Below are 54,541 nucleotides of genomic sequence, written 5' to 3'. Positions count from 1 at the left end.
GGGTACACGCACTGGCGGGATTCGAGGTGCCGGAGGTCGCCGTCCACGTGGAGCGGCTGCATCCGGCACAGGCGTACGGAGCGGCACAGGGGAGGACGCAGTGAGCGAGCCCCGGGACCACGACGACCCGTCGGGAAGCACCCGACGGCTGCCCGTCCTGGAGAAGGACACCGAGGAGGGGACGGACGGCGGACCGGGCCGGTCCGCCTCCGCGGCCGACCACGAGCCCCAGCCCACCCTCGACGGCGAGGGCGGCCGCGCCGGCCGCTTCTGGTCCGCGCGCCGGGTGCCTGCCGGGATCCTGGCGCTGCTCGTCCTCGCGGGCACCGGCCTGCTCCTCTACGACATCGTGGCCGTACGCGCCGACCGCCCCGCCATGCAGTGGCGCCGGTGGCTGGCCCGTCAGCTCGACGAACGCCCGCTGGACGACACCTGGGTGCTGGTGGCCGCCGGGGTCGCCGCGGCCCTCGGCCTGTGGCTGCTCGTCCTCGCCCTGACCCCGGGTCTGCGCCGCGTGCTGCCGATGCGGCGCGCCCACACCGACGTCCGTGCCGGGCTGCACCGGGACGCGGCCGCCATGGTGCTGCGGGACCGGGCCATGGACGTCTCCGGGGTGCGCTCGGCCAAGGTGCGGGTCAAGCGCCGCAAGGTCGACGTCCGCGCGGTCTCCCACTTCCGTGAACTCGACGACGTACGCGCCGACTTGGACGCCACGCTGACCGACGGCATCCGGGGGCTCGGGCTCGCCCGGCAGCCCGGACTGTCGGTGCGCGTCGGGCGTCCCGGCCGGAAGGGATAGGTGAGGTCCGGTGCTCAGGGCCGTCAACCGTGTGCTGCTGGGGATCGCCGGGCTGGTGCTCGTCGTCCTCGGGGGCTCCGTGCTCGCCGTCGGGCTGGGACTCGACCCGCCCTCCTGGTGGATCTACGACGGGCGGCACGACGTGCTGCTCAGCGACGCCGACCGGACCCGGTGGCGGGACGAGGGCTGGTGGTGGCCGGCCGTCATCGCCGCCCTCGCCGTCATCCTGCTGCTGGCCCTGTGGTGGCTCGCGGCGGTGCTGCGGCGGCGCAGGCTCGCCGAGGTGCTCGTCGACACCGGCGACGGCGAGGGCGCGCTGCTGCGCGGACGCGCCATGGAGGGCGTCCTGGCCGGTGAGGCGGGGGACCTGGACGGCGTCGAGCGGGCCCAGGTACGGCTGACCGGGCGCCGTACCGGACCCCGGACGCGGATGCGGCTCGTGCTGGAACCGCACGCGGACCCCGGGGACACGCTGCACTTGCTGACCACGCGGGCGCTCGCGCACGCGCGTGACTCGGCGGGCCTGGCCGCGCTGCCCTCGGAGGTACGGCTGCGCGCGGCCAAGCACCGGGCCGAACGCGTCAACTGACCGCGCGGCCGGTGGCGCACCGGCATCCGCCCGGGAACCGGCTCCGGTACCCGGGCGGCGATCCCACGGTCGAGAGCCGGCCCGAGCACCGTCACCGGCCGCCCCACCTACGGGAAGCGCGCGGCTGAAACCCGTGCCGACGGGACGCGCGCGGCCTAGAACCCGTGCCGCATGCCGCCGTCGACCGGGAGCATGATGCCCGTCAGGTAGGACGCCGCGGGGGAGAGCAGGAAGGCCGCCGCGCGGCCGAACTCCTCCGGCCTGCCGTAGCGGCGCAGCGGGATACGGGACTCGTTGGCGGCACGGGTGGCCTCGGGGTCGGCGGACAGGGCGTCCAGCTCGCGGACGCGGTCCGTGTCGATGCGGGCCGGCAGCAGGCCGACGACGCGGATGCCGCGCGGACCCAGCTCGTCCGAGAGCGACTTGGCGAAGCCCGCGAGGCCGGGCCGCAGACCGTTGGAGATGGTCAGCCCCGGGATCGGCTCGTGCACGGAGCCGGACAGCACGAACCCGATGACGCCGCCCTCGCCGAGTTCCGCGGCGGCGGCGCGGGCCAGCCGTACGGCGCCCAGGAAGACGGACTCGAACGCCGCCGTCCACTGCTCGTCGGTGTTGTCGGCGACGAAGCCGGGGGCCGGGCCGCCGACGCTGACGAGCACGCCGTCGAAGCCGCCGAAGTGGGCGCGGGCCGCCTCGATCAGCCTCGCCGGGGACCCCGGGTCGGCGTTGTCGGCGGCCACCCCGACGGCGTTCGGGCCGAGCGCCGCGGCGGCCTCGGCGGTCTTCTTCTCCTCGCGCCCCGTGACGACCACCTTCGCGCCGTCGGCGACCAGCTCACGCGCGGCCGCGGCGCCCAGGCCACGGGTGGCTCCCGTGACGACGTACACACGGTCCTTCAGTCCAAGATCCATGGCTCCTATCCTGCCCTCTCGTCCGCGTACAGGGCGAGGGCGGTGTTCACCAGGCCGATGTGGCTGAACGCCTGGGGGAAGTTGCCCAGCTGGCGGCCCGCGACGGGGTCGTACTCCTCGGAGAGCAGGCCGACGTCGTTGGCCAGTCCCACCAGCCGTTCGAACATCCGCCGTGCCTCGTCCCCGCGGCCGATCAGGTGGAGGGCGTCCGCGAGCCAGAAGGAGCAGACGAGGAACGTGCCCTCGTCGCCGGGCAGTCCGTCGATGAGTGTCTCGTCGGTGGTGTAGCGGCGCACCAGACCGCTGTGGCCGAGCTCCCCGGCGACCGCCTCGATGGTTCCGATCACCCGGGGATCGTCCGGCGGCAGGAACCCGAAACGGGGGATGAGCAGCGTCGAGGCGTCCAGCTCCCGTGAACCGTAGGACTGCGTGAAGGTGTTCCGCACGGGGTCGTAGCCCCGCTCGCAGACCTCGCGGTGCACCTCGTCGCGCATCGCGCGCCAGCCCGCCAGGTCGCCGCTGAGCTTCGGGTCCTCCTCCAGGGCGCGGACCGCCCGGTCGGCCGCCACCCACGCCATCACCTTGGAGTGCACGAAGTGCCGGCGCGGTCCGCGCACCTCCCAGAGCCCCTCGTCCGGCTGCCGCCATGCCGTGCGCAAAAAGTCCATCAGCGCGACCTGCACCCGCCACATGTGCGGTTTCATGGGCAGGCCCGCGTGCCGGGAGACGTAGAGCGAGTCGATGACCTCGCCGTACACGTCCAGCTGGAGCTGGCGCACGGCGTCGTTGCCGACCCGCACCGGCGAGGAGTTCGCGAAGCCGGGCAGCCACGGCACCTCGTACTCGGTCAGCCGGCGCTCACCGGAGAGGCCGTACATGATCTGCAGGTCCGCCGGGTCGCCCGCGACCGCCCGCAGCAGCCAGTCACGCCATGCCTTGGCCTCGTCCAGGTAGCCGGCGGACAGCAGCGCGCCGAGGGTGAGGGTGGAGTCGCGCAGCCAGCAGTAGCGGTAGTCCCAGTTGCGGACGCCGCCCAGTTCCTCGGGCAGCGAGGTGGTGGGGGCGGCCACGATGCCGCCCGTCGGCGCGTAGGTGAGCGCCTTCAGGGTGATCAGGGAGCGCACGACCATGTCCCGGTGCGGGCCCCGGTAGCGGCAGCGTTTCGCCCACTGCTGCCAGTCGTCCAGGCTGCAGCGCAGCGCCTCGTAGGGGTCCACGAGCGGCGGGCGCTGCTGGTGCGAGGGGTGCCAGGTCAGCACGAAGGCGACCTTCTCGCCCGCGGCGACGGTGAACTCCGAGTGCGTGCGGAAGTCCTTGCCCCAGGTGCGCACGGGCGGATCGCTGCGCAGCCACACGGCGTCCGGACCCGCGACGGCCACCCGGTGGCCGTCCTCCCGGCGCATCCAGGGCACGACCGCCCCGTAGTCGAAGCGCAGCATGAGGGAGCTGCGCATGGTCACCCGCCCGCTGAGCCCTTCGATGACGCGTACGACGTCGGGGGCGCGTTCGCGCTGCGGCATCAGGTCGGTGACGCGGACCGCGCCCTCCGCCGTCTCCCACTCGGTGTCGAGCACGAGCGAGTCGGGCCGGTAGGCGCGCCGGGTGCAGGGGCCCGCCGCACCTTTGGGGGCCATGCGCCAGTGGCCGTGGTTCTCGTCGCCCAGCAGTGCCGCGAAGCACGCAGGTGAGTCGAACCGGGGAAGGCAGAGCCAGTCGATGGAACCGTCACGCCCCACCAGAGCCGCCGTCTGTTCGTCCCCGATGAGCGCGTAGTCCTCGATGCGTCGTTGCACGCAGGACGGGTTCCCGAGTGCGACGGCCGCCAATCGGGCCGCAGGAGTGGCACCCGGGTCCGGGAGCCGGCCGGGAACCGCAGGACGGAGCGGCGGAAGGCCCGCCGGGTCGCCGTCCGCGGCCGGGGACCGCCGTCGGGATCAGGCGGGCCCGCACCCGACCAGCGGCCTCAGACGGCCGCCGGTTCGGCCTCCGGCGCGGACTCCTTCGCGGCGGCCTCCGCCCGGTCCCGGCGCTCGCGGCGGACCAGGACGACCCAGCCCACGGGGACGCCCGCGGAGAACAGCCACCACTGGACGGCGTACGCCATGTGCGGACCGATGTCACCGTGCTCGGGGTCCGGGATCAGCTCGGGGGAGCCGCCCCGGGGGGCGGGCGAGGTCTGCTCGACGTAGCCGCCGAGGACCTGCCTGCCGAGCCGCTCGGCCTGCTGCGCACTGCTGATCAGCATGATCTGGCGGTCCGGCAGGCCCTGTACGTTCTTGATGCCGCTGCCGGCCGTCGTCTGGTCGGCCATCAGCCGGCCGGTGACGGTGATCTCGCCCTTCGCGGGCGCGGGGACCTTCGGGAACGCGGTCTGCACGCCGTTCGCGGGGATCCAGCCCCGGTTCACCAGCAGGACCCGCCCGTCGTCCAGGACGAACGGCGTCAGCACGTGGAAGCCGACCTCGCCGTCGGCGTTGGTGCGGCGGCGGACCACGACCTCGTGCGCGGTGTCGAAGGTGCCCTTCGCGGTGACCCGGCGGTACAGGTCGTCGTGTGCCACGGTCCGGCCGGGAGCGGTGAGCGACTCGGCGGGCACCGGCTTCGCCTCCAGCGACGCGGCGATCACCGAGTTCAGCGCCACCTTGTGCTCGTGGCGGTGCAGCTGCCAGAAGCCCAGCTCGATCATGGTCGGGATGAGCGCGAGCGTCAGGAGGGTGAGGATCACCCACTGCCGGGACAACAGGAAGCGGTACACCCCACGACGGTACCCCGCACGTGTCGGCCCCCGCCGGGAGGGTCCCGGCGGGGGCCGACAGCCGGGTTCGGCCGGGCTCAGACCTTGTCGATGATCCCCGACCTCCCCTCCGCGCGGGCGCAGTGGGCGCCGCAGTACCACTGCCCCTCGACCTCGACGCCCTGGCCGATGATCTGGACGCGACAGTGCTCGCAGATGGGGGCCATCCGGTGGATCGCGCAGGAGAAGCAGTCGAAGACGTGCACCGCGCCCTGCGCGTGCACCTCGAACGTCATGCCGTAGTCGTTGCCACAGACTTCACATCTCGCCATGCGCCACAGGGTGGAGCGCCGACGCGGCGCGGGCGAGCGGGTGGCGGGCGAGTCGCCCGGCAATCACCCGTCTGACGTCCGGCCGCGGGTGCGCCCTCAGGCCCCGGAGGCCGGCTCCACGTCCCGCAGCAGCTGTCCGAACGCGGCCTCGTCGACCACCGGCGTCCCGTACTGCCGTGCCTTGACGACCTTCGACGTACCCGAGTCCGGGTCGTTCGTGACGAGCAGGCTGGTGAGCCGGGACAGGCTCGTCGCGATGTGCAGCCCGGCCTCGACGGCGCGGTCCTCCAGCAGCTCGCGGTCGGTCGAGGTGTCCCCGGAGAAGGCGATCCGCATGCCCTGCTTGAGTGGTTTGCCCGCTTCGTACCGACCCGGGTTGGGGTACGGGCACGCGGGGCGCTTGCGGGACGGACGCCAGCTGCCCGCCCCGTATCCCCCGGAGGAGTACCCGCCGGAGGGCTGCCGGCCGATCCGCGGCGCGGCCGACCACTCGGTGAGCGGCCGGCATTCGAGCAGGGGCAGCCTGATACCGCCCCGCGCCGCCGCCCGCAGGCTCGGCCGGAACGCCTCGGCCAGTACGCGCGCGTCGTCCAGCGCGTGGTGCGCGCGCTGCTGGACGACGCCGAAGTGCGCGGCCAGCGACTCCAGCTTGTGGTTGGGCAGCGGCAGCCCCAGCTCCTTGGAGAGGGCGATGGTGCACAGCCGCTGACGCACCGGAGCCTCGCGCTCGGCGCGCGCGTACTCCCGGGCGATCATCGACCAGTCGAAGACGGCGTTGTGCGCGACGAGCACGCGGTCCGCGAGACGGGACGCGAACTCCTCGGCGATGTCGGGGAAGAGGGGCGCCCCTTCCAGCATCTCGCTCGTCAGTCCGTGGATCCAGACCGGGCCCGGATCGCGCTCGGGGTTGACCGTCGTGTACCAGTGGTCCTCGACCTCGCCGCGCGCGTCCAGCCGGTAGACGGCGGCCGAGATGATCCGGTCGTCCCGGGCCAGGCCGGTGGTCTCCACGTCAACGACCGCGTATCCCTTCGGATACGCGGCCGGCCAGGCGGCGGGGGACGCTGCGGTCGCGAGGTCTTCGAGCATGGTTCACGAGGATACGGGGCGGCGCCGACAGTGACGGTCCGGGTTCGCCGTCCGCCCGGTCGCCGGGTGCGCTGCAAAGGACGTCGACGGCGGCCTCCCTCGATGCCGTGCGGGCACGGGCTTCTGACGAACTATCAGGGCATTTACCATGAAAACGGGCGAGTCGGATTTCTCGCGTCTCCGCTCGTCGCCGGGGCCCGCCTCGGTCAGCCCCTCGTCAGGAGGCCGTCGACCAGGGCGCGTACGGAGAGGTCGAAGAGCCGTTCGGGGTCCGCCGGGTGCGCCAGGGCCCGGGCCAGCGCCGGATCGCCCCCGGCAGCGCCGGTGTCCCACAGGTCCGGCTCACCGGGGTGTTGCAGGGGCGCGCGTTCACGGGCGCGCTCCACCAGGACGTGCCCCACGACGTGGAAGGTGACGGCGTGGACCACCGACGCGGCCCGCGCCCCGCGCAGCCCCGCCGCGTGCACCTCGTGCACGAGCGCCTGCTGGGCGGGGAGGAACATCCGCTCCGTCAGGCCGCGTTCGTGCACCATCGCCACCAGGTGCGGATGGTCGAGCAGGTGCCGCCTCAAGGCGAGCGCCACGGACGCGACGCGCCGGGCGGGGGTCCGGCCGGCCGCCCGGATCTCGCCGAGGCCGGCGGCGGTCCGCTCGGCGAGCGCGTCGAGCAGCGACTCGCGGTTGCCGACGTGCCAGTAGATCGAGGTGACGGCCGTCCCGAGCTCGGCGGCGAGCCCCCGCATCGTGAGCGCCGCCGGACCATGCTCCTTCACGAGTCCTGCGGCGGTGTCCAGGACCGCGTCGCGGGTGAGTGCCGGTCTTCCCATGCCGCTCCCAAGTGCGTGTCGTGCACGTGTGTTTACCCTTCGCGAGGACTGCTGTAACTGTGTTACAGACCCACTGACGGACCATCACCAACCTTCGGCGAAGGGCGGTACGACATGGCACGAGTGCGGTACGGGGCGCGGACCGAGGCGGAGATCGCGTCCGCGCGCACCGCGAGGTCCGCGCTTCCCGACATCTGGTCCACCGGAGTGGTGGCCGTCTGGGAGAGCGATCCGGACGCGGTCGCGGCGGTGCTGCCGCCCCCGCTGAAACCCACCGGACGGCCACTGGTCCGGGTGAACATCAGCCGGGTCGACCTGGCCGGACATCCGCTGGGCGCGGGCTCGTTCGCCGTCGCCGCCCGGCACGACGACGTCGAGGGCTGGTATCCGCTCGTCATGCCGATGACCCAGGAGCGGGCCCTGACCGGAGGCCGCGAGGTCTTCGGTGAACCCAAGAAGCTCGGCGAGGTGACCGTCGAACGCGAGGGCCTCGTGGTCCGCGCCGCCCTGGCCCGGCACGGCATCGCGTTCGTCGAGGTACGTGGCGCGGTCAGCGGCGACCTCCCGCTGCCCGCCCCGGCACGGAGGACCGACTTCTACTTCAAGTTCCTTCCCGCCGTGGACGGTTCGGGGTTCGAGGACGACCCCGTCCTGGTGCACTGCCTGCGCGAGGAGAAGGTGCGCAGGCTGCGGCGCGTCACCGGGGACGTCGTCCTGCGGGAGTCGATGTACGACCCGGTCGCCGACCTGCCCGTGCGCGAGCTGCTGGAGATCACGCTCGGCGAGCGGACCACCGCCCAGCGGGGCCGGGCCGTGGAACGCGTGAGCGCCGGGGCCCTGCTGCCCTTCATCCACCAGCGGTACGACGATCCGCAGCAGGTCCTGGACGGCCCGCCCGCCGGAGGTGCCTGATGGACCTGCGCGAGGGACAGGTCGCCGTCGTCACGGGCGCGGCGAGCGGGATCGGCCTGGCGATGGCCCGCCGTTTCGCGGCCGAGGCCCTGAAGGTGGTGCTCGCGGACGTCGAGGAGGGCGCCCTGGAGAAGGCGGCCGCGGAGCTGCGGCGCGAGGGGGCCGACGTGCACGCGTGCGTGGTGGACGTCGCCGAGCGCGGGCAGGTCGTGGCGCTCGCGGAGTCGGCGTACGAGCGGTACGGCGCGGTGCACGTCCTGTGCAACAACGCGGGCGTCGGCTCGGGCGCCGAGGGCCGCATGTGGGAGCACGACCCCGCCGACTGGGAATGGGCCTTCGCCGTCAACGTCTGGGGGGTCTTCCACGGCGTCCAGGCGTTCCTGCCGCGGATGCTCGCCGCGGGGGAGCCGGGCCACGTGGTCAACACCTCGTCCGGCGACGGCGGCATCGCCCCTCTGCCCACCGCCTCCGTGTACGCCGTCACCAAGGCCGCCGTCGTGACCATGACCGAGTCCCTGTACGCCCACCTCAGGGCGGAACGCGCGCGCGTGAGCGCCTCGGTGCTCTTCCCTGGACCCCACATGCTGCGCACCGGCCTGTGGGAGTCGCACCGCAACCGCCCCGGCCGGTACGCGAAACGGCGCCCACGCCGCACCCCGTACCGCAGCCTCGGCCAGTGGGAGGCCGCGATGAGGGAGGCGGGCCGCGAGGTGCGGTTCACGCCCGTGGAGGAGGTGGCCGGCCTGGTCGTCTCGGGCATCCGCGCGGACCGCTTCTGGATGCTGCCGCCGAGCGAGCACAGCGACCGGCAGATCCGGGCCAGGTCGCGGTCGATGCTCGGCCGGACCAACCCGTCCTACCTGGAGGACTTCGTCCTCGACTGACGCGACCGACCCGATCGAGAGGTGTGCGATGACCGGATCCGACCAAGTGGCGCCAGTCGGCGACGAGTTGCGGACGGGGGCGGCGCACGACGGCGGGGACCCCTATCTGATCGTCTCCTCCGACTGCCACGCCGGACTGCCGACCGAGGAGTACCGGCCCTACCTGGACGCCCGCTTCCACCGGGAGTTCGACGAGTTCCTCGCTGGGCGCGAGCGGCGGCGCGCGGAGATGACCCGCCTGGGCATCCGCAACGAGGCGTTCGCCGACAAGTGGTTCCGCGACAACGAGGAGGGTCTGCGCGGCGGTTGGGACCCGGCCCAGCGCCTGAAGGAGCTCGACGGCGACGGAGTGGCGGCCGAGGTCGTCTTCCCCGACGCCGACGCGGTGGACAGCGGCACGGCCGCGCCCTTCGGCGTGGGCCTCGGCCTCTCCGGGGACCAGGACCCCGACCTGGGCATGGCCGGCGCGCAGGCGCACAACCGCTGGCTCGCGGAGTTCGTCGGGGAGAACCCCGAACGGCACTGCGGAGTCGCCCTGTTGCCCGTCACGGGCGAGGTCGAGCGGGTGGTCGCCGAGGTGCACCGGGCGAGGGAGTCGGGCCTCGGCGCCCTCATGATCCCGGCGATGTGGGTCGACAAGGCGCCCTACCACGACCGTCGTTACGACCCCGTGTGGGCCGCCGCCGCGGAGTGCGGGATGCCCGTGCTCACCCACTCGGGGGCCGCCCCGCGTCACGAGTACGGGGACCACCTGGGGATCTACGTCTCCGAGGTCACCTGGTGGCCCGCCCGCCCCCTGTGGTTCCTGCTGTGGTCCGGTGTCTTCGAGCGCCACCCGGGCCTGCGGTTCGGCGTGGCGGAGTCGGGCTGCTGGTGGCTGCCCAACCTCCTGTGGTTCATGGACCGCCTCTACCTCGGCGCGCACGGCGGCAAGAAGCTCTCGCCGTTCGCCGAACTGAGGCGGCCCCCGCACGAGTACCTGGACCGCCAGATCTTCGTCTGCGCGACGAACACCAAACGCCGCGAGCTGGCCCAGCGCTACGAGATCGGCGTCGACAACATCCTCTGGGGCAGCGACTTCCCGCACCCCGAGGGCACCTGGCCCGACACGCGCGCGTGGCTGACCCGCACCTTCCACGACATCCCGGTCGCGGAGACGCGCCGCATGCTCGGCCTGGCCGCCGCGGAGGTCTTCGGCTTCGACACCGGCGAGCTGGCCCCGCTCGCCCGGCGCATCGGACCCACCCCGGCCGACCTCGGCCAGAGCGAGGACCAGGCGGCCGTGGAGGCGTCCTGGGCGCGCTCGCGCGAGGTGGGCCGCCACTGGCTCACCGACCACGACTTCCCGGTGCTGGGGGCCACCTCATGACCGACCGGTACACGGTGATCTCCGCGGACTGCCACGCCGGAGCCGACCTCCTCGACTACCGGCCCTACCTGGAGTCCCGGTACCACGACGACTTCGACGCGTGGGCGAAGACGTACGTCAACCCCTACGCGGACCTGCTGGCCGACACCGCCGACCGGAACTGGAACTCCGGGCGGCGGCTGGCGGAACTGGCGGCGGACGGGATCGTCGCGGAGGTCGTCTTCCCGAACACCATCCCGCCGTTCTTCCCGTCGGCGTCGCTGATGGCGCCCGCGCCGACCGCCGGGGAGTTCGAGCTGCGCTGGGCGGGCTTGCGCGCCCACAACCGCTGGCTGGCGGACTTCTGCGCGGCGGCGCCCGGACGGCGGGCGGGCGTCTTCCAGATCCTCCTGAACGACGTGGACGCGGCGGTGGCGGAGATCCGCCGGGCCGTCGCGGCGGGCCTGCGGGGCGGGCTGCTGCTCCCCGGCACACCCCCGGGCTCGGGCCTGCTGGAGCTGTACTCGTCGGCGTACGACCCGATCTGGTCCGTCTGCGACGAGCTGGGAGTGCCGGTCAACCACCACGCCGGCTCCGCGTCCCCGCCGCTGGGCGACGAACCGGCGGCGCGGGCGGTGTTCATGGTGGAGACGACCTGGTTCTCCCACCGGGCGCTGTGGCACCTGGTGTTCGGCGGCGCCTTCCGCCGTCACCCGGGCCTCAGGCTGGTGCTCACCGAACAGGGCTCGGGCTGGATCCCCGGCGTGCTGGACATGCTGGACTACTACCACGGACGGCTGGTGGCCGCCGCCGCGAAGTCCTCCACCGCGGAGTCCAAGTTCGGTGCCGGTCTCGCGGACGCGATGGGCGAGGGGCCGTCCGAGGTGTGGCGCCGGCACTGCTTCGTCGGCGCCAGCTTCATGAGGTCGCACGAGGTGCCGCTGCGGGACCGCATCGGCCTCGACAAGATCATGTGGGGCAGCGACTACCCGCACGACGAGGGCACCCACCCGTACTCGCGCGAGGGCCTGCGGGCCGCGTACGCCGGACTGCCGCGAGAGGAGGTCGCGGCGATGGTCGGCGGCAACGCCGCCCGCGTGTACGGCTTCGACCTGGACCTGCTCGACCCGATCGCCGCCGAGGTGGGACCGACGGTGGAGGAGCTGGCCCGCCCGCTGACCGAGCCGCCGCCGGACGCCACGAGCCCGGTGTTCGCGAAGGGCGGTTCGGTACGGGTGTGGTGACGGGTCGGTACGCGCCCGGCGTCGTCCCGGGTGCGATCCTCCCGGTGTGACGGAACCAGTGCACGACGAGGCCCACGGCGGCGCGCTCGGCGCCCGGCTCAACTGGCTGCGCGCCGCGGTCCTCGGCGCCAACGACGGCATCGTCTCCACGGCGGGCCTCGTCGTCGGGGTGGCCGGTGCGACCGGCGAGCGCTCGGCGCTGCTGACGGCGGGCCTCGCGGGACTGCTCGCCGGCTCGCTGTCCATGGCGGCCGGCGAGTACGTCTCCGTGTCCACGCAGCTCGACTCGGAGAAGGCCGCGCTGGCGCAGGAGCGGCGCTAGCTGCGGGAGCAGCCGGAGGCCGAACTGGAGGAGCTGACCGAGCTGCTGGAGGCGCGGGGGCTGTCCCGCGCGGTCGCCCGCGAGGCCGCCGTACAGCTCACGGAACGGGACGCCCTGCGGGCCCACGCGCGCGTGGAGCTCGGCATCGACCCCGACGACCTCACCAACCCCTGGCACGCGGCCTGGGCGAGCTTCCTCGCGTTCACCGCGGGCGCGCTGCTTCCCCTGCTCGCGATCGTGCTCCCGCCCGACGGCCTGCGGCTGCCGGTCACCGTGGCCGGCGTGCTCGCCGCCCTTACCGTCACGGGCTGGGCGAGCGCACGCCTCGGCGCGGCCGGCCCACGCCGGGCGATCCTCCGCAACGTGGGCGGCGGCGCCCTGGCGATGGCGGTCACGTACGGAGCGGGGGCGCTGCTGGGGGCGGCGGGGGTGTGAGGGGGGCGGGGGGCTGCGGGGCGGCGGTGCGAGAGGCCCGGCACCACCGGGTCCACCACGCCTCCCAGGGGCGGCTACCTGGACCGCAACTTCGGCGGGATCCTCATCGTCCGGGACCGGCTCTTCGGCTCGTTCGTGCTTGAGACCGACCGGCCCGTCTACGGCCTGACCGAGAACATCGACACCTACAACCCCCTGCGCGTCGCCACCCACGAGTACGTCGCCATCGCCAGGGACCTCAAGGCGGCCCCCGGTTGGCGCGAGCGGGCCGGGCGGGTCCTGGGCGGCCCCGGATGGCAGCCCGCGCGGCCGGCCGCCACGACGACGCCGGTCACGGAACCCGTCACGTGAGACCACGTCTCGTGGGGCACCCTCGGCGAGCGTCCGGTGTACGCCCCGGCGTACGGTGAGGTGCGCTCGACCACCCCCCGAGCGCACCACAGCCGATCAGCCGAGAAGGACCCTCGCATGCGCGCCACCACCATCCACGCCCCCTACGACATGCGCGTCGAGGACGTTCCCGACCCCGTGGCGCAGCTGCCCACCGACGCGGTCGTACGGGTGCTGCGGTCCTGCATCTGCGGCAGCGACCTGTGGGCGTACCGCGGCGAGGCGGCACGCAAGCCGGGGCAGCGGATCGGGCACGAGTTCCTCGGCGTCGTCGAGGAGACCGGCTCCGAGGTGACCGGTGTGCGGCGTGGTGACCTCGTCGTCGCCCCCTTCATGTGGTCCGACGGCGTCTGCGACCACTGCCGCGAGGGACTCACCACCTCCTGCGAGCACGGCGGCTTCTGGGGCTCGGTCGGCTACGACGGGGGCCAGGGCGAGGCCGTCCGCGTGCCCTTCGCCGACGGCACCCTCGTCCGGCTGCCCAAGGAGGCGGCCTCCGACGAGCGGCTGCTCTCCGCGCTGCTCACGCTCTCCGACGTCATGGGCACCGGCCACCACGCCGCCCTCGGCGCGGGGGTGCGGCCCGGCGCGACCGTGGCGGTCGTCGGGGACGGGGCCGTCGGGCTGTGCGCCGTGCTCGCCGCCCGGCGGCTGGGCGCCGAGCGGATCATCGCGCTCGGACGCCACGAGGTGCGTACGGACATCGCGCGCCGCTTCGGAGCCACCGACGTCGTCGCCGAGCGCGGCGAGGCCGCCGTGGCGGCCGTGCGGGAGCTGACCCGCGGACAGGGCGCGCACTGCGTCGTCGAGGCGGTCGGCACCGAGCAGTCCATGAGCACCGCCGTGAACATCACCCGGGACGGCGGCGCCGTCGGCTTCGTGGGGGTGCCGCACGGCAGCGGCACCGGCCTCGACCTGAGCGTCATGTTCGACCGCAACATCGCCCTGCGCGGCGGCGTCGCCCCCGTCCGCGCGTACATCCCGGAACTGCTGCCGGACGTCCTCGACGGGACCATCGACCCGTCGCCCGTCTTCGACCGGACCGTCGGTCTGGAGGACGTCCCGGAGGGCTACCGCTCCATGGACGAGCGGACGGCGCTGAAGGTCATGATCGCCAACTGAGCCCGGGGCGGCCCGGCACTTCCGCCGGGTCCTCACCGGCTGCCGGGGCCGTGACCGGAGCCCCCGCACGCGCGCGCGTGCGGGAGCCGTACGCGCCCCGGTGCCGGCCGGCACGACCCGTCACCGACGGCTCACGTCCAGCGCGCCGGATCGGCACCCCAGGGGCCCGGCGGACGCGTCCAGTCACGCGGCCCGCCGTCGAAGACGACGGGGGACCGGGCGTACCGCAGCCGTCCCAGGGGCCCGTCGGTCAGCCCGAGCCACGGCTCCGGCCCCTCGTGGACGGCGTCCGCGGGGATGCCGTCCGGTCGCGGCGCGCCGGTCAGCCAGTGCGCCGTGCGGGCCAGCGACAGCCGCAGCAGCCGGGTTCCGCCCCGGCGCGACTGCTCGGTCAGCGCCCGCAGCACCGCCGCCGCGAGCAGATGGCCCGTGCCGTGGTCCAGGGCCTGCGCGGGCAGGGCGCCGGGCCGCCCGTCCGTGCCCTCGGTCACCGCGATCCCGGTGGCGGCCTGCACCAGGCTGTCGAAGCCCCGCCGCCCGGCCCACGGCCCGTCCTCCCCCCACGCCGACAGCCGCGCGACCACCAGGCCGGGCCGCCGCTCGGCCAGGGCCCGCGCCCCGAGCCCGAACCGGTCCAGCGCACCGGGCCGGTAGCCGGTGACGACCACGTCCGCGCGGGCGAGCAGCTCCTCGAAGGTGCCGCGGCCGGTCGCGAGGTCGAGGACGGCGGAACGCTTCCCGAAGCCGGTGTCCACGTGCTGGTCGGGCAGTTCGGGCAGCGAGGGCGCGTCCAGGCGCAGCACGTCGGCGCCGAGCAGGGCGAGTGTGCGGGTGGCCACCGGACCGGCGATGACCCGGGTCAGATCCAGGACGCGCAGACCCGCCGCCGGCAGCAGCGGGCCGCCGCCCGGGGCCGCGAAGTTCCGCACGGGCGCCTCGTCCAGCCGTTCCACGGCGACCAGGGGCATGCCCGCGACGGCCGCACCCTGCGCGTGGGCGGCCCATTCCGGCGTCGTCCGCAGGGCGACCGCGAGGCCCCCGGCCGCGGTCACGGACTCCTCGGCCACGGACGCCGGGCGCTCGGCGAGGGCCGCGCCGACCGTCTCCGCGTCCGCGTCCGCCGGCAGGCCCAGCGCGGCCGTCAGACGGGCCCGGTGGTGCGGGTAGTTCGCGTGCGTGCGCACCCAGCCGTCGGTGGTCCGCCAGAACCGCGACAGCGGCGCGAAGCCCACCGGGGCCCGCCCGTCGACCCGCAGGTGCCGCTCGCTGGTGAACGCCGTGGCGACCGCCCCGTCGTCGAGGCGCACGACGGGCACCGCCCCTCCGGTGCGGACGGCGGCCAGCTCGGCCGCCGCCAGCGCGCAGGCGCCGGCACAGCCCCGCGCCACCTCCCGTACGGGCAGCCGGGCGTCCAGCGCGCCGTCCCGTACGACGGCCGAGACACGGGAGATCAGCGCGGGGGCGCCGCCCAGCGCGTCCCAGGCGTAAGCCACAGGCGAGAGCGTCATACCGGCACTGTGCCGGGTGTACGGGATCAACATGCCCGCCGGGGCCCGGATCCGGTGCCCGGTGCGCGGGTACGGAGGACGCGGCGCCGCCGGAGAACGCGCGCCCCGGGAACGGCACGGGGGCCGGACGGCGTGCTGCCGTCCGGCCCCCGCGTGGCCGTGCGCCCGTGACTAGCGCAACGTCACTTCGTCACCGCGTCCAGCGCGTCCGCGGTGCCCCAGCCGTAGAACCCGTTGCGGTTCTTGGTGCCCTCGCAGACGGCGTCGATCTTGCCGTCGCCGTCGATGTCGTACGGGTCGGTGCACGGCGTGGCGTCCGCCTCCGCGTACAGCAGCGCCTTCACCAGGGCGGCGGAGGCGTGCGGGTGCGTCGACTTGATCAGCGCGGCGACACCCGCGACGTGCGGCGACGCCATCGACGTACCGGCCATGTAGCCCCAGCCGCCGCCCGGCAGCGGGCCGAGGATCAGACCGCTCGTGGCGGGCGGGGCCGGGGTCTGGTAGCGCGTCGAGTCGCCGCCGGGGGCGGCGATGTCGATGACACCCAGACCGTGGTTGGAGAAGGACGACTTGATGCCCTTCGCGCCCGTCGCGGCCACCGTGACCACACCCGGCAGCTGGGTGGGGATGTCGTAGCACTCGGACGGGTCGATCACCCGGTCGCCGGGTGTCGTGTCGTTCGGGGACGAGGGGTCGGTGATCTCGTCCGCGGCCAGGTCGTAGTTCTCGTTGCCCGCCGCCGCGACGTTGACCGCGCCCTTCTTCTCCGCGTACCGCGAGGCGCGGGTGATAGCGTCGACCAGGGCCCGCTGGTCCGGGTCGTCCTTGCAGTTGAAGTACCAGGGATCCGTGTAATAGCTGTTGTTGGTCACGTCGACCCCGTGCTCGGCGGCCCACACGAAGCCGCAGACCACGGCCTCCGTGTAGAAGAAGCCGGCGGTGGTGGACACCTTGATGCCGGAGACCTTCACGCCGGGGGCGACACCGGTGATGCCGACGCCGTTCTTGGCGCCCGCGATCTCGCCCGCGACATGCGTGCCGTGCGGGCTCTCGGCAGCGCTCGGCCGCCACGCCCCGTCGGTCGTGTCCGGCTTGCCCGTCACGCAGTTGACGGAGGCGTCGCGGTCGAAGTTCGGCGCGATGTCGGGGTGCGTGTCGTCGACGCCGGTGTCGATGACGGCGACCGTGACCTTCCGGCTGCCGAGCGACTTCTCGTGCGCCTTGTCCGCCTTGATGGCGGGCAGGTCCCACTGCAGGGGCTCCAACGGGTCCTGTCCGGCCACCGCTTCGACCCCGGCGACGTCCTCGGCGCTGAGCACCTTCGGCGTGCCGACGTCGGTGGTCGACTGGGCCGGCAGCGGCGCCGTGCGCGTGGCACCGGCCGACTGCACACCGGGCACCTTGCGCACGGTGGCGGCGAAGTCGGCGTTCGACGAGTGGACGACGATCACGCCGATCTGGTCGTACGACGTCACGATCGTGCCGCCGGCCTCGGCGATGGCCTTCTTCACGTGCGACGAAGGGCCGTGCCCGGGGCGGACGTTGACGACGTAGCTGAGCGGGGTCGCGTCCGCCGCCGTCGCCCGCGGCGCGGCGGTGTCCGCCGCCACGGCGCTGACGTTCGGCAGGAAGGCGAGGGCCGTCGCCATGGCCATCCCGAGGGGGACGGCTATCGCGCGGCGAGAGCGCGAGTGAGGCGCTGTCATGGTGTCTCCAGTTCGTTCGCGGTACGAGCTGTACGAGCCGTGCGGGAAGCTCACAGGGCGGAAGTCCGTTACGGGCGAGCCGAGTCCGGGACTACTTGACCGCCCGCAGCGCGTTGACGATGCCGAAGCCGTAGAAGCCGTTCACGCGCTTGCCGCCCTCGCAGGTGGCGTCCACGACACCGTCGCCGTCACCGTCGTACGGCGCCGACGGGCAGCCCGGGTTGTCGGCCTGCGCCTTGAGCAGCGCCTGGAGCTGGGCCGGAGTGGCGTGCGGGTGCGCGGACTTCAGCAGCGCGGCGACACCGGCGGCGTGCGGGGAGGCCATCGACGTGCCCTGCAGGAAGCCGTACTGGTTGCCCGGCATCGTGGAGAGGATGCGGCCGTTCTTCGACGGGGTGTCCGGGATCTGGTACTTGTCGCCGCCGGGGGCCGCGATGTCGATGACGCCGTTTCCGTACGTCGAGTAGTACGACTTGGCGCCCGTGACGCCCGTCGCGCTGACCGTGACGACACCCGGGAGCTGGGTCGGCACGTCGAAGCACTCGTGCGGGTCGACCGTGCGGGGGACCGGGGTCGAGTCGTCGGGGCTGGAGTCGTCGAGCAGGGCGTCCGAGTCGAGGTCGTCGTTCGAGTTGCCCGCCGAGGCCAGGTTGAGCGTGCCCTTCTTCTGGGCGTACTGCTGGGCCCGGTTCACCGCGTCGACGATCGCCCGCTGGTCGGGGTCGTCCATGCAGTTGTAGAGCCAGGGATCCACGTAGTAGCTGTTGTTGGTGACCTCGACGCCGTGGTCGGCGGCGAAGACGAAGGCGCAGACGACGCTCTCCGGGTAGAACAGCTCGCTGACCGGGTCGGCCACCTTGATGCCGGCGACCTTCACGCCCGGGGCGACGCCTGCGACGCCGATGCCGTTGCGGGCCGCGGCTATCTCGCCCGCCACGTGCGTGCCGTGGTAGTGGTCGGGGTTCGCGGGACGCCAGGCGCCCGGCGAGGTGTCCGCCTTGCCGCCGACGCAGTTCGCGGACTGCGAGGCCGAGAAGTTGGGGGCCAGGTCCGGGTGGGTGTCGTCGACGCCGGTGTCGATCACGGCGACGGTCACCTTGCGGCTGCCGGGGTTGATCTTCGCGGCCTTGTCGGCGCCGATCGCCCGCAGGTCCCACTGGTCGGCCTCGAGGGGCTCCTCGCCCGAGACCGTGGCGCCCGCCTCGGCCTTGGCCACCTGGGCGGCCGACAGGTACTGCGCGGCGCCCTCGTCCGTCGTCCCCGCCGCGGTCAGCGGCGCGGTACGGGTGGCGCCCGCGGACTGCACCCCGCGGACGGCGCGGATCTGCTTGCCGAAGTCGGGGTTGGCCGAATGGACGACGATCACGCCGATCTTCTCGTACGCGACGACGACGGTCCCTCCGGCCTTGGCTATCGCGCGCTGCACGGACGCGATCGTGCGGTGGTCCGTCCTGGTGTTGACGACGTACGCCAGCTCGGGGCTGTCCGTGGCGGTCGTGGCGGAGACGGACGCCGTGCCGGGAGCGGCCGCCGCGACACCCGGCAGCAGGCCGAGGGAGGCGGTCAGGGCCAGCGCGGCGGGTACGGCGAGCGCGAGACGGCGTCTGGAACGCAGATGAGCCATGGGATCTCCACATCATCCGGAAACGGGCACTGCCCGAACACAGGTGGTGCTCGGGCAGGTACATGACGGGGTGTGCAGGGCGAAGTTATCCCCCGCCCCACCTGGCCAGCAATGAAATACGACGACGACTTCTGAAAGAAGTGCGGGGAGTTGAACCGGTCCACGCGTGGCGCCGTGACCTTGAGCAGGGAGCACGAGCACGATCGAGCCCCCTGTCGGATCACGCTCGGGAGCCCTAACATCGCCTCCCGGTTCACGTGATCCACGTCACTGTTAGGTCAGAGCCGCCCATGTCCGTGCCCAGTCCGTCCCCGTCCCCGTCGGCGAACCCCAACTCGCCCCCGCCCACCGTCGCAACCGCATCCGCAACGCGAGGAGACTCCGTGGCCACCGACGCACCGCCCCCCTCGAAATCCCAACCCGCGCTCCCGTCGACCGAGGAGTTCGTCGAGGTCCAGCAGAGTGCGGAGTTCGGTGAACTGCGCCGCTCGCACCGCTCCTTCGCCTTCCCGCTGACCATCGGCTTCATCACCTGGTACCTGCTGTACGTCCTGCTGTCGAACTACGCGGGCGACTTCATGGGCACCCGGCTGTTCGGCAACATCAACGTCGCCCTGGTGCTCGGCCTCGCCCAGTTCCTCACCACGTTCCTCATCGCCTGGTGGTACGCGCGGCACGCCGCCGCGAAGCTCGACCCCAAGGCCGAGGCGATCAAGTCCCGGATGGAGGGCGGCGCATGAGCCCCGCGATCACCCAGGTCCAGCTCGCGGCGGGAGAGGCCAGTGAGCACCGGCCGCTGATCATCTCCCTGTTCGCCGTCTTCGTCGTCGCCACCCTCGTCATCACCGTCTGGGCGGGCCGCCAGACCAAGAGCGCGGCCGACTTCTACGCGGGCGGACGCCAGTTCAGCGCCTTCCAGAACGGACTGGCCGTCTCCGGCGACTACATGTCCGCCGCGTCCTTCCTCGGCATCGCGGGCGCCATCGCCCTGTTCGGCTACGACGGCTTCCTGTACTCCATCGGCTTCCTGGTGGCCTGGCTGGTGGCGCTGCTCCTGGTCGCCGAGCCCCTGCGCAACTCCGGCCGCTACACGATGGGCGACGTCCTCGCCTACCGCATGCGCCAGCGCCCCGTCCGGACGGCGGCCGGCGCCTCCACCATCGTCGTGTCGATCTTCTACCTGCTGGCCCAGATGGCGGGAGCGGGCGTCCTGGTGTCGCTGCTCCTCGGCATCACCAGCGACGGCGGCAAGGTCGCCATCGTCGCCCTGGTCGGCGTGCTGATGATCGTGTACGTGACGATCGGCGGCATGAAGGGCACCACCTGGGTGCAGATGATCAAGGCCGTCCTGCTCATCGGCGGGACCATCCTGATCACCTTCCTGGTGCTGCTGAAGTTCAACTTCAACGTCTCCGACCTGCTCGGCTCCGCGGCCGACAACAGCGGCAAGGGCAAGTCCTTCCTCGAACCGGGACTCAAGTACGGCGCGACCTCGACGTCCAAGCTGGACTTCATCTCCCTGGGCATCGCTCTCGTGCTCGGCACCGCCGGCCTGCCCCACATCCTGATCCGCTTCTACACCGTGCCGGACTCCAAGGCCGCGCGTAAGTCCGTGAACTGGGCGATCGGCATCATCGGCGGCTTCTACCTGATGACCATCGCGCTCGGCTTCGGCGCCGCCGCGCTCATCAAGCCCGAGGAGATCATCGCGTCCAACAAGGCGGGCAACACCGCCGCCCCGCTGCTCGCGCTGCACCTCGGCGGTGTGGACTCGACGTGGGGAGCGATCCTGCTCGCCACCATCTCGGCGGTCGCCTTCGCCACGATCCTCGCGGTCGTCGCCGGACTGACGCTCGCCTCGTCCTCCTCGTTCGCCCACGACATCTACGCGAACGTGATCAGGAAGGGCACCGCCACCGAGAAGGAGGAGGTCAGGGCCGCCCGCTACGCCACGATCGCCATCGGTGTCGTCTCGATCGGCCTCGGCGCCCTCGCCCGCGACCTGAACGTGGCCGGCCTGGTCGCGCTCGCCTTCGCGGTCGCCGCCTCCGCCAACCTGCCGACGATCCTCTACAGCCTCTTCTGGAAGAGGTTCACCACGCAGGGCGCCCTGTGGTCGATCTACGGCGGCCTGGTGACGGCGGTCGGCCTGGTGCTGTTCTCCCCGGTCGTCTCCGGCAAGCCCACCTCGATGTTCCCGGACGTCGACTTCCACTGGTTCCCGCTGGAGAACCCCGGCCTGATCTCCATCCCGGTCGGCTTCCTGCTCGGCTGGATCGGCACGCTCGTGTCCAAGGAGGAGCCCGACGCCGGCAAGTACGCCGAGCTGGAGGTCCGCTCCCTCACCGGCACCGGAGCGCACTGACCCACGCGTACGGCACGGCCCCGTCGCGACCCCCCGGTGGATCACCACTGGTAGGTCCCTACGACGGGGCCGTGCCGTACCTCGTGGGATCGGGCCGCCCCCGTTGTCGGTCCCGTCACGTAGGCTCGCAGTTGTCCGACAGATGTGCTTGGCACCGAGGGAGGGGGCCCACGTGCTCATCGACACCTACGGCCGGGTGGCCACCGACCTGCGCGTCTCGCTGACCGACCGCTGCAATCTCCGCTGCACGTACTGCATGCCGGAAGAGGGCCTGCAGTGGCTGGCCAAGCCCGACCTGCTCACGGACGACGAGATCGTCCGCCTCATCGACATCGCCGTCACCTCCCTCGGCATCACCGAGGTCCGCTTCACCGGCGGGGAACCCCTGCTCAGGCCCGGACTCGTCGGCATCGTCGAGCGGGTCGCCGCCCTGGAGCCGCGCCCCCAGATGTCCCTGACGACGAACGGCATCGGCCTCAAGCGCACCGCGTCCGCCCTGAAGGCGGCGGGCCTGGACCGGGTCAACGTCTCCCTCGACACCCTGCGCCCCGACGTCTTCAAGACGCTCACCCGCCGCGACCGGCACAAGGACGTCCTCGAAGGACTCGAAGCGGCCCGCGACGCCGGCCTCACCCCCGTCAAGGTCAACTCCGTGCTGATGCCTGGGCTGAACCAGGACGAGGCCCCGGACCTGCTCGCCTGGGCCGTCGAGCACGACTACGAACTGCGCTTCATCGAGCAGATGCCCCTGGACGCCCAGCACGGCTGGAAGCGGGAGGGCATGGTCACCGCCGGCGACATCCTCGCCTCGCTGCGGACCCGCTTCGAGCTCACCGAGGAGGGCGCCGCCGAGCGCGGCTCCGCTCCCGCCGAGCGCTGGCTCGTCGACGGCGGCCCGCACCGGGTCGGCGTGATCGCCTCGGTCACCCGCCCCTTCTGCTCGGCCTGCGACCGCACCCGGCTGACCGCCGACGGCCAGGTCCGCACCTGCCTGTTCGCCACCGAGGAGACCGACCTTCGGGCCGCGCTGCGCTCGGACGCCGCCGACGAGGAGATCGCCGGCATCTGGCGGACCGCGATGTGGGGCAAGAAGGCGGGCTCCGGCCTGGACGACCCGACGTTCCTCCAGCCGGAGCGGCCGATGTCCGCGATCGGGGGTTAAGGCCGCGCGGACTCGGACTCCCACTGGGTCAGCGGCACCACGTCCTTGAGGAAACCCCGGACGCTCAGGAACTGCGACAGGTGCTCCCGGTGCTCCTCGCACGCGAGCCACGTCTTGCGGCGCTCGGGCGTGTGCAGCTTCGGGTTGTTCCACGCGAGCACCCACACTGCGTCGGCGCGGCAGGCCTTGGCCGAGCACTGCGGTGTGGAGGGGGAGGGCTGACCGGGGAGCGGGAGGTTCACGCGTCCACCCTAGACGGCCCCACAAAGGCGACGCCGAGCAGCCACGGGGGGAGCTGCCCGGCGTCGGTCCGTCGCTCCGACGGGGGATGCGGAGCGCGTACGAAGTATGTCACGGGGGACCCGGTGCCCGGCACCGGAACTACATGATTGATCTGAGCTTTTCTTGAGCTTGGTACACGCTCCGGCACCCCGTCCCGTTCCGGATTCCGCTGATCCGCGGAGGTCAGCTCCGCTCGTGCGGCTCGCCCCGAAGACCCGCTCCCGGGTCCGCCGTCACGTCCTCGCGCACGGGTCCCGGCGCGGGTTCCGAGCCGTCATCCTCGCGCGGCGGCGCGATCATCGGGCGCACCGGGACGGTGACGAAGGTCGACGGGAGCGAGGGCGCGTTCTCCCGGCCGGCGTTGGCGATGACGACGGCGATGTAGGGGAGGAGCACCCCGAGGACCAGAGCGACCAGTGCGACGTGGCGCTCCACGTTCCAGAGGGTCGCGGCGAGGATCACGGCGACGGTGCGGACGCTCATCGAGATGACGTAGCGCCGCTGCCTGCCGCGTACGTCCTCGTCGAGTCCTTGCCTGGCTCCTGTGATCCGGAAGACCTGGCCGCTGTTCTGCTTCCGCATCACGTTCCACCACCTGCCTGTGTCGGACGCTCCGGTCCGTACCACCCGGACCCGGTCAGGGATCCGGGCCCGAACACGCTCCACGTTACGCCGCGGCTGCGCCGTCCTCGAGACCGGGGGCACCTCCCGTCCGGGGGACGGACTGCGCCGTACCGCGTATGGCTCCGCCCGACATGCGGCGTACGGGTGGCGGACCGAGACTGGCCGAAATGCTCACGCAGAGCCGTACTAGGAGGCAGCCATGGGCTGGTTGTGGGCCATCATCGTGGGATTCGTGCTGGGTCTGCTGGCCAAGGCCATCATTCCGGGCAAGCAGCACAGTCCGCTCTGGCTGACCACGATCTTCGGCATCATCGGAGCCGTCGTCGGCAACGCCATCGCCCGGGCGATCGGCATCGACGAGACCAGCGGCATCGACTGGGGCCGGCACGCACTCCAGCTCGTCGCCGCGGTCGTGATCGTCTTCTTCGGCGACATGCTCTACATGTCGCTGCGCGGCAACCGGCAGCGGCAGCGCACCTGACGAAGCGCGAGCGGCCGTTCCCCGGGACGGACGGCGCAGGGGCGGCCCCGTGACGGGACCGCCCCTGCGCGTGTGTGACGGACAGAACCGCCGGGAGCCCGCTCAGGCGCCCGTGACCTCCACCGCAGCCAGGTTCTTCTTGCCCCGGCGCAGCACCAGCCAGCGCCCGTGCAGCAGGTCCTCCGCGGCGGGCACCGCGTCCTCGGCGGCGACCTTCACGTTGTTCACGTAGGCGCCGCCCTCCTTGACCGTGCGCCGCGCGGCCGACTTGCTGGCCACCAGGCCGACCTCCGCGAGGAGGTCCACCACCGGACCGAGCGAGGCGACCTGGACGTGCGGCACCTCGGACAGGGCCGCCCGCAGCGTCGGCTCGTCGAGATCACCGAGCTCGCCCTGACCGAAGAGGGCCCGGGACGCGGCGACCACGCCGGCCGTCTGGTCGGGGCCGTGCACCAGGGTGGTCAGCTCCTCGGCCAGCGCCCGCTGCGCGGCACGCGCCTGCGGCCGCTCCTCGGTCTGCCGCTCCAGCTCCTCGATCTCCTCGCGGGACCGGAAGCTGAAGATCCGCAGGAACTTGGAGACGTCCCGGTCGTCCGCGTTCAGCCAGAACTGGTAGAACGCGTACGGCGTGGTCATCTCGGGGTCCAGCCAGACCGTGCCGGACTCCGTCTTGCCGAACTTGGTGCCGTCCGCCTTGGTGATCAGCGGAGTGCCCAGCGCGTGCACCACGGCGTCCGGCTCGGTGCGGTGGATCAGGTCCGTGCCCGAGGTGAGGTTGCCCCACTGGTCGCTGCCGCCGGTCTGCAGCGTGCAGCCGTACCTGCGGTAGAGCTCCAGGAAGTCCATGCCCTGGAGGATCTGGTAGCTGAACTCGGTGTAGCTGATGCCCGCGTCGGAGTTGAGCCGCCGCGCGACGGCCTCCTTCGCGATCATCTTGTTCACCCGGAAGTGCTTGCCCATGTCGCGCAGGAACTCGATGGCGGACATGCCCTGGGTCCAGTCCAGGTTGTTCACCATCACCGCGGCGTTCGGGCCCTCGAAGTCCAGCAGCGGGGCGATCTGCGCGCGCAGCCGCTCCACCCACTGGGCGACGACCTCGGGAGCGTTCAGCGTGCGCTCCGAGTTCGGCTTCGGGTCGCCGATCAGGCCCGTCGCCCCGCCGACCAGACCCAGCGGGCGGTTGCCCGCCTGCTGGATCCGGCGCATCGTCAGGATCTGCACGAGGTTGCCGAGGTGCAGGCTGGGCGCGGTCGGGTCGAAGCCGCAATAGAACGTGACAGGACCGTCCGCGAACGCCTTGCGCAGTGCGTCCTCGTCGGTGGAGAGGGCGATCAGCCCGCGCCACTTCAGTTCGTCGACGATGTCCGTCACGGTTCTCGTATCTCCTTGGGGATGATGTCCGGGCAGCCGGGCAGCCGCCGGCTACGAGGTTATACGCCCTGGCTGACAGAGCTCATATTGAAGTCCGGCACCCGCAGGGCCGGAGCGGCGGCCCTGGTGAACCAGTCGCTCCACTCCCGGGGCAGCGTCTTCTCCGTGCGCCCCGCCTCGGTGGCCCGGCCCAGCAGACCGACCGGCGACTCGTTGAAGCGGAAGTTGTTCACCTCGCCGACCACCTCGCCGTTCTCCACCAGGTACACCCCGTCCCGGGTGAGCCCCGTCAGCAGGAGCGTGGCCGGGTCGACCTCGCGGATGTACCACAGGGAGGTCAGCAGCAGGCCGCGGCCGGTGCTCGCGACCATCTCCTCCAGGGAGCGGTCGTCGCCGCCGTCCAGGATCAGGTTGCCGATCGACGGCGTCACCGGCAGACCCGTGAGGCCCGCGCTGTGCCGGGTCGTCGACAGGCGCTCCAGCCGTCCCGCGGCGATCCACTCGGTCGCCGTCAGCGGCAGTCCGTTGTCGAACACCGACGCGTCGTCCCCGGAGGAGTGCGCCAGTACGAACGGGGCGCTCTCCAGGCCCGGCTCGTGCGGGTCGCTGCGCAGGGTCAGCGGCAGCTCGGTGAGCCGCTCGCCGACGCGGGTGCCGCCGCCGGGCTTGCTGAACACCGTCCGTCCCTCGGCCGCGTCCCGGGCCGCCGCCGACCACATCTGGTAGATCAGCAGGTCCGCCACGGCGGTCGGCGGCAGCAGCGTCTCGTAGCGCCCGGCGGGCAGGTCGAGGTGCCGCTCGGCCCAGCCGAGCCGGGTCGCCAGCTCCGCGTCCAAAGCCGCCGGGTCGACGTCCTTGAAGTCCCGGGTGGAGCGCCCCGCCCACGCCGAGCGGGTGCGGTCCGGCGACTTGGCGTTGAGCTCCAGCGTCCCGTTCGGCTGGTCGTGCCGCAGCCTGAGGCCCGTCGACGTACCCAGGTAGCTGGAGACCAGCTCGTGGTTGGCGAACCCGTACAGCTCACGGCCGCCCGCGCGGGCCCGGGCGAACGACTCGCCGAGCGCCGGGGCGAAGTCCGTGAAGACGGCCGAGGAGGTCTCGGCGGGCGCGTCCGTGAAGTCCGGGGACTCCGGGACGCCCGTGACCAGCGGCTGCGCGTCCTCTGCAGGGCCGGCCCCGCGTGCGGCGGCCTCGGCGGCCCGCACCAGCGGCTCCAGCTCGTCGGGCGTCACCGCGGAGCGGGAGACGACGCCGGACGCCGTGCCCTCGCGGCCGTCGACGGTGGCGACGACGGTCAGCGTGCGCCCGCGGGTCACCCCGTTCGTGGTGAGCGCGTTGCCGGCCCAGCGCAGGTTGGCGGTCGAGTGCTCGTCGGCGATCACCACGCAGCCGTCGGCCCGGGACAGGGCGAGGGCGCGCTCGACGATCTCGTGCGGCTTGTCCGTACCGTGCGTACGAGAGGTCATCGGCCCGCCTCCTGCGTGGTGTTGAGAATGTTCACGCCCTTGAAGAGGGCGGACGGGCAGCCGTGCGAGACCGCCGCGACCTGGCCCGGCTGGGCTTTGCCGCAGTTGAAGGCACCGCCCAGGACGTACGTCTGGGGGCCGCCGACCGCGGCCATCGAACCCCAGAAGTCCGTGGTCGTCGCCTGGTACGCGACGTCCCGCAGCTGTCCGGTCAGCCGCCCGTTCTCGATCCGGAAGAAGCGCTGCCCGGTGAACTGGAAGTTGTAGCGCTGCATGTCGATGGACCAGGAGCGGTCCCCGACGACGTAGATGCCGCGGTCGACGCTGCCGATCAGGTCCTCGGTGGACAGCCCGGCGGGGTCCGGCTGGAGCGACACGTTCGCCATGCGCTGCACGGGCACGTGGCCGGGGGAGTCGGCGTAGGCGCAGCCGTTCGAGCGGTCGAAGCCGGTCAGCTTCGCGATGCGGCGGTCCAGCTGGTAGCCGACGAGGGTGCCGTCCTTGACGAGGTCCCAGGACTGCCCGGCCACACCCTCGTCGTCGTACCCGATGGTCGCGAGGCCGTGCTCGGCGGTGCGGTCACCGGTGACGTTCATCAGCTCGGAGCCGTACTTCAGCTTGCCCAGCTGGTCGAAGGTCGCGAAGGAGGTCCCGGCGTACGCCGCCTCGTAGCCGAGCGCGCGGTCCAGTTCGGTGGCGTGCCCGATGGACTCGTGGATGGTCAGCCACAGGTTGGACGGGTCGACGACCAGGTCGTACACGCCGGCCTCGACGCTCGGCGCGCGCATCTTCTCGGCGAGCAGTTCCGGGATCTGCGCGAGTTCGGAGTCCCAGTCCCAGCCGGTGCCCGTCAGGTACTCCCAGCCCCGCCCGACCGGCGGCGCGATCGTGCGCATGGAGTCGAACTCGCCGCTGGAGTCGTCGACGGCCACCGCGGTGAGCTGGGGGTGCAGCCGTACGCGCTGCTGCGTGGTCACGGTGCCCGCGGTGTCGGCGTAGAACTTGTTCTCGTGCACGGTGAGCAGTGAGGCGTCGACATGGCTGACCCCGTCGGCCGCGAGCAGCCGCGCGCTCCAGTCCGCCAGCAGCCCGGACTTCTCCTCGTCCGGCACGGAGAAGGGGTCGATCTCGTACGCGCTGATCCACGTCCGGTCGGCGTGCACCGGCTCGTCCGCGAGCTCGACGCGCTCGTCGGAGCCCGCCGCCTTGATCACCTGCGCCGACAGCTTGGCCATCGCCACGGCCTGCGAGGCCACCTTCGCGGCGGCGTCCATCGTCAGGTCCACGCCCGACGCGAACCCCCAGGTGCCGCCGTGCACCACCCGCACCGCGTACCCGAGGTCGGTGGTGTCCGAGGACCCGGCGGGCTTGGCGTCGCGCAGCCGCCAGGACGCACTGCGCACCCGTTCGAACCGGAAGTCCGCGTGCACGGCACCCAGCGCACGCGCGCGGGCGAGGGCGGCGTCGGCGAGGGCGCGCAGAGGTAGTGCCGTGAAGGCTTCGTCGATGGAATGAGGCACCTGGGTCTCTTTCTGTGGACGTGACGGTGGTCGCCGTGCTCTGCGATCGCTCCGATCATGTCGCCCATCGCGCCCGCGGACCACAGGTTTCCGGCCTGCGTCCATGACTTTATGTAGGGACCCGACAGCGAGTCCCCTACGCCACTGTCGGTGCCCGATTGTCCGTCGGCGGGGCCGGACCGATAGGTTTTCGAGGAAGCCGCCTGTCGATCCAGCCGTCCGGGCGGCGCGTCAGACCGCTAACGAAAGGGTGATCCGTTGAGCCGCTCGGTTCTCGTCACCGGAGGCAACCGGGGCATCGGCCTCGCCATCGCCCGCGCGTTCGCCGAGGCCGGCGACAAGGTCGCCGTCACATACCGTTCCGGTGAGCCGCCGAAGGTTCTCACGGACCTGGGCTGCCTCGCCGTGAAGTGCGACATCACCGACACCGAGCAGGTGGAGCAGGCCTACAAGGAGATCGAGGCCGAGCACGGTCCGGTCGAGGTCCTGATCGCCAACGCCGGCGTCACCAAGGACCAGCTCCTGATGCGCATGTCCGAGGAGGACTTCACGTCCGTCCTCGACACCAACCTCACCGGCACCTTCCGGGTCGTCAAGCGCGCCAACCGCGGCATGCTGCGCGCCAAGAAGGGCCGGGTCGTCCTGATCTCCTCGGTCGTCGGGTTGCTCGGCTCCGCGGGCCAGGCGAACTACGCCGCCTCCAAGGCCGGCCTGGTCGGCTTCGCCCGGTCCCTCGCCCGTGAGCTGGGATCGCGCAACATCACCTTCAACGTCGTCGCGCCCGGCTTCGTCGACACCGACATGACCAAGGTGCTCACCGACGAGCAGCGCGCGGGCATCGTGTCCCAGGTGCCGCTCGGCCGGTACGCGCAGCCGGAGGAAATCGCCGCGACGGTGCGGTTCCTCGCCTCCGACGACGCCTCGTACATCACTGGAGCCGTCATCCCGGTTGACGGCGGACTGGGAATGGGTCACTGATCACCATGAGCGGAATTCTCGAGGGCAAGCGCGTCCTGATCAGCGGTGTGCTGATGGAGTCCTCCATCGCCTTCCACGCCGCGAAGCTGGCCCAGGAGCAGGGTGCCGAGATCATCCTCACCGCGTTCCCGCGGCCGACGCTGACCGAGCGCATCGCCCGGAAGCTCCCCAAGCCCACCAAGGTCATCGAGCTCGACGTGACCAACGACGAGCACCTCGGCCGGCTGGCCGACGTCGTCGGCGAGGAGCTCGGCGGCCTCGACGGCGTCGTGCACTCCATCGGCTTCGCGCCGCAGGACGCCCTCGGCGGCAACTTCCTCAACACGCCGTTCGAGTCGGTCGCCACCGCCATGCATGTCTCGGCGTACTCCCTGAAGTCGCTCACCATGGCCTGCCTGCCGCTGATGCAGAACGGCGGCTCCGTCGTCGGCCTGACCTTCGACGCGCAGTACGCCTGGCCGCAGTACGACTGGATGGGCCCGGCCAAGGCCGCGCTGGAGGCCACCAGCCGCTACATCGCCCGCGACCTGGGCAAGCAGAACATCCGCTGCAACCTCATCTCCGCGGGCCCGCTCGGCTCCATGGCCGCCAAGTCCATCCCGGGCTTCAGCGACCTCGCCGCGGTGTGGGACACCCGCTCCCCGCTGGAGTGGGACCTGAAGGACCCGGAGCCGGCCGGCCGCGGCATCGTCGCCCTGCTGAGCGACTGGTTCCCGAAGACCACCGGCGAGATCATCCACGTCGACGGCGGCCTGCACGCGATCGGCGCCTGACCCACCCCCTCGGCGGCACCCGGGCGAGCCCTGGGCCGTACGAGGACGACGCCCCGTCTCCCGCGGCCCGCGGGGGCCGGGGCGTCACCCGTTCGGCCCACCGGCCGGGCGCCCGGGGCAGGTCACCGGGCACTCTGGAGTACGCGTTCACCAGGCACTTCGGACGCGTTTCCTCCAGAGCACGGCCGAGGAGGTCACCCTTGTGCGCCTGTCACACCGATTCGCCCCGGTCATAGCCGCGCTGGTTCTCCCCGTCGCCCTCCCCGACGACGCGGCCTCGCACACCCCGCACTCACCGGAAACGGGCCTCCACGCGCGTGTGGCCGACGAGAGACCCTTCGGGGCCTCGTGCCGCACCCGGGTGCTGGGCTCCGAGGTGACCGCCTGGTGCCACAACCCCTATCCGGAGACCGACCGGGTCAGCCTGCACGTCGAGTGCGACCGCTGGTGGGACATCGACAGCGACGGCGCTCCGGTCGGCGCCGGGCCCGCCGAGACCGTACGGCTGACCGGACGCTGCTGGAAGGAGATCCGGTCGGCGTGGGTCAGCCACGAGCGGTGACGGCGCCGCTCAGCCGCCGGAGGTGACCCCCGGGTCCCCGGCCGCGCGCCCCGCACGGCACTGGAACGGATAGCCCGCGGCCTCCGTCCCGGCCGCCTCCGCGTCGCCCGCGCGGATCGCGTCGAGCAGGCGGGTGTGGTCCATGTACGTCTCCGGCGTCAGCCGCTCGCCGACGTCCTCGCGCAGCCAGTCGCGCATGACCTCGCCCAGGTCCGCGTACATCTCGGTCATGACCTCGTTGTGCGACGCGGACACCACCGCCAGGTGGAAGGTCGCGTCGGCCGTCACGAAGGCCTCCGCGTCACCCGACTCCCAGGCTTCCTCACGGCGTACGAGCAGGGCGTCCAGCTGCTTGAGATCGCGCTCGGTGCGCCGCTCGGCGGCCAGCCTGGCGGCACTCGACTCCAGCGTGGAGCGCAGCTCGGCCACGTGCCGCGGGTCGGCGTCCGCGAAGCGGCGGTGCATGACGCCCGCCAGCTCGCTGGTCGCCGCGACGTAGGTGCCCGAACCCTGGCGGATGTCCAGCAGACCGTTGTGCGCGAGCGCGCGGACCGCCTCACGGACCGTGTTCCGGGCGACGCCCAGCTGCTCGACCAGCTCAGGCTCGGTGGGGATGCGCGAGCCGACCGGCCACTCGCCCGAGGTGATCTGGTTCCGCAGCTCGGCGATGACCTGCTCGGACAGCGCCGAACGGCGGGGATGGCTCAGCGGCATGACGGTCCTTCGAACGGGCCTTCCTGCGGGGCCGGATGATCCGGAGATTAACGCAAGGGGGCGGACGCGAGAGGGAGTGGACAACCAATCATCCCATGATTCTATGATGGCGCCATGGCCAGTGATCAGACGCGGACGGCGTCCCCAGCGATACGCGGCTCCGTCGGCACGGAGCCGGCGGGCCCCGCACCTACGACGCGTCCCGGACCCTCGGGGCCCGCGTCGACCGCCCGTCCCGGACCCGGGGAGCGGACACCCGCCCCGCGCGCGTGGACGACACGGCTGGTCGTCGCCGGCATCGTCCTCACGGCCCTCAACCTGCGGCCCGCCATCACCAGCCTCGGCGCCCTCCTCGAAGAGGTGCGCGACGGGCTCGGGATGAGCGGCAGCGTCGCCGGCCTGCTCACCTCCGTGCCGTCCCTCTGCTTCGCCGTCTTCGGGGTCATGGCGCCGCGCCTCGCCCGCCGGTTCGGTGCGTCCGCCGTCGTCTGCGCGGGCATGGTCGCCATCACCGTCGGCCTCGCCGTACGGCCGTACGTGGGCGGCACCCCGGGCTTCCTGGCCGCCAGCGCCCTGGCACTCATGGGCATCGCCGTCAGCAACGTCCTGATGCCGGTGATCGTCAAGCGCTGGTTCCCCGACCGCGTCGGGTCCATGACCGGCCTGTACTCGATGGCCCTGGCGCTCGGCACCTCGTCCGCCGCCGCGGTCACCGTGCCCATGACCGACGCGCTCGGCGGCGGCTGGCGATCCGGGCTGACCGTCTGGGCGTTCCTCGCCGCCGCGGCCGTACTGCCGTGGATCCCGCTCGTACGCGCGCGGGAGGCTGGTTCCGGGGCCGCCGGGGCGTCGACGGCCCCGCCGATCCGCGTGCCCGCGACCGGCGACGGCACTGCGGCGGACGCCCGTGCGGGGGCCTCCGCGACCGGCAGTGGGTCCGTCGAGGTGGGCGCTTCCGAGGCCGGCGCCGACACCGTCTCCGGATCTGAGGCCGTCTCCGGACCCGGCGCCGTGACCGCCTCCGTGACCGGTACCGCGTCCCATGAGCGGGCCGACGGACTGCGGATCACCCGGAGCGGGACCGCCTGGGCGCTCGCCGTCTTCTTCGGCCTCCAGGCCACCGCCGCGTACGTCACCATGGGCTGGATGGCGCAGATCTTCCGGGACGCCGGGGTCCCGGCCGGCACCGCGGGCCTGCTGCTCGCGGTCACCATGGTGATGGGCGTACCGCTGGCCTTCGTCATCCCCCGCCTGGCCACCCGCCTGCCGCACCAGGGACCGATCGTGATCGCCCTCGGCGTCAGCGGTCTCGTCGGCTACGCCGGCCTGTGGCTGGCCCCGGCGGGCGGCGCCTGGGCCTGGGCGGTCCTCCTCGGCATCGCCAACTGCTCCTTCCCGCTCGCCCTCACGATGGTCGGCATGCGGGCCAGGACCGGCGCGGGCGTCGCCAAGCTGTCGGCCTTCGCGCAGAGCACCGGGTACCTCATCTCGATCCCGGGGCCGCTCCTGGTGGGCGTGCTCTACCAGCACAGCGGCGGCTGGGGGCTGCCGATCGCGCTGATGGCGGGGCTGATGGTCCCGCAGATCGGCGTGGGCATCCTGGCGGGCCGCGACCGCACGGTGGAGGACGAGGCCGCACGGCGCTGACCGGCGCCGGGACCACGGCCCGCGTCGGCCGTACGCCCACGGGGTGCGGGCGGGCGTGAGGCCACCCGCACCCCGGGGCCCGACCCCAGAGGCGGGGGAGGTCCCGGCGGGTGGGAGACTGGCCGCATGCCTGTGCTCGACCCGAACCCCCAGAACGGCCAGAAGAAGATGCTGCTCGTGCTCGGCGCGATGCTGGCCATCACCGTGATCATCGGCGTCATCGCGTCCATCGCCTCCCCCTGACCGCGCCCGTCCGCCGGCGGTGGTGGGGCTAGCCCCACCGACCCCTAGGGGGCGAGTGTCAGGGTCAAGTGGGTGGATCTCCGGATGGGTTGGAGGCCGCGGATTCCGTAGCTTCGAGGTGTGGTCGCGAGGACGCGGCCCACGGACCGCTCGAAGACCCACGGAGGCGTCATGCCGGCCCCCACGCACCCCCGGACCCACCCGGTGACCACGGGCCGCGTCGACATCCGGCTGCCCTGGTGGGCCCTCGCGCTCCCGGTCCTGGCCTTCGTCGCGCTGCTGGCCCTGATCGTCAACCCGTCCGACGCCCACGCCACGGCCGGGGACCCCGCCCTGACCCACGTCGTCGAGCGCATCCAGGAGGCGGTACGGCGCTGAGTCCGCACCGGGTCCGGTGGCCGCCTTCTCCCGGCGCCCGTCTCGGTCCGGCGTGCGTCGCCCCGAGGTCTCCCGGGGCCTGCTTACGTCCCCCGGGCTCCGGCAGGCGCGGTGCGCGGATCTCGGGGAGGATGGACGGCGAGCGTGGTCCGCCCGTGGGCACGCCCCGCCCGCCGTGGACGTGCGTCCGCGCCCGTCGGCGCGGGCCGTCACCCGTGCCGGGGGACCGGCCCAACTCCCTGCGCCCCGTGGCGTGTTTCATGCGAAGCTGGGACGCATGAGCGTCGCAGAATCCCGCAGGATCGTCCTCTTCCGGCATGCGAAAGCCGACTGGCCGCAGGTCTCCGACCACGAGCGGCCGCTCGCCGACCGGGGCCGCACGGACGCCGCCGTCGCCGGACGCAAGCTGTCCGACTCGGGCATCCCCCTCGACCTGGCCGTCTGCTCCACCGCGACCCGGACCCGCGAGACCTGGAAGCTCGCCGTCCACGAGCTGCCGCACCGGCCGAAGACGGTCTACGAGGAGCGGGTCTACGAAGCCTCGCCGGGCGAGCTGATCGCGGTGCTCAACGAGACCCCGGACGACGTGCAGAGCCTGGTCCTGATCGGCCACAACCCCGGAATCCAGGGCCTCGCCGACGTCCTCGCGGGCCAGGCCGAGAAGGACATCCGCGCCCGCATGAGCAGCCGGGGCTTCCCGACGGCGGCGTTCGCCGTCCTCACCTTCACCGGCCCCTGGAAGACCCTGGAGCCCGGAGTGGCCGCCCTCGTCGACTACTGGGCGCCGTCCGAATGAGCCGTCGCCACGCGGACGGGGAGCGGCAGCGGTCCCCGTCCGCGTGGCGGAAGACCCGCGCGAGCGCGACGGCTCAGAGCGCGTCGTCGTTCGTGTCCGCGGCCTCGACCTCTTCGCGGGTGACGCCGAGCAGGTAGAGCACCGTGTCGAGGAACGGGAAGTTCACCGCCGTGTGCGCGGCCTCCCGGACGACCGGCTTCGCGTTGAACGCGACCCCGAGCCCCGCGGCGTTCAGCATGTCGAGGTCGTTGGCCCCGTCACCGATCGCCACCGTCTGGCCCAGCGGCACGCCCGCCTCGGCCGCGAACCGGCGCAGCAGCCGAGCCTTGCCCGCGCGGTCCACGATCTCGCCGGTGACCCGGCCGGTCAGCTTCCCGTCGACGATCTCCAGCGTGTTGGCGTGCGCGAAGTCGAGCCCGAGCCGCTCCTTCAGATCGTCCGTGACCTGCGTGAACCCGCCCGAGACCACGCCGACCTGGAATCCGAGGCGCTTCAGCGTACGGATCAGCGTGCGCGCGCCCGGCGTGAGCCGCACCTCGCTGCGCACCTTGTCCACCACCGAGACGTCCAGCCCCGCGAGCAGCGCCACGCGCGCGTGCAGCGACTGCTCGAAGTCCAGCTCGCCGCGCATCGCGGCCTCGGTCACCTCGGCGACCTCCTTCTCGCAGCCGGCGTGCGCCGCGAAGAGCTCGATCACCTCGTCCTGGATGAGAGTGGAGTCCACGTCCATCACGACGAGCCGCTGGGCGCGGCGGTGCAGTCCGGCCGCGACCACCGCGACGTCGACACCGAGCGCCGCCGCCTTGGTCGCGAGGGCCGTGCGCAGCGCCTCGGTCTCCGTGCCCGACACCGCGAACTCGACCGCGGTCACCGGGTACTTGGCGAGCCGGAAGATACGGTCGATGTTGCCGCCGGTGTCGGTGATCCGGGCGGCGATCGCCGCCGTCGACTCCGCGGTGAGCGGACGCCCGAGGACCGTGACGAGCGAGCGGCCGAGACCGCGGGGCCGGTTGTCGCCCAGCCCGGAGATGATCTCCGCCTGCATCTTCATGGACTCCGCCCAGCTGTGGACGGTGGACCGCAGGTCACCCTCGAGCCCGGCGGACGGCTCGGTCACGAGCGCGCACAACACGATCCGGCCACGGGTGACGACCTGCTCGATGTCGACCACGTCGACGGAGAAGGCGGCGAGGGTGTCGAAGAGACCGGCGGTGATGCCGGGCCGGTCCTTGCCGAAGATCTTGACGAGGAGGGTGGGGACATCAGAGGTCTGCGAAGCGCTCATGGTGCTCCCACCGTATCCGGCACCCAGTGCCTTTCGCCGCCGAGGTCCGCCTGGCGGACAGCGAACAATGCGTGGCGCGCGGGTGACGCCGGCCTTGATCACCGGTGACGAGCCCGGGTCCCGCCGGCCGGGACCCGGGCGGCCGTCGTGGGTGTCCTACCGGCAGCGGACGTCCGCCGCCGGCCGCTGCCCGGTGGCGAGATACCGGGAGACGATCCGGTCTCCGCAGGCGTTGCCGTTGCCGAGGTAGGCGTCGTGGCCGGTGGAGTCCGTGGTCACCATGACGGCGCGTGCGCCGAGCGCCGCGCGCAGCCTGCGGGCGCCGGCCAGCGGGGTGGCGGGATCACGCTCGTTCTGGACGAGCAGGACGGTGGACGGCACGCGGTCGGTGATGCGTACCGGCTCCTCCCGCTGCGGCCAGGGCCAGGCGGCGCAGGCGATCGCGTTCCTCGGCATCCCGGCGGTCAGGGGGTACGCGGCGCGGCTCGCGTCGACGTCCTCCTGGTAGCGGGCAGCCGACGACGGCCAGCGGGCGTCGTTGCACATCGTGGCGAGGGCGACGGAGAGGGCGTTGCGCACCGGCGGCTCCGGCGCCGGCTCGGGCGCCGGCGGGACGGTGCCCGCGCGGGCGTGCAGGATCAGGCGGGCCAGCCCGGGGAAGCCCTCGCCGGGATCGTAGAAGGCGTCCACCACGGCCTGGCGCAGCACGTTGCCGTTCAGCTCGGCCGGACGGGCGCCGGGCCAGGGGATCGGCTCCCGGTCCAGCCGGGCGGCGAGCCGCAGCAGGAGCGGACGGACCTGTCCGGCGCGGTCGGCCAGCCGGTCCGGATTCCCGGGCGCCGAGGCCCATTCGGCGAACACGGGGAACACGTCCTCGACGCCGGTCTCGAACCCGGTCCAGGTGGCCCGGGGAACGCCGCCGAGCTCGGGGTGGGCGGTGGCGGCGGTGGCGTCGGGGTTGCTGTCCAGCACCACCCGGTCGGTGCGGCGCGGAAAGAGCTGGCTGTAGACGACGCCGGTGTACGCCCCGTACGAGACACCCCACGCGGACAGCCTGCGCTCGCCCAGCGCCGCGCGGATGCGGTCGATGTCGCGGGCGTTGTCGGCGGTGCTGATGTGCCGCGCCAGCTCGCCGCCGTCGCGCGCGCAGGCGTCGGCGGTCCGCCGGGCGGTGGCCATGTTCGTGTCGACGCTCCCGTCCGGCGCCGGCCAGGGGAAGAACGTGGACCTGTCGAGGTCGCCGCTCTCCAGACCGCAGTCGACCGGGTCGGACCGGCCGACTCCCCGGGGGTCGAACCCGATCAGGTCGTACGTGTCGCGCACCTCGCGCGGCAGCGTCCGGCCCTTCGTGGCCACCTCGTCGAGGCTGCCGCCGCCGGGGCCGCCGGCGATCAGGAGCAGGGCGCCGCGGCGTGCGGACGGCTTCTCGCTGCGGATACGGGAGACGGCGAGGGCGACCTTCTCGCCGCCGGGGTCGGAGTAGTCCATCGGCACCTCGACGGTGGAGCACTCCTGCCGCGGGTCGAGCCCGCTCCCCTCGCACTTCTCCCAGACGAGGGGCCGGGAGGTCATGGGTGTCGCGGCCGTCGCGGTGAAGGGCACGGTGGGCCCGAGAACCGCGGCGGCCACGGCGATCACGAGTACGTTTCGCTTGGTTCGCTCGGCTTTCATCACAGGGACGAGCCTCGGTGACCGGCTCCGGCCACTCCATCCGGCTGCCCCGCCTGTTCCGCGGGGGGTTTACCCAACGCCGTTCACCGGCACCGCAGTTGACCATCCTGTGCCAGACCCCCGGTCACTCCCTGGGCGGGGGCGGGCCCTTCTCGTGCGGCGGGGGAGGAGGAGGGGGCGGCGGGACGACGCCGTCCCGCGACGGCGGCCGCGGCCTGGGCGCACGGGGCGGAGGCGAGAGCGGGCTGATCACCGTGGGCGCCTCGTACACCTCGTCGGCCCGCCCGCCCTCCCGCTCCGGACGCGAGCCGGGCGGCCGGCCACCGCGCGGCGGCCGCGCCTCCGAGGGCGCCCGTTCGTCCGGCTCGCGTCCGCGACCTCCCCGAGCGCCGCCCGCGCCCCACCCCCGCGCGGTTCCCGAGGGCGCCGTCCCTCCGCGCGGCGGTGCGGCACCCTCCGCCGGTCGCGCGTCCTGCGGCTCCCGCAGTTCGTCCGGCACCCGGAGATAGGGGTTGGTGTCGGGGTTCGACGGCCGGAACGGCATGGCCGGGTGGTACGGCCCCGGCTCAGGCGCCTGCTCGCCGGAGTACTCCTCGGGCCCCCGGCCGCCCGCGTCACCCGGTGCCACCCTTAGTGCCAGGGGCGCGGCCCGCCGTCCCGCGGCGCCCGTCGCGTACGCCAGCAGGGCACCGACCGCGCCCGCGCCCGCGCCCCACGCGGCGCCGAGCAGCAGCGCCGGCAGCGTCTGCCCGTGCAGCTCTATCCCGGCGCCGAACGCGTCGAAGCCGAGCACCGACAGCGAGGCGTCCACCGACACGTCCGTCAGCCAGGCGAGCAGCGCCAGCGCCGGGCCGGTCACGAGCGCGAGGCGCAGCGCACAGCGCCCCGCGAAACCGAGGGCGCCCGTGCCCCGTCCACCGGCTCCGCCCGGGTCCCGTACCGCCGGGGTGCGCGCCGCCGCGAGCACCCCGGCGAACAGCATCATCACAGCTGCCGCGACGCCCAACAGCCATACTCTGCCGTCCAGTTCGGCCATCCTGCCGAGGGTGACCGGCTGGTCGCGGCTGACGCTCAGCAACTCGTCGAGGGGGTCGGGCAGCAGCTTGGCGAGTTCACCGGTGGCCTGTCCGTCCCAGGGCACGAAGAGGCCCAGCGGCACGCCCAGCCACGCCCCGTTCGGGGCGCCCAGCAGCGCGGCGCCCGCGATCCGCCGGGGATGGTCGTCGCCGGTCATCGCGTACGCCGCCGCCGCGAGGCCGGCCACGACCGCGACCAGCAGTACCGTCACCAGCGCGGAGGCCGCGGGCCGCACCACCCGGTGCACGGCGTCCCAGCCGGGCGGCAGGGGAGTGCGGCGCGAGGCCAGCAGGGCGATCAGCAGGACCCCGACGGTCCAGGCCGCGCCGCCGAGCAGGGTGGGCACCGTGTCGACGGTGAAGCCGACGGCGGCCTTCGCGTCCACCAGGTCGCCGATCCGGTCGGGCAGCAGCCCGCCGATGTCGCCCAGGCCGCCCGGCAGCCGGTCCGTGATGTCGTCCAGGCCGCCGGCCCCCGGCACCTTGTCCAGGCCGAGTTGCCCGCCGTCGATGGTGACGACGTCGTGACCGGCCCAGGCGAGCCCGCCCAGCGTCGCCACGGACAGCACGACCACGGCCCCCGCACGTGCGAGGAGTTCGGCCGGGGAGATCACAACTCCCGCCCCGCGCAGGGAACGCAGGAAGAACCAGGAGAGCAGCAGCGCACCCACCAGCCCCACACCCAGTGGCGTGATCTCTATGGCGGTCGTCGCCTCGGCCCCCTCCAGGCCGAAGGCCGACACGTCCCCCGACGGCGTCACCGAACCACCCGCCCCGAGCGCCACCACCGCCGCGGTCATCGGGCCGAGCGAGCCCGCCGAATCGGCCTGGAGCAGATGCAGGCCCAGTGCGGCCGTGCCCGCCATCGCGATCAACGCCCAGCTCACGGCGGCGATCGCGGACAGCAGTACATCCCCCCAGGGCACTTTCCTGTCGTACTCGGCCGTCTCCATGCCCATCTCCGCCCCCCGGTCCGCGCCACGGCGATGCACCGCGCATGTCCCCCTCGCGTGGGATTACCACCCTCCCGTCCGGTTTCCACCCCGTCAACGGAAACGGACAACACGCGCGTACGCAGTCTTCGCGGGGCCCGACTTTCGGTCAGGGGGCTCCTACTGAAATAGTTCCCCACGATGTTCGACATCCCTAGACTCCCTGTGATGGGGGAAATTCGGGGGACAACTCAGTGGGGCATGGAGTGCCGGAACTCGTACTGGAATTGAATGGACGGACCTGGACGCTCGATGCGTCCAGGCCATACACCCTCGGACGTGATCCGCAGGGGGACATCGTGCTCGACGACGCCAGGGTGTCCTGGCGTCACGCCACGATCAGCTGGGGCGGCCGCAGTTGGGTCATCGAGGACCACGGCAGCACCAACGGCACGTTCGTACAGGGCCAGCGGATCCACCAGTTGGAGATCGGCCCCGGCTCGGCCGTGCACCTGGGCAACGCGACCGACGGCCCGCGCCTGAGCCTCTCGGGTGCCGCCGCCGTCGCCTCGCCGCAGCAGGCCCGGCCCCAGCAGCCGTACGCGGCTCAGGGCGCGGGACCGGGCTGGGCGCAGCAGGCACCTCAGCAGCAGGCACCTCAGCAGCAGAACTGGCCGCAGTCGCAGCAGGGTGCCGCCATCCCGCAGCAGCCCGGACCCGGTGGAGGCGCGGGGGCGCCGCCGGTCTACGGTGACCGCAGCCCGACCACGTTCCACCAGTTCTCGCTCGGCCGCGTCATGCGCATCGGCCGTGCCCTGGAGAACGAGCTGGTCGTCTCCGACCTCCAGGTCTCGCGCCACCACGCCGAGTTCCACGCGACGCCGGACGGCCGCTACGAGATCCGCGACCTCGGTTCGCACAACGGCACGTACGTCAACGGCCAGCCGATCGCCAAGGGCGGCTCGGCGCTGCTCGGCCCGAACGACATCGTCGGCGTCGGCCACTCGACGTTCCGGCTGGTCGGCGACCGGCTCGAGGAGTTCGTCGACACCGGTGAGGTCTCCTTCTCGGCCCGCCACCTGACCGTCACGGTCGACGGCGGCAAGCAGATCCTCAAGGACGTCTCCTTCGGCGTGCCCGAGAAGTCGCTCATCGCGGTCATCGGCCCGTCCGGTTCCGGGAAGTCGACGCTGCTGAAGGCGCTCACGGGCTACCGCCCCGCCAACCAGGGCGACGTCCTCTACGACAACCGGAACCTCTACAAGCAGTTCGCCGAGCTGCGGCAGCGCATCGGTCTGGTCCCGCAGGACGACATCCTGCACAAGGAGCTGACCGTCAAGAAGGCCCTCAAGTACGCGGCGAAGCTGCGCTTCCCCGCGGACACCACGGGCGCCGAGCGCGACGCCCGGATCGACGAGGTGCTGCGCGAGCTCAAGCTGGACATCCACAAGGAGAAGAAGGTCACCTCCCTCTCCGGTGGCCAGCGCAAGCGCGTCTCGGTGGCCCTGGAGCTGCTGACCAAGCCGTCGCTGATCTTCCTGGACGAGCCGACCTCCGGTCTCGACCCGGGCATGGACCGCGACGTCATGCAGCTCCTGCGCGGCCTCGCCGACGACGGCCGTACGGTCCTCGTCGTCACGCACTCGGTGGCCGAGCTGGCGATCTGCGACAAGCTCCTGGTGATGGCGCCGGGCGGTTCCGTCGCCTACTTCGGTCCGCCCGAGGAGGCGCTGAACTTCTTCGGCTACGACACCTGGGCCGACGTCTTCTCCGCCTTCGAGAACTACCGCGACTACGACTGGGCGGGCCGCTGGAAGGGCTCGCAGCACTACCAGATGTACGCCGCGGACATCGACGCCGTCGCCCCGCAGTCGGTGCACATGCCGCCGCCGCAGGCGATGAAGCCGCCCAAGCCGCAGGGCTGGGGCTCGCAGCTGATGACCCTGATCCGCCGCTACGTGTCGGTGATCGCGTCCGACAAGGGCTTCCTGGCGCTGACGGTGATCCTGCCGGCGGTCCTCGGCGCGGTCAGCCTGCTGATCGACCCGGACAAGACGCTGCTGGTGAACCCGGCGGTCAACCCGAAGACCGGCGCGCACATCCCGAACGGCACGGCCACCACGGTGCTGCTGATCCTCGCGGTCGGCGCCTGTTTCGCGGGCGCCGCCAACTCGGTCCGCGAGCTGATCAAGGAACGGGTGATCTACGAGCGGGAGCGGGCGACCGGCCTCTCGCGCTCGGCGTACCTGATGTCCAAGGTCATCGTGCTCGGCACCGTCACCGTGCTGCAGGGCGCGCTGGTCGGCGCGATCGGCTTCTCCAGCCGCACGATCCCCGACGAGGGCCTGATCCTGGGCAGCGGCAAGACCGCGGTCATGCTCGAACTGTCGATCCCGATCATGGCGCTCGGCTTCACGTCGATGATGTTCGGCCTGATCATCTCGTCGCTGGTGAAGACCGCCGAGAAGACCATGCCGCTGCTGGTCATGTTCGCGATCATCCAGGTCGTGTTCACCGGCTGCCTCTTCATCCTGCACGGCACCGTCGGCGTCAACGAGTTCTCGTACCTGATGCCGTCGCGCTGGGCGGTCGCCGCGGCCGGCGCCACCCTGGACTTCAACAACATCAGTCCGAACACGGACGACCCGTCCAGCACGGACCCGCTGTGGGACCACACGGCGGCGGCCTGGGGCATGGACATGGTGGCCCTGCTCGTCCTCGGCGCCCTCTGCGGCTTCTTCGTGGCCCGCTTCCTGCGCCGCCACGAGCCCGAGGTCATGCGCAAGTAGCACTCCGGCGCGACTGAAGGGCGGCACCCCCAGCGGGGTGCCGCCCTTTCGCGTCTTGACCGAGACCCTCAGAGGTCCGCGCGATACTCGCGAGACTCAGTAGGCGCTGTTCACGTTGTCGATGGAGCCGTACTTGTCGGCCGCGTAGTTGGCGGCGGCCGTGATGTTGGCGACCGGGTCGTAGATGTTCGTCGACGTGCCCGAGACGTGGTACGCGGCGAAGGTCGGCGGGATGACCTGCAGCAGGCCCTTCGACGGGATGCCGTTGATGGCGTTGATGTCCCAGTCGTTGATGGCCCGGGGGTTGCCCGAGGACTCGCGCATGATGTTCTTGTGCAGCCCGTGGTAGCTGCCCGGGATGCCCTTCTGCTTCATGATGTCGAGCGACTGACGGATCCATCCGTCGAGGTTGTTCGGGTACGTCTTCGCGGCGACCGGCTTGACCTGGGGGCGCTGCGCGGAGCGGCTGGCGGCCTGCTTCTTGCGCGCCTCCTCCGCCTTCTTCTTGGCGGCGGCCTGCTCGGCGGCCTTCTTCTTGGCGGCGGCCTCGTCGGCCGCCTTCTTCTTCGCGACCTCGGCCTTGACCGTGGCGCCCGCCAGCTGGTCGGTGACGCTGGCCTTGACGTCCTTGATCTGCTGCTGGCTGTAGGCCACGGAAGTCGTCGACGCGGCGGCGTCGGTCGTCGTGGTCTGCGCCTGCGAGTTCGCCGGGACGGCGGTGAACGCGATGGCGGCGGCACCGAGGGCCGCGACGCCGGCGAGGGAAAGCTTGTGGGTCTTGGTCAGCGCGGGACTATGCACAGGAGCGATGAACTTCTTGGACATGACTGATTGACCTCTTCGAATAGCGCGGACGCCGCTCCCGGTCCGGTGGGGACAGGTGTTTTTTCCGGACGAACGCCGCGGGGCGAAAACCCGCGGCGTTGAGCGACGAGAGCCATTGTTAGCGGCCGCAAAATCCTGAGGCAAAGGTGTGACGTACGAAGCCGGGTAGTGGAGCACAGAAGGGCAAATCGGGGCAGACAGGTACGTCTGCCCCGCTCAAAGGGTCCCCTTTATCTCCTATGCCCGTTCGTACGTGATGTGTGCCCTATGCGAGGGCTCACACCGGCGAGGCCCCGGTCTCACTCGTGGTTGCTGAAGCAATGCTCAGCGTGAGGGTTCTCCGCCGGTAGCAGGAGGTGCGTGTCCCCGAACTCGTGCCAGAGGTAGCGCCCGCGCAGCGCCTCGCCGTATCCGCGCTCCACCGCCGCCCGTCCCGCCACGGCCTCCAGCATCAGCAGATGCGAGGCCTCCGGCTCGTGCAGCCCGGTCAGCAGCCCGTCCACCACGCGTACCCCGCGCTCCGGAGTTATCACCAGGTCCGTCCAGCCGCGCCGCTCCCGGACCACCCCGTCGGCCCCGGCCGCGGACTCCACGGCACGCACGGCCGTCGTACCCACCGCGACGACCCGCCCGTCGCCCGCCCGCACCGCGTTGATCGAGCGCGCCGAGGCCAGGGGCACCTCGTACCTCTCCGGATACGGCGGCTCGTGCGCCTCCGCCGACGCCACCCCGGTGTGCAGCGTGACCGGCGCGAACTGCACCCCCCGGCTCACCAGCTCCGCCACCAGCCGGGGCGTGAAGGGCCGCGCCGCGCTCGGCATCTCCGCGCTGCCGGTGCCGTCGGCGGACGGCAGCGCGAACACCGTCTGATACGCGGACAGCGGCTGGTCCCTCTCCGTGTAGGAGTACCGGATGGGGCGTCCGTACCGCCGCAGCAGCCCCGGCACGTCCGCTTCCGGCACCCGCGCCCACCACAGCCGCGTGCCCTCCGGCGTCAGCGGCTCCTCCAGTACGAGGCGTACGCCCCCGGGAAGGCGCACCTGCGTCCCCGCCGGCCCACCCGCACGCGGGCGCGTGGTGCCCCGGCCGTCCGGTTCCCGCAGCTCGACCGCCCACCGCCCGTCGTCACCCCGGGTGGAGAAGTGCACCACCACGCGCGCGTGCCCGACGCTCCCGTCGACGGCGGCGGACAGCGTGGCGGAGGTGTTGACGACGAGCAGATCCCCCGCGCGGAGCTGCCCGGGCAGCTCCGCGAAGGCATGGTGCGAGACCGAGGTCCCCCGTGACACGAGCAGCCGGACGGCGTCCCGGTCCAGCCCGGGACCGCGCTGCTCGGCCGGCACCCGCGCCGACAGCTCCCGCGGCACCTCCCACCCACGGCCGCGCTCGGCCGAAGGGACTCCCGTCGCCGTCGTCATCGCCGCGCCACCAGGGCCGCGGCGCTGTACCGGCCGCTCCCCGGACGCTCGTCCAGCAGCCGCAGGAACGCCGGGACCACCGTGCCGGGGTCCGGCCGCGCATCCCCGTCGTCCGGCACGGCCGCCGCGTACAGGTCCGTCGCCATGTCCCCCGGGTCCACCGCCCACACCCGCAGCCCGGGCTCCTCCACACCCAGCACCGCCGACAGCTGGTCCAGGGCCGCCTTGGAGGCGCCGTAACCGCCCCACGTCCCGTACGCCTCGACGGCCGCGTCCGAGCTGACACCGATCACCGCCCCCGCCCGGGACGCCCGCAGCGCGGGCAGCGCCTCCTGGACCAGGCCCAGCGCGGCGACCACGTTCACCTCCAGCGCCTGCCGCAACCCGTCCAGCGGCAGGCTCTCCAGGCGGACCAGTGGCTCGGCGCCCAGCGCGCTCGCGTTGTTCACCACCAGGTCCACGCCCCCGAACCGCACGGCCGCGGCCACCAGCTCCCGGCGGTGACCGGCGTCCGTCACATCGCCCGGCAGCGCCGCCACCCGCGCCCCGTACCCGGACAGCTCCGCCGCCGTCCCCTCCAGCACCCCCGCGGTCCTGGCGTCGAGCACCAGATCCCAGCCCCGCTCCGCCAGGGCCGCGGCCAGCGCCCGCCCCAGACCCTTCGAAGCCCCCGTGATGACGGCTACCGGCATGACATCGTCCCCTCGTCCCTCCGCCGCTTTTGGCGGATGCCCTCAACGTAGGGACGGGACCGCCCCCGCCGCCTCGTGCGCGGGCCGCAACGATCAGGGGCCCTTCGCCCTAGGACCGCGGACGGGACCTGCGACCTACGCCCACCGGCCTAGGCAGCCGCGCCCACAGGTCCGATACGCGCTGTCACAGCCCGCCGGTACCGTGAGGTCATGAGCCAAGGCCCCAGGTCCGGCCTGTACGCGGTCAGCTCCGCGCTGCTGGCCATGAGCAGGCATCTGGAGGTGCGCGACGTCCTCAAGACGATCGTCGCCTCGGCCCGCGAGCTGCTCGACGCCGAGTACGCGGCGCTCGGCGTCCCGGACGACCACGGAGGCTTCGCCCAGTTCGTCGTCGACGGCGTCAGCGACGCCCAGTGGAAGGCCATCGGCCCGCTCCCGCGCCAGCACGGCATCCTCGCCGCGATGCTTCAGGAGGCCCGCGCCGAGCGCCTCGCCGACGTGCGCAAGGACCCCCGCTTCGAGGGCTGGCCCACCGCCCACCCGGACATGTCGGACTTCCTCGGCCTGCCGATCCGCGACGGCGACGACGTCATCGGCGCCCTGTTCCTCGCCAACAAGGCGCGGCGCCCCGGCGACCGCACCGCCGGCTCCGCGGGACCGGGCGCGGACGGCAGCTGCGGCTTCACCGAGGAGGACGAGGAGCTCCTGACGATCCTCGCCCAGCACGCCGCGATCGCCCTGACGAACGCCCGCCTCTACGAGCGCAGCCGCGAACTCACCATCGCCGAGGAGCGCTCCCGGCTCGCGCACGAGCTGCACGACGCCGTCAGCCAGAAGCTCTTCTCGCTGCGCCTCACCGCCCAGGCCGCCGCGACCCTGGTCGACCGCGACCCCTCACGTGCCAAGGGCGAGCTCCAGCAGGTCGCCGCGCTCGCCGCGGAGGCCGCCGAGGAACTGCGTGCCGCCGTCGTCGAGCTGCGCCCCGCCGCCCTCGACGAGGACGGCCTGGTCGCCACCCTGCGCACCCAGATCCAGGTCCTGGACCGCGCCCACTCCGCACGCGTCACCTTCGGGAGCCGGGGCGTACGCGCCCTGCCCGCGGCCCAGGAGGAGGCGCTGCTGCGCGTCGCGCAGGAAGCCCTGCACAACGCGCTGCGCCACTCCGGAGCGGCCCGCGTCGAGGTGACACTGGACAAGCGCGGCCCGGGCGCCGTCCTGAGCGTCGCGGACGACGGCACGGGATTCGAACCCAAGGCGATCCGCAGCGCGGGACGCCACCTCGGCCTGGTCTCCATGCGGGACAGGGCGAGCAGCGTCGGCGGCACGCTCACCGTGGAATCGGCGCCCGGAAAGGGCACCCGGATAGAGATGGAGGTCCCTGGTGGCTGACGCGATCAAGGTGCTGCTGGTCGACGACCACCAAGTGGTCCGCCGGGGCCTGCGCACCTTCCTGGAGGTGCAGGACGACATCGAGGTCGTGGGCGAGGCCGCCGACGGCGCCGAAGGCGTCGCCCGAGCGGAGGAACTGAAACCGGACGTCGTCCTCATGGATGTCAAGATGCCGGGGATGGACGGCGTCGAGGCGCTACGCAGGCTCCGCGAGCTGGCCAACCCCGCACGCGTGCTGATCGTCACGAGCTTCACCGAGCAGCGCACGGTGGTGCCCGCTCTGCGCGCCGGAGCCGCCGGGTACGTCTACAAGGACGTGGACCCGGACGCCCTCGCCGGCGCCATCCGTTCCGTGCACGCGGGACACATCCTGCTCCAGCCGGAGGTCGCGGGCGCCCTGCTCTCCCAGGAGGAGGCCAACGCGGGCCAGGGCAGAGGCGGCTCGCTCACCGAACGCGAGCGCGAGGTGCTCGGCCTGATCGCCGACGGCCGCTCGAACCGCGAGATCGCGCGGGCGCTGGTCCTCTCCGAGAAGACGGTCAAGACCCACGTGTCGAACATCCTGATGAAGCTCGACCTCTCCGACCGCACGCAAGCCGCGCTCTGGGCGGTACGGCACGGCGTGGCGGGTTGATCACCTGACGGTCCGCGCCTCGGCCGCCGTGTTGGTTCGGCCGGGGCACGGAGATACGGAGGGTTCCACTCCGGACTGAGATTCATACCGTCGGGTGTATGTCCCCCGAATGGCGCATCCTCCGGAGGTCCCGGCCGTTCTCCAGGGCGTGCCGCGGCGATCGCCGCGGCGATCGTCAGGGAGGGCTTGAGGAATGAAGAACCTGAAGAAGGCCACGGCTGTCGCGATGGTGGCGGGCGGCCTCGTCGCCGCCGGAGCGGGCATGGCCTCCGCCACGGACGCCGGTTCGTGGGCGGGCGGCAAGGCCGTGAACTCGCCGGGCGTGGGTTCGGGCAACCTCGTCCAGGCCCCGGTCCACGTCCCGGTCAACGCGGTCGGCAACAGCGTGAACGTCATCGGCGTCCTGAACCCGGCCTTCGGCAACCTGGGTCTCAACCGCTGAGGTCCGTCCCGACCGGACGGTGACCACCGGCCTCCCGGACACCCCGGGGGGCCGGTCGGCTTTTCGGCCTGTCCGACCAAGAGGCCGATCGGGGGCTTCGCGCCGGGTCTCCCGTGCCGTTCCGGATCTTCCTCGCGTTTCTCAGCGTACGACCCGCGGCCGGGTCGACACGCAATCGCAGGAGGAACGTTTTTCATGAAGATCGCCAAGAAGGCCGCCGTGGCCCTCACCGTCGCGGGTATCGCGGCCGGCGCGTCCGCCGGCGCGGCTGTCGCCGACTCGGACGCCCACGGTGCGGCCGTGAACTCGCCCGGTGTCGCCTCGGGCAACACCGTGCAGGTTCCGATCCACGTCCCGGTCAACGTCGTCGGCGACAGCGTGAACGTCATCGGCCTCCTGAACCCGACGTTCGGCAACAAGGGCGTCAACGACTGACCCGCCCCACTTGAGAAGGGCTCCCGGACCGACCTGGTCCGGGAGCCCTTCGGCGTACCGGTACGGGCTGCGGACGCGACACGCGTGACGCGTCCGGCGCGCGGGGGAGTCGCTCACGCACGCGGGCCACTGTCGAACGCGACGGACCTCTCCGGCTACTGGACCGGCCGCACCCCTGAGGTCAGCGGACCCCGCGCTCCCGCTCCTCCACGAACGCGTTGTACGCGGCCACCTGGGCCCGCCGAGCCGTCCGTTCCACCGGGCGCAGGGCCTGCGACCTCGCCGCCATCTCCGAGGCGCTGACGGCTCCGCCGTGCCCGTTCTCGTACGCCACGGAGATCAGCAGCCCCATCCGCTGGGCGAGCTCCAGCACCCGCACCGCCCGCGGCTGATATCCGGGCGCCAGCAGCTCGCGCCCCCGCTCGGCCCGTGCCCGGTACGCGTCGATGGCGGCCTCGGCCACCGGCCCCGACCCCGCCACGTCGAGCCGCGACAGCACGTCGGTCGCCTCGCGCAGCGCCTCGGCCAGCTCCCGCTCCGCCTCGCCGAGGGACGGCACGTCCGCGGGCGGCGCCTCCCGTACGGGCAGGCAGTGCCAGAGGACCTCCACGTGCAGGTCGCCCTCGGGCCCCGCCTCGGACACCTCGGGCACCAGCCCGAGCGCCGCCCCCTGGCAGACGGCCGCCTCCTCCGCGTCGAGGGCGCGCGCGTTGAACTCCGGCGGCCCGCTCAGCCCCAGCGGATGCCCCGGCGCGGGCAGCGCCACCCGGAGCCCGGTGACCCCGAGAGCGCGCAGCCGGCCGAGCGCGAGCGTGAGCCCGACGGGCCCCGACTCGCCCGGAAGTCCCTCGACGCGATGTACGGCGTCCTCACCGACGATGGCGAGCACGGCGTCGTCCGGCGAAACAAGTCCGGCCAAAAGGGCATTTCCCCATGCGGCCAGGCGTCCTGAGCGTGGTTCCGAGAGCATGCCCCCACCCTAAGGACCGACCGATGGAATCGACCGCCCGACCGGTGGCGTAGGTTTTCCCTGGGGGCTGCGTCCACAGACGTAAGCGACGGCCGAGACTGCAATGGGAGACAGCGCGCTCATGAGCGATGTTCTGGAGCTTGAGGACGTATCCGTGGTCCGAGAGGGCCGGGCTCTGGTGGACCAGGTCTCCTGGTCGGTCAAGGAGGGCGAACGCTGGGTCATCCTCGGCCCCAACGGCGCCGGGAAGACGACCCTCCTGAACGTCGCCTCCAGCTACCTCTTCCCCAGCTCGGGCACCGCCACCGTGCTCGGGGACACCCTCGGCAAGGTCGACGTCTTCGAGCTGCGCCCGCGCATCGGCATGGCCGGCATCGCCATGGCCGAGAAGCTCCCCAAGCGCCAGACCGTCCTGCAGACCGTGCTCACCGCCGCCTACGGCATGACCGCCGGCTGGCAGGAGGAGTACGAGGACATCGACGAGCAGCGCGCCCGCGCCTTCCTCGACCGCCTCGGCATGAGCGACTACCTGGACCGCAGGTTCGGCACGCTCTCCGAGGGCGAGCGCAAGCGCACCCTCATCGCCCGCGCCCTGATGACCGACCCCGAGCTGCTGCTTCTCGACGAGCCCGCCGCCGGCCTCGACCTCGGCGGCCGCGAGGACCTCGTACGCCGTCTCGGCCGGCTGGCCCGCGACCCGATCGCGCCCTCCATGATCATGGTCACGCACCATGTCGAGGAGATCGCCCCGGGGTTCACCCACGTCCTGATGATCCGCCAGGGCAAGGTGCTGGCAGCGGGACCGCTGGAGCTCGAACTCACCTCGCGCAACCTCTCCCTCTGCTTCGGCCTGCCCCTCGTCGTCGAGCAGGTCGGCGAGCGCTGGACCGCCCAGGGCCTCCCGCTCTCCTGACGTCCCGGCCTGTCCGCCCGCGCCCGTCGTCGAGCGGGCGGCGCTGATCGTGCGCCCTGTCCGTCCGCCGGGCGCGGTCCTACCATGACCGTGTGGACGACATCGACGCATGGGTGTGGTGGCTGGTCGCCGCGGCGGGGCTCGGGATCCCGCTGGTGGTGACGGCGATGCCGGAGTTCGGGATGCTCGCCGTGGGCGCCGTCGCCGCGGCCGGCGCCGCGGGACTCGGCGGCGACGTCGTGCTCCAGGTACTCGTCTTCGTCGCCGTCTCGGTCGCCCTCATCGCCGTCGTACGCCCCATCGCGGCCCGCCACCGTGCCCAGCGGCCGCAACTGGCCACCGGAGTCGACGCGTTGAGAGGCAAGGGCGCCGTCGTCCTGGAACGCGTCGACGGCTCGGGCGGCCGGATCAAACTCGCCGGAGAGATCTGGTCCGCACGCTCCCTGGACGCGGGACAGGTCTACGACGTCGGCGAACAGGTGGACGTCGTCGACATCGACGGCGCCACGGCCATCGTCATGTGACCTCGCACGACGCAACTGAACCGAACGCCCCACGTCGCAGCCGACGGTCTGACAGACTCGTCGAGCAAGATCTTCAACACCCGTAAGATCTCAGGGAATTACCGAGGCGGAGAAGGGTACGGGGAGCATCGATGGAACCGATCATCATCGTCCTGATCATTCTGGTGGTGTTGGTCTTCATCGCCCTGATCAAGACCATCCAGGTCATCCCACAGGCGAGCGCCGCCATCGTCGAGCGGTTCGGCCGCTACACGCGGACGCTGAACGCGGGACTGAACATCGTCGTCCCGTTCATCGACACCATCCGCAACCGCATCGACCTGCGTGAACAGGTCGTCCCCTTCCCGCCGCAGCCGGTGATCACCCAGGACAACCTGGTGGTCAACATCGACACGGTCATCTACTACCAGGTGACCGACGCGCGAGCGGCCACGTACGAGGTCGCCAGCTACATCCAGGCGATCGAGCAGCTCACCGTCACCACCCTGCGCAACATCATCGGCGGCATGGACCTGGAGCGGACGCTGACCTCCCGCGAGGAGATCAACGCGGCCCTGCGCGGCGTCCTGGACGAGGCCACCGGCAAGTGGGGCATCCGCGTCAACCGCGTCGAGCTCAAGGCCATCGAGCCGCCCACCTCCATCCAGGACTCGATGGAGAAGCAGATGCGCGCCGACCGCGACAAGCGCGCCGCGATCCTCACCGCGGAGGGCATCAGGCAGTCGCAGATCCTCACCGCCGAGGGTGAGAAGCAGTCCGCCATCCTGCGCGCCGAGGGTGAGGCGAAGGCCGCCGCCCTGCGCGCCGAGGGTGAGGCGCAGGCCATCCGTACGGTCTTCGAGTCCATCCACGCCGGGGACGCGGACCAGAAGCTCCTGGCCTACCAGTACCTCCAGATGCTCCCGAAGATCGCCGAGGGCGACGCCAACAAGCTCTGGATCGTGCCCAGCGAGATCGGTGACGCCCTCAAGGGCCTCAGCGGCGCGATGGGCAACTTCGGCCCGATGGGCGGCGGTTCGGGCGGCGGCGGCTCGGAGCGCCGCGAGAAGCCGTCCGTGACGGACTGACCCGGTACGCGAAAGGGGCCCGCCTTCGCTGAAGGCGGGCCCCACTCATGTCCGGCTCTAGGCGGCGGCGGTGTGGGCCAGCCACTCCGGCAGCGCCCGGAAGTCGTCCTGCCCGAGGGTCAGCAGCATCGCGTCGGCGGGCGTCGGCTCGAACGGCTGCCGCAGCAACGGCATCCCCGCCTGCTCCGGCGTACGGTCCGCCTTGCGGTGGTTGTCCTCGGCGCAGGAAGCCACCGTGTTCAGCCAGGAGTCCTGGCCGCCCTGCGCCCGCGGCACCACATGGTCCACGGTCGTCGCGCGCCTGCCGCAGTACGCGCACCTGTGCCGGTCCCGCACCAGCACACCCCTGCGTGACCATGGCGCTTGTCTTCGGAACGGCACCCGTACGTAACGGCAGAGCCTGATCACCCGGGGCACGGGTATGTCGACCGCGGCTCCGCGCATACGGAGATCGGGGTGGGCCTGCTCGACGACGGCCTTGTCCTGCAGCACCAGGACGACGGCGCGGTTCAGCGTCACCGTCGACAGCGGCTCGAAGCTCGCATTGAGTACCAGCGTGTCCCGCATCAGGCCCACCTCCCATTGCACCGGCCCGCTCCCCGGCGGACCTGGATCAACTCTGGCCGGGCACGCCGAGATGGACAACGCAATAAAAAGTGCCCGCCCCTGATCAATTCCAAGACCAGGGGCGGGCAAACGTTCAGCGAACGTCCGTCTTACGCGGGCGCCGCGTACTCACCGACGAGCTGAGCGCGCGCCAGCGTGTGGAAGCGCAGGTTGAAGCCCACGACGGCGGGCGAGGCGTCCGAATCGGGACCGAGCTTCTCCTGGTCCACGGCGTACACCGTGAACACATAGCGGTGCGCCCGATCACCGGGCGGCGGCGCGGCGCCACCGAAGTCCTTGGACCCGTAGTCGTTCCGCGCCTGGACCGCGCCCTCGGGCAGCCCCTCGAACTTCCCGGTGCCGGCGCCCGTCGGCAGCTCCGTGACCGTGGCCGGGATGTCGAAGACGACCCAGTGCCAGAATCCGCTGCCGGTCGGGGCGTCCGGATCGAAGCACGTCACGGCGAAGCTCCCGGTCTCCGGCGGAAAGCCCTCCCAGCGCAGCTGCGGCGACGTGTTCCCGGCGGCCTGGACCTGAGCGTCCTTCAGCGTCGCGCCCGGTTCGACGTCCTCGCTCGTGACCGTGAACGACGGCACGGGCGGGTGGAAGTCGTGGGGGAGCGGCGGCCTGTCGAGCTCGGGCACCTCGGTACCTCCTGATCGGTGGTGACGGTTCCGCTTCGAGCCTAGAACCAGCTGCGCTTGCTGCCGACCTCCGACAGCCACTGGTTCAGGTACGCCGTCCAGTCCGTGCCCTGGTAGTCGTTGAGCCCCACCTTGAAGGCGCGGAACGAGTCGCTGCCCTCGCTGAACAGGCCCGGCTTCTTGTCCATCTCCAGGACGACGTCCATCTCGCGCTCGTCGGCGACGAAGCTCAGCTCGACCTGGTTCAGCCCGCGGTACTGGGCCGGCGGGAAGAACTCGATCTCCTGGTAGAACGGCAGCTTCTGCCGGGTGCCCCGGATGTGCCCGCGCTCCATGTCGGCGCTCTTGAAGCGGAAGCCGAGCTGGATGAACGCGTCCAGGATCGCCTGCTGGGCCGGCAGCGGGTGCACGTTGATCGGGTCCAGGTCGCCCGAGTCGAGGGCGCGGGCGATCTCCAGCTCCGTGGTCACCCCGATGTGCATCCCGCGCAGCGGCTGGCCGTCGATCGTCGTGACCGGCGTCTCCCAGGGGATCTCCAGGCCGAACGGGACCGCGTGCACCGCGCCCGCCTTGAGCTCGAAGGCGCCGCCGAGCCGCACCTTGGTGAACTCGATGTCCTGCTTGTGCTCCTGGTCGTCGTGGCCCTCGACCTCGACCTTGGCCTGCAGGCCGACCGACAGACCCTCGATCGCCTGGTCAACGGACCCGCCCTGGATCCGCACCTCACCCTGCACGACGCCGCCCGGAACGGTGTTGACCTCGGTCAGTACCGTCTCGACCGAAGCCCCGCCGGCTCCCAGGCTCGCAAGCAGCCGCTTGAACCCCATGTCACTTCCTCCCCAGGCAACGCCTGTTACGTCCTGTGTGCGTCTGGACCCTTGATCCATACAAACGCGATCCGACCGCGGCCGGTTCCGCGTCATCACCCTTGCAAGGGGGACGCTCCCTGACCACCCCGACGACGAGCTGTCGCTCTCGACTACGCTCGGACGCCATGATCGCGGCCCCTGACCGTACGCCCCTCGGCCGGAAGTTCTTCGACCGCCCCGTCCTCGACGTCGCCCCCGACCTCCTCGGTCGCACCCTTGTACGCACCACCGAGGACGGTCCGGTCGAACTGCGCATCACCGAGGTCGAGGCCTACGACGGCCCGAACGACCCCGGCTCCCACGCCTTCCGCGGGCGCACGCCGCGAAACGAGGTCATGTTCGGTCCGCCCGGTCATGTGTACGTCTACTTCACCTACGGCATGTGGCACTGCATGAACCTGGTCTGCGGTCCGGAGGGCACTTCGAGCGCGGTCCTGCTGCGGGCGGGTGAGATCACCCAGGGGGTGGAGTCGGCCCGCAAACGTCGACTCTCGGCCCGGAACGACAGGGAACTGGCCAAAGGGCCGGCCCGGCTGGCCACGGCACTGGGGGTGGACCGCGCCCTCGACGGCGCGGACGCCTGCGGTCCCGAGGGCGGCCCCTTCAGGATGCTGACGGGCAGCCCGGTGGGTCCCGACCAGGTACTGAGCGGCCCCCGCACCGGAGTCTCCGGCGACGGCGGTGTCCACCCATGGCGCTTCTGGATCTCCAACGACCCCACGGTGAGCCCTTATCGGGCTCATACGCCCCGGCGGCGCCGAACTTGACTCGCCTGGGACGGGACCGTAACGTAGCCCGAGCCGCTTGACCCGGGTACGGCGTTCAGCCTGCAGCCGGAAGCGGCCAACCCACTACCTACGACTTCCCCTCAGCGGGGGCGAATTCGTCATGTCCGCATGTTGAATTCCGACTCGCCGGCTCGATTATGAGCTGCACCGGGAATCGGTTAACGTAGTGAATGTCGAAAGGCTGCGGGACGAAAAGTCCCAGGCCAAAGACAAATCCCGCCGACAGGGAATCTGGTCCGAAAGGGTCTGGTAGAGTCGGAACCGCCGGAAAGGGAAACGCGAAAGCGGAAACCTGGAAAGCACCGAGGAAATCGGAACCGGAAACGGTCTGATAGAGTCGGAAACGCAAGACCGAAGGGAAGCGCCCGGAGGAAAGCCCGAGAGGGTGAGTACAAAGGAAGCGTCCGTTCCTTGAGAACTCAACAGCGTGCCAAAAA

Annotated in this window: 53 protein-coding genes and 2 pseudogenes (1 of these 55 cut by a window edge); 30 read left to right on the top strand and 25 right to left on the bottom strand. The window is 72.2% G+C overall.

Annotation, left to right across the window (positions count from 1 at the left end; genetic code table 11):
• The 3 genes in view from ACZ4VA_RS17025 to amaP are tightly spaced (at most 10 nt apart) and all read left to right on the top strand, a layout consistent with a single transcriptional unit that may run on beyond the window.
• Positions 1-104, top strand: partial view of an Asp23/Gls24 family envelope stress response protein gene (locus ACZ4VA_RS17025; RefSeq protein WP_356239195.1) — the end only. The gene continues 280 nt to the left of window position 1, outside the view; the window shows 104 of its 384 coding nt (coding positions 281-384); the start codon falls outside the window, past its left edge; its stop codon occupies positions 102-104.
• On the top strand, positions 101-799 hold the full coding sequence (locus ACZ4VA_RS17020) for a DUF6286 domain-containing protein (RefSeq protein ID WP_355795187.1): 699 nt from the start codon (positions 101-103) through the stop codon (positions 797-799). Before ACZ4VA_RS17025 ends, ACZ4VA_RS17020 begins: the two co-directional genes overlap by 4 nt.
• A 10-nt stretch (positions 800-809) precedes the next feature.
• Positions 810-1,388: an alkaline shock response membrane anchor protein AmaP gene (gene amaP / locus ACZ4VA_RS17015; RefSeq protein WP_356174091.1), complete on the top strand. Its 579-nt coding sequence runs from the start codon at positions 810-812 to the stop codon at positions 1,386-1,388.
• A 155-nt stretch (positions 1,389-1,543) separates the two neighbouring features.
• Here amaP and ACZ4VA_RS17010 read toward each other — a convergent pair whose 3' ends face one another.
• The 6 genes from ACZ4VA_RS17010 to ACZ4VA_RS16985 form a co-directional block, all read right to left on the bottom strand.
• Positions 1,544-2,299 carry an SDR family oxidoreductase gene (locus ACZ4VA_RS17010; protein WP_355792483.1) on the bottom strand — a complete coding sequence of 252 codons (756 nt, stop codon included), beginning with the start codon at positions 2,297-2,299 and terminating at the stop codon, positions 1,544-1,546.
• Positions 2,300-2,304: 5 nt separating this feature from the next.
• Complete coding sequence (locus tag ACZ4VA_RS17005) at positions 2,305-4,092, bottom strand: glycoside hydrolase family 15 protein (protein WP_355792480.1); 1,788 nt, start codon at positions 4,090-4,092, stop codon at positions 2,305-2,307.
• A gap of 170 nt (positions 4,093-4,262) precedes the next feature.
• Positions 4,263-5,054 carry an SURF1 family cytochrome oxidase biogenesis protein gene (locus tag ACZ4VA_RS17000; RefSeq protein ID WP_356174097.1) on the bottom strand — a complete coding sequence of 264 codons (792 nt, stop codon included), beginning with the start codon at positions 5,052-5,054 and terminating at the stop codon, positions 4,263-4,265.
• Positions 5,055-5,131: 77 nt separating this feature from the next.
• Positions 5,132-5,365 (bottom strand): hypothetical protein, encoded by a 234-nt coding sequence (locus tag ACZ4VA_RS16995; RefSeq protein WP_356174100.1) that lies wholly within the window; start codon positions 5,363-5,365, stop codon positions 5,132-5,134.
• A gap of 96 nt (positions 5,366-5,461) precedes the next feature.
• Entirely contained in the window at positions 5,462-6,454 is a 993-nt protein-coding gene (locus ACZ4VA_RS16990) for a DEDDh family exonuclease (RefSeq protein WP_356239200.1), read from the bottom strand.
• A gap of 206 nt (positions 6,455-6,660) precedes the next feature.
• Positions 6,661-7,281 (bottom strand): TetR/AcrR family transcriptional regulator, encoded by a 621-nt coding sequence (locus ACZ4VA_RS16985; protein WP_355787838.1) that lies wholly within the window; start codon positions 7,279-7,281, stop codon positions 6,661-6,663.
• Positions 7,282-7,395: 114 nt separating this feature from the next.
• Between ACZ4VA_RS16985 and ACZ4VA_RS16980 the strand changes: the two genes are divergently transcribed.
• From ACZ4VA_RS16980 to ACZ4VA_RS16950, 7 genes and pseudogenes are all read left to right on the top strand, one after another.
• The gene (locus ACZ4VA_RS16980) at positions 7,396-8,193 is read left to right on the top strand and encodes an acetoacetate decarboxylase family protein (RefSeq protein WP_355787835.1); all 798 of its coding nucleotides are present in this window, start codon (positions 7,396-7,398) and stop codon (positions 8,191-8,193) included.
• Positions 8,193-9,077 carry an SDR family NAD(P)-dependent oxidoreductase gene (locus ACZ4VA_RS16975; RefSeq protein WP_356239203.1) on the top strand — a complete coding sequence of 295 codons (885 nt, stop codon included), beginning with the start codon at positions 8,193-8,195 and terminating at the stop codon, positions 9,075-9,077. The genes ACZ4VA_RS16980 and ACZ4VA_RS16975 overlap by 1 nt, the downstream gene beginning before the upstream one ends.
• Before the next feature lie 28 nt (positions 9,078-9,105).
• A complete protein-coding gene (locus ACZ4VA_RS16970) occupies positions 9,106-10,446 on the top strand; it encodes an amidohydrolase family protein (RefSeq protein ID WP_389390729.1) in 1,341 nt (446 codons plus the stop codon).
• A complete protein-coding gene (locus tag ACZ4VA_RS16965) occupies positions 10,443-11,669 on the top strand; it encodes an amidohydrolase family protein (protein WP_356239206.1) in 1,227 nt (408 codons plus the stop codon). The genes ACZ4VA_RS16970 and ACZ4VA_RS16965 overlap by 4 nt, the downstream gene beginning before the upstream one ends.
• A gap of 46 nt (positions 11,670-11,715) precedes the next feature.
• Positions 11,716-12,426 (top strand): annotated as a pseudogene (locus ACZ4VA_RS16960) (VIT1/CCC1 transporter family protein).
• Positions 12,427-12,467: 41 nt separating this feature from the next.
• Positions 12,468-12,777 (top strand): annotated as a pseudogene (locus ACZ4VA_RS16955) (sterol desaturase family protein); the annotation flags it as partial.
• 117 nt (positions 12,778-12,894) lie between these two features.
• A complete protein-coding gene (locus ACZ4VA_RS16950; protein ID WP_356174114.1) occupies positions 12,895-13,938 on the top strand; it encodes a zinc-dependent alcohol dehydrogenase family protein in 1,044 nt (347 codons plus the stop codon).
• A gap of 131 nt (positions 13,939-14,069) precedes the next feature.
• Here the strand turns inward: ACZ4VA_RS16950 and ACZ4VA_RS16945 are convergent, their stop codons facing one another.
• The 3 genes from ACZ4VA_RS16945 to ACZ4VA_RS16935 form a co-directional block, all read right to left on the bottom strand.
• The gene (locus ACZ4VA_RS16945) at positions 14,070-15,446 is read right to left on the bottom strand and encodes a CoA transferase (RefSeq protein WP_356174116.1); all 1,377 of its coding nucleotides are present in this window, start codon (positions 15,444-15,446) and stop codon (positions 14,070-14,072) included.
• A 182-nt stretch (positions 15,447-15,628) separates the two neighbouring features.
• Positions 15,629-17,152 carry a S8 family peptidase gene (locus ACZ4VA_RS16940; RefSeq protein WP_356174118.1) on the bottom strand — a complete coding sequence of 508 codons (1,524 nt, stop codon included), beginning with the start codon at positions 17,150-17,152 and terminating at the stop codon, positions 15,629-15,631.
• Positions 17,153-17,243: 91 nt separating this feature from the next.
• On the bottom strand, positions 17,244-18,776 hold the full coding sequence (locus ACZ4VA_RS16935) for a S8 family serine peptidase (RefSeq protein WP_402383334.1): 1,533 nt from the start codon (positions 18,774-18,776) through the stop codon (positions 17,244-17,246).
• 383 nt (positions 18,777-19,159) lie between these two features.
• Between ACZ4VA_RS16935 and ACZ4VA_RS16930 the strand changes: the two genes are divergently transcribed.
• The 3 genes from ACZ4VA_RS16930 (at position 19,160) to moaA (ending at position 22,303) form a co-directional block, all read left to right on the top strand.
• Entirely contained in the window at positions 19,160-19,516 is a 357-nt protein-coding gene (locus ACZ4VA_RS16930) for a DUF485 domain-containing protein (RefSeq protein ID WP_355783420.1), read from the top strand.
• The gene (locus ACZ4VA_RS16925; protein WP_468081856.1) at positions 19,513-21,141 is read left to right on the top strand and encodes a solute symporter family protein; all 1,629 of its coding nucleotides are present in this window, start codon (positions 19,513-19,515) and stop codon (positions 21,139-21,141) included. The genes ACZ4VA_RS16930 and ACZ4VA_RS16925 overlap by 4 nt, the downstream gene beginning before the upstream one ends.
• A gap of 172 nt (positions 21,142-21,313) precedes the next feature.
• Positions 21,314-22,303 (top strand): GTP 3',8-cyclase MoaA, encoded by a 990-nt coding sequence (gene moaA, locus ACZ4VA_RS16920; protein ID WP_355783414.1) that lies wholly within the window; start codon positions 21,314-21,316, stop codon positions 22,301-22,303.
• Here moaA and ACZ4VA_RS16915 read toward each other — a convergent pair.
• Positions 22,300-22,545, bottom strand: a complete 246-nt coding sequence (locus tag ACZ4VA_RS16915; protein WP_402383324.1) for a hypothetical protein — start codon at positions 22,543-22,545, stop codon at positions 22,300-22,302. The genes moaA and ACZ4VA_RS16915 overlap by 4 nt on opposite strands.
• Before the next feature lie 223 nt (positions 22,546-22,768).
• A complete protein-coding gene (locus ACZ4VA_RS16910) occupies positions 22,769-23,167 on the bottom strand; it encodes a DUF3099 domain-containing protein (protein ID WP_355783409.1) in 399 nt (132 codons plus the stop codon).
• 241 nt (positions 23,168-23,408) lie between these two features.
• On the opposite strand from ACZ4VA_RS16910, the gene ACZ4VA_RS16905 reads away from it, so the two are divergent.
• Positions 23,409-23,690 (top strand): GlsB/YeaQ/YmgE family stress response membrane protein, encoded by a 282-nt coding sequence (locus ACZ4VA_RS16905; protein WP_355783406.1) that lies wholly within the window; start codon positions 23,409-23,411, stop codon positions 23,688-23,690.
• Positions 23,691-23,792: 102 nt separating this feature from the next.
• On the opposite strand, the gene tyrS is transcribed toward ACZ4VA_RS16905, so the two are convergent.
• Genes tyrS through ACZ4VA_RS16890 form a run of 3 tightly spaced genes read right to left on the bottom strand, consistent with a single transcriptional unit; the run spans position 23,793 to position 28,044 of the window.
• Positions 23,793-25,061: a tyrosine--tRNA ligase gene (gene tyrS / locus ACZ4VA_RS16900; protein ID WP_355783403.1), complete on the bottom strand. Its 1,269-nt coding sequence runs from the start codon at positions 25,059-25,061 to the stop codon at positions 23,793-23,795.
• Positions 25,062-25,120: 59 nt separating this feature from the next.
• Positions 25,121-26,524 carry a metallopeptidase TldD-related protein gene (locus ACZ4VA_RS16895; RefSeq protein WP_356239219.1) on the bottom strand — a complete coding sequence of 468 codons (1,404 nt, stop codon included), beginning with the start codon at positions 26,522-26,524 and terminating at the stop codon, positions 25,121-25,123.
• Positions 26,521-28,044, bottom strand: a complete 1,524-nt coding sequence (locus ACZ4VA_RS16890; protein ID WP_355789788.1) for a TldD/PmbA family protein — start codon at positions 28,042-28,044, stop codon at positions 26,521-26,523. The genes ACZ4VA_RS16895 and ACZ4VA_RS16890 overlap by 4 nt, the downstream gene beginning before the upstream one ends.
• A gap of 258 nt (positions 28,045-28,302) precedes the next feature.
• Between ACZ4VA_RS16890 and fabG the strand changes: the two genes are divergently transcribed.
• The 3 genes from fabG to ACZ4VA_RS16875 all read left to right on the top strand — a co-directional run bounded on the left by fabG (position 28,303) and on the right by ACZ4VA_RS16875 (position 30,357).
• A complete protein-coding gene (gene fabG / locus ACZ4VA_RS16885; RefSeq protein ID WP_355789786.1) occupies positions 28,303-29,022 on the top strand; it encodes a 3-oxoacyl-[acyl-carrier-protein] reductase in 720 nt (239 codons plus the stop codon).
• 5 nt (positions 29,023-29,027) lie between these two features.
• Positions 29,028-29,795: an enoyl-ACP reductase FabI gene (gene fabI, locus ACZ4VA_RS16880; RefSeq protein WP_121403837.1), complete on the top strand. Its 768-nt coding sequence runs from the start codon at positions 29,028-29,030 to the stop codon at positions 29,793-29,795.
• Positions 29,796-29,997: 202 nt separating this feature from the next.
• Positions 29,998-30,357: a hypothetical protein gene (locus tag ACZ4VA_RS16875; RefSeq protein ID WP_355789783.1), complete on the top strand. Its 360-nt coding sequence runs from the start codon at positions 29,998-30,000 to the stop codon at positions 30,355-30,357.
• A gap of 9 nt (positions 30,358-30,366) precedes the next feature.
• Here the strand turns inward: ACZ4VA_RS16875 and ACZ4VA_RS16870 are convergent, their stop codons facing one another.
• On the bottom strand, positions 30,367-31,071 hold the full coding sequence (locus ACZ4VA_RS16870; protein WP_355789780.1) for a FadR/GntR family transcriptional regulator: 705 nt from the start codon (positions 31,069-31,071) through the stop codon (positions 30,367-30,369).
• Positions 31,072-31,185: 114 nt separating this feature from the next.
• Here ACZ4VA_RS16870 and ACZ4VA_RS16865 point away from each other — a divergent pair, with 114 nt between their 5' ends.
• The 4 genes from ACZ4VA_RS16865 to ACZ4VA_RS16850 all read left to right on the top strand — a co-directional run bounded on the left by ACZ4VA_RS16865 (position 31,186) and on the right by ACZ4VA_RS16850 (position 34,135).
• Positions 31,186-32,718 carry a CynX/NimT family MFS transporter gene (locus ACZ4VA_RS16865; RefSeq protein WP_468081852.1) on the top strand — a complete coding sequence of 511 codons (1,533 nt, stop codon included), beginning with the start codon at positions 31,186-31,188 and terminating at the stop codon, positions 32,716-32,718.
• 126 nt (positions 32,719-32,844) lie between these two features.
• Positions 32,845-32,961 (top strand): SGM_5486 family transporter-associated protein, encoded by a 117-nt coding sequence (locus ACZ4VA_RS16860; RefSeq protein WP_356174139.1) that lies wholly within the window; start codon positions 32,845-32,847, stop codon positions 32,959-32,961.
• A 171-nt stretch (positions 32,962-33,132) separates the two neighbouring features.
• On the top strand, positions 33,133-33,339 hold the full coding sequence (locus ACZ4VA_RS16855) for a hypothetical protein (RefSeq protein WP_356239231.1): 207 nt from the start codon (positions 33,133-33,135) through the stop codon (positions 33,337-33,339).
• Positions 33,340-33,616: 277 nt separating this feature from the next.
• Complete coding sequence (locus ACZ4VA_RS16850) at positions 33,617-34,135, top strand: SixA phosphatase family protein (protein ID WP_355794192.1); 519 nt, start codon at positions 33,617-33,619, stop codon at positions 34,133-34,135.
• Between the two features lie 73 nt (positions 34,136-34,208).
• Here the strand turns inward: ACZ4VA_RS16850 and serB are convergent, their stop codons facing one another.
• The 3 genes from serB to ACZ4VA_RS16835 form a co-directional block, all read right to left on the bottom strand.
• Positions 34,209-35,420 (bottom strand): phosphoserine phosphatase SerB, encoded by a 1,212-nt coding sequence (gene serB, locus ACZ4VA_RS16845; protein WP_468081849.1) that lies wholly within the window; start codon positions 35,418-35,420, stop codon positions 34,209-34,211.
• A 156-nt stretch (positions 35,421-35,576) separates the two neighbouring features.
• Positions 35,577-37,091 carry an alpha/beta hydrolase gene (locus ACZ4VA_RS16840; protein ID WP_355794795.1) on the bottom strand — a complete coding sequence of 505 codons (1,515 nt, stop codon included), beginning with the start codon at positions 37,089-37,091 and terminating at the stop codon, positions 35,577-35,579.
• A 124-nt stretch (positions 37,092-37,215) separates the two neighbouring features.
• Positions 37,216-39,126 carry a streptophobe family protein gene (locus ACZ4VA_RS16835; RefSeq protein WP_388905323.1) on the bottom strand — a complete coding sequence of 637 codons (1,911 nt, stop codon included), beginning with the start codon at positions 39,124-39,126 and terminating at the stop codon, positions 37,216-37,218.
• A 239-nt stretch (positions 39,127-39,365) separates the two neighbouring features.
• On the opposite strand from ACZ4VA_RS16835, the gene ACZ4VA_RS16830 reads away from it, so the two are divergent.
• Positions 39,366-41,888 carry an ABC transporter ATP-binding protein/permease gene (locus ACZ4VA_RS16830; protein ID WP_355791716.1) on the top strand — a complete coding sequence of 841 codons (2,523 nt, stop codon included), beginning with the start codon at positions 39,366-39,368 and terminating at the stop codon, positions 41,886-41,888.
• Between the two features lie 96 nt (positions 41,889-41,984).
• Here the strand turns inward: ACZ4VA_RS16830 and ACZ4VA_RS16825 are convergent, their stop codons facing one another.
• The 3 genes from ACZ4VA_RS16825 to ACZ4VA_RS16815 all read right to left on the bottom strand — a co-directional run bounded on the left by ACZ4VA_RS16825 (position 41,985) and on the right by ACZ4VA_RS16815 (position 44,823).
• Positions 41,985-42,713, bottom strand: a complete 729-nt coding sequence (locus ACZ4VA_RS16825) for a transglycosylase SLT domain-containing protein (protein ID WP_355793876.1) — start codon at positions 42,711-42,713, stop codon at positions 41,985-41,987.
• A gap of 299 nt (positions 42,714-43,012) precedes the next feature.
• Positions 43,013-44,131 carry an S-adenosylmethionine:tRNA ribosyltransferase-isomerase gene (locus ACZ4VA_RS16820; protein ID WP_388905321.1) on the bottom strand — a complete coding sequence of 373 codons (1,119 nt, stop codon included), beginning with the start codon at positions 44,129-44,131 and terminating at the stop codon, positions 43,013-43,015.
• Positions 44,128-44,823, bottom strand: coding sequence for an SDR family NAD(P)-dependent oxidoreductase (locus ACZ4VA_RS16815; protein WP_356174150.1), 696 nt, complete (start codon positions 44,821-44,823; stop codon positions 44,128-44,130). Before ACZ4VA_RS16815 ends, ACZ4VA_RS16820 begins: the two co-directional genes overlap by 4 nt.
• Before the next feature lie 210 nt (positions 44,824-45,033).
• Here ACZ4VA_RS16815 and ACZ4VA_RS16810 point away from each other — a divergent pair, with 210 nt between their 5' ends.
• The 4 genes from ACZ4VA_RS16810 to ACZ4VA_RS16795 all read left to right on the top strand — a co-directional run bounded on the left by ACZ4VA_RS16810 (position 45,034) and on the right by ACZ4VA_RS16795 (position 47,723).
• Entirely contained in the window at positions 45,034-46,212 is a 1,179-nt protein-coding gene (locus ACZ4VA_RS16810) for a GAF domain-containing sensor histidine kinase (protein WP_468081845.1), read from the top strand.
• On the top strand, positions 46,205-46,846 hold the full coding sequence (locus ACZ4VA_RS16805) for a response regulator transcription factor (protein WP_355784810.1): 642 nt from the start codon (positions 46,205-46,207) through the stop codon (positions 46,844-46,846). The genes ACZ4VA_RS16810 and ACZ4VA_RS16805 overlap by 8 nt, the downstream gene beginning before the upstream one ends.
• A gap of 193 nt (positions 46,847-47,039) precedes the next feature.
• A complete protein-coding gene (chpE, locus tag ACZ4VA_RS16800) occupies positions 47,040-47,288 on the top strand; it encodes a chaplin ChpE (protein WP_355784813.1) in 249 nt (82 codons plus the stop codon).
• Between the two features lie 195 nt (positions 47,289-47,483).
• Entirely contained in the window at positions 47,484-47,723 is a 240-nt protein-coding gene (locus ACZ4VA_RS16795; RefSeq protein WP_356174155.1) for a chaplin, read from the top strand.
• A 181-nt stretch (positions 47,724-47,904) separates the two neighbouring features.
• Here the strand turns inward: ACZ4VA_RS16795 and ACZ4VA_RS16790 are convergent, their stop codons facing one another.
• Positions 47,905-48,693, bottom strand: coding sequence for a hypothetical protein (locus ACZ4VA_RS16790; RefSeq protein ID WP_468081842.1), 789 nt, complete (start codon positions 48,691-48,693; stop codon positions 47,905-47,907).
• A 121-nt stretch (positions 48,694-48,814) separates the two neighbouring features.
• Here ACZ4VA_RS16790 and ACZ4VA_RS16785 point away from each other — a divergent pair, with 121 nt between their 5' ends.
• From ACZ4VA_RS16785 to ACZ4VA_RS16775, 3 genes are all read left to right on the top strand, one after another.
• Positions 48,815-49,606: an ABC transporter ATP-binding protein gene (locus ACZ4VA_RS16785; RefSeq protein WP_355787345.1), complete on the top strand. Its 792-nt coding sequence runs from the start codon at positions 48,815-48,817 to the stop codon at positions 49,604-49,606.
• Positions 49,607-49,698: 92 nt separating this feature from the next.
• Entirely contained in the window at positions 49,699-50,130 is a 432-nt protein-coding gene (locus ACZ4VA_RS16780) for an NfeD family protein (protein WP_356239244.1), read from the top strand.
• A 131-nt stretch (positions 50,131-50,261) separates the two neighbouring features.
• The gene (locus tag ACZ4VA_RS16775; RefSeq protein WP_355787350.1) at positions 50,262-51,197 is read left to right on the top strand and encodes an SPFH domain-containing protein; all 936 of its coding nucleotides are present in this window, start codon (positions 50,262-50,264) and stop codon (positions 51,195-51,197) included.
• Positions 51,198-51,254: 57 nt separating this feature from the next.
• Here ACZ4VA_RS16775 and ACZ4VA_RS16770 read toward each other — a convergent pair whose 3' ends face one another.
• From ACZ4VA_RS16770 to ACZ4VA_RS16760, 3 genes are all read right to left on the bottom strand, one after another.
• A complete protein-coding gene (locus tag ACZ4VA_RS16770; RefSeq protein WP_355787353.1) occupies positions 51,255-51,764 on the bottom strand; it encodes an HNH endonuclease in 510 nt (169 codons plus the stop codon).
• 149 nt (positions 51,765-51,913) lie between these two features.
• Entirely contained in the window at positions 51,914-52,447 is a 534-nt protein-coding gene (locus ACZ4VA_RS16765) for a YbhB/YbcL family Raf kinase inhibitor-like protein (protein ID WP_356174162.1), read from the bottom strand.
• A gap of 41 nt (positions 52,448-52,488) precedes the next feature.
• Complete coding sequence (locus ACZ4VA_RS16760) at positions 52,489-53,274, bottom strand: sporulation protein (protein WP_355793701.1); 786 nt, start codon at positions 53,272-53,274, stop codon at positions 52,489-52,491.
• A 167-nt stretch (positions 53,275-53,441) separates the two neighbouring features.
• On the opposite strand from ACZ4VA_RS16760, the gene ACZ4VA_RS16755 reads away from it, so the two are divergent.
• On the top strand, positions 53,442-54,083 hold the full coding sequence (locus ACZ4VA_RS16755; RefSeq protein WP_355793699.1) for a DNA-3-methyladenine glycosylase: 642 nt from the start codon (positions 53,442-53,444) through the stop codon (positions 54,081-54,083).
• Positions 54,084-54,541: the final 458 nt, after the last annotated feature.

Source organism: Streptomyces sp. NPDC028308 (assembly GCF_055565855.1).
Note: the sequence above shows the minus strand (reverse complement) of the source record. Positions and strands in the feature narration are given on the sequence as shown.

Excerpts from the sequence above, each read along its gene's own strand:
- ACZ4VA_RS16785 (WP_355787345.1), top strand. The coding sequence starts at position 48,815 with ATGAGCGATGTTCTGGAGCTTGAGGACGTATCCGTGGTCCGAGAGGGC.
- ACZ4VA_RS16760 (WP_355793701.1), bottom strand. The coding sequence starts at position 53,274 with ATGGGGTTCAAGCGGCTGCTTGCGAGCCTGGGAGCCGGCGGGGCTTCG.
- ACZ4VA_RS16790 (WP_468081842.1), bottom strand. The coding sequence starts at position 48,693 with ATGCTCTCGGAACCACGCTCAGGACGCCTGGCCGCATGGGGAAATGCC.
- ACZ4VA_RS16905 (WP_355783406.1), top strand. The coding sequence starts at position 23,409 with ATGGGCTGGTTGTGGGCCATCATCGTGGGATTCGTGCTGGGTCTGCTG.
- ACZ4VA_RS16940 (WP_356174118.1), bottom strand. The coding sequence starts at position 17,152 with ATGACAGCGCCTCACTCGCGCTCTCGCCGCGCGATAGCCGTCCCCCTC.
- chpE (WP_355784813.1), top strand. The coding sequence starts at position 47,040 with ATGAAGAACCTGAAGAAGGCCACGGCTGTCGCGATGGTGGCGGGCGGC.
- ACZ4VA_RS16820 (WP_388905321.1), bottom strand. The coding sequence starts at position 44,131 with ATGACGACGGCGACGGGAGTCCCTTCGGCCGAGCGCGGCCGTGGGTGG.
- ACZ4VA_RS16975 (WP_356239203.1), top strand. The coding sequence starts at position 8,193 with ATGGACCTGCGCGAGGGACAGGTCGCCGTCGTCACGGGCGCGGCGAGC.
- ACZ4VA_RS16965 (WP_356239206.1), top strand. The coding sequence starts at position 10,443 with ATGACCGACCGGTACACGGTGATCTCCGCGGACTGCCACGCCGGAGCC.
- ACZ4VA_RS16850 (WP_355794192.1), top strand. The coding sequence starts at position 33,617 with ATGAGCGTCGCAGAATCCCGCAGGATCGTCCTCTTCCGGCATGCGAAA.
- ACZ4VA_RS16970 (WP_389390729.1), top strand. The coding sequence starts at position 9,106 with ATGACCGGATCCGACCAAGTGGCGCCAGTCGGCGACGAGTTGCGGACG.
- ACZ4VA_RS16815 (WP_356174150.1), bottom strand. The coding sequence starts at position 44,823 with ATGCCGGTAGCCGTCATCACGGGGGCTTCGAAGGGTCTGGGGCGGGCG.
- ACZ4VA_RS16990 (WP_356239200.1), bottom strand. The coding sequence starts at position 6,454 with ATGCTCGAAGACCTCGCGACCGCAGCGTCCCCCGCCGCCTGGCCGGCC.
- ACZ4VA_RS16775 (WP_355787350.1), top strand. The coding sequence starts at position 50,262 with ATGGAACCGATCATCATCGTCCTGATCATTCTGGTGGTGTTGGTCTTC.
- serB (WP_468081849.1), bottom strand. The coding sequence starts at position 35,420 with ATGAGCGCTTCGCAGACCTCTGATGTCCCCACCCTCCTCGTCAAGATC.
- ACZ4VA_RS16985 (WP_355787838.1), bottom strand. The coding sequence starts at position 7,281 with ATGGGAAGACCGGCACTCACCCGCGACGCGGTCCTGGACACCGCCGCA.
- fabI (WP_121403837.1), top strand. The coding sequence starts at position 29,028 with ATGAGCGGAATTCTCGAGGGCAAGCGCGTCCTGATCAGCGGTGTGCTG.
- ACZ4VA_RS16895 (WP_356239219.1), bottom strand. The coding sequence starts at position 26,524 with ATGACCTCTCGTACGCACGGTACGGACAAGCCGCACGAGATCGTCGAG.
- ACZ4VA_RS16980 (WP_355787835.1), top strand. The coding sequence starts at position 7,396 with ATGGCACGAGTGCGGTACGGGGCGCGGACCGAGGCGGAGATCGCGTCC.
- ACZ4VA_RS16855 (WP_356239231.1), top strand. The coding sequence starts at position 33,133 with ATGCCGGCCCCCACGCACCCCCGGACCCACCCGGTGACCACGGGCCGC.
- ACZ4VA_RS16925 (WP_468081856.1), top strand. The coding sequence starts at position 19,513 with ATGAGCCCCGCGATCACCCAGGTCCAGCTCGCGGCGGGAGAGGCCAGT.
- ACZ4VA_RS16935 (WP_402383334.1), bottom strand. The coding sequence starts at position 18,776 with ATGGCTCATCTGCGTTCCAGACGCCGTCTCGCGCTCGCCGTACCCGCC.
- ACZ4VA_RS16860 (WP_356174139.1), top strand. The coding sequence starts at position 32,845 with ATGCCTGTGCTCGACCCGAACCCCCAGAACGGCCAGAAGAAGATGCTG.
- ACZ4VA_RS16825 (WP_355793876.1), bottom strand. The coding sequence starts at position 42,713 with ATGTCCAAGAAGTTCATCGCTCCTGTGCATAGTCCCGCGCTGACCAAG.
- ACZ4VA_RS16910 (WP_355783409.1), bottom strand. The coding sequence starts at position 23,167 with ATGCGGAAGCAGAACAGCGGCCAGGTCTTCCGGATCACAGGAGCCAGG.
- ACZ4VA_RS16770 (WP_355787353.1), bottom strand. The coding sequence starts at position 51,764 with ATGCGGGACACGCTGGTACTCAATGCGAGCTTCGAGCCGCTGTCGACG.
- ACZ4VA_RS16755 (WP_355793699.1), top strand. The coding sequence starts at position 53,442 with ATGATCGCGGCCCCTGACCGTACGCCCCTCGGCCGGAAGTTCTTCGAC.
- ACZ4VA_RS17010 (WP_355792483.1), bottom strand. The coding sequence starts at position 2,299 with ATGGATCTTGGACTGAAGGACCGTGTGTACGTCGTCACGGGAGCCACC.
- ACZ4VA_RS16840 (WP_355794795.1), bottom strand. The coding sequence starts at position 37,091 with ATGAAAGCCGAGCGAACCAAGCGAAACGTACTCGTGATCGCCGTGGCC.
- ACZ4VA_RS16835 (WP_388905323.1), bottom strand. The coding sequence starts at position 39,126 with ATGGGCATGGAGACGGCCGAGTACGACAGGAAAGTGCCCTGGGGGGAT.
- ACZ4VA_RS16870 (WP_355789780.1), bottom strand. The coding sequence starts at position 31,071 with ATGCCGCTGAGCCATCCCCGCCGTTCGGCGCTGTCCGAGCAGGTCATC.
- ACZ4VA_RS16810 (WP_468081845.1), top strand. The coding sequence starts at position 45,034 with ATGAGCCAAGGCCCCAGGTCCGGCCTGTACGCGGTCAGCTCCGCGCTG.
- ACZ4VA_RS16865 (WP_468081852.1), top strand. The coding sequence starts at position 31,186 with ATGGCCAGTGATCAGACGCGGACGGCGTCCCCAGCGATACGCGGCTCC.
- ACZ4VA_RS16945 (WP_356174116.1), bottom strand. The coding sequence starts at position 15,446 with ATGACGCTCTCGCCTGTGGCTTACGCCTGGGACGCGCTGGGCGGCGCC.
- ACZ4VA_RS16795 (WP_356174155.1), top strand. The coding sequence starts at position 47,484 with ATGAAGATCGCCAAGAAGGCCGCCGTGGCCCTCACCGTCGCGGGTATC.
- ACZ4VA_RS16995 (WP_356174100.1), bottom strand. The coding sequence starts at position 5,365 with ATGGCGAGATGTGAAGTCTGTGGCAACGACTACGGCATGACGTTCGAG.
- ACZ4VA_RS16950 (WP_356174114.1), top strand. The coding sequence starts at position 12,895 with ATGCGCGCCACCACCATCCACGCCCCCTACGACATGCGCGTCGAGGAC.